This is a genomic window from Streptacidiphilus anmyonensis (assembly GCF_000787855.1).
GTDB classification, from domain to species: Bacteria; Actinomycetota; Actinomycetes; order Streptomycetales; family Streptomycetaceae; genus Streptacidiphilus; species Streptacidiphilus anmyonensis.
This window is the reverse complement of sequence record NZ_BBPQ01000007.1, coordinates 1-56,765: the sequence shown is the minus strand read 5'-3', so window position 1 is coordinate 56,765 and position 56,765 is coordinate 1. Positions and strand designations below refer to the sequence as shown.

46 protein-coding genes and 2 pseudogenes (1 of these 48 running past the window's edge) are annotated in these 56,765 nt (G+C 73.3%); 26 read left to right on the top strand and 22 right to left on the bottom strand.

Translation table 11 applies throughout. The features are described from left to right. On the top strand, positions 1–233 hold the 3' portion of the coding sequence (locus tag TR50_RS10005; protein WP_042417957.1) for a TcmI family type II polyketide cyclase. It extends 97 nt beyond the left edge of the window; the window shows 233 of its 330 coding nt (coding positions 98–330); the start codon falls outside the window, past its left edge; the stop codon is at positions 231–233. A 17-nt stretch (positions 234–250) separates the two neighbouring features. Here TR50_RS10005 and TR50_RS10000 read toward each other — a convergent pair whose 3' ends face one another. Further along, entirely contained in the window at positions 251–1,135 is an 885-nt protein-coding gene (locus TR50_RS10000) for a sigma-70 family RNA polymerase sigma factor (protein WP_042417952.1), read from the bottom strand. A gap of 82 nt (positions 1,136–1,217) precedes the next feature. Here TR50_RS10000 and TR50_RS09995 point away from each other — a divergent pair, with 82 nt between their 5' ends. The 6 genes from TR50_RS09995 to cobF all read left to right on the top strand — a co-directional run bounded on the left by TR50_RS09995 (position 1,218) and on the right by cobF (position 9,339). Continuing rightward, a complete protein-coding gene (locus tag TR50_RS09995; RefSeq protein ID WP_042417949.1) occupies positions 1,218–2,399 on the top strand; it encodes an oxidoreductase in 1,182 nt (393 codons plus the stop codon). 165 nt (positions 2,400–2,564) lie between these two features. Further along, entirely contained in the window at positions 2,565–4,487 is a 1,923-nt protein-coding gene (locus TR50_RS09990) for a methylmalonyl-CoA mutase family protein (RefSeq protein WP_042417946.1), read from the top strand. Beyond that, positions 4,484–6,703, top strand: coding sequence for a methylmalonyl-CoA mutase (gene scpA, locus TR50_RS09985; RefSeq protein ID WP_042417943.1), 2,220 nt, complete (start codon positions 4,484–4,486; stop codon positions 6,701–6,703). Before TR50_RS09990 ends, scpA begins: the two co-directional genes overlap by 4 nt. A 6-nt stretch (positions 6,704–6,709) precedes the next feature. Continuing rightward, entirely contained in the window at positions 6,710–7,744 is a 1,035-nt protein-coding gene (gene meaB, locus TR50_RS09980; RefSeq protein ID WP_042417939.1) for a methylmalonyl Co-A mutase-associated GTPase MeaB, read from the top strand. After that, positions 7,744–8,547 (top strand): cobalt-precorrin-6A reductase, encoded by an 804-nt coding sequence (locus tag TR50_RS09975; RefSeq protein ID WP_042417936.1) that lies wholly within the window; start codon positions 7,744–7,746, stop codon positions 8,545–8,547. Before meaB ends, TR50_RS09975 begins: the two co-directional genes overlap by 1 nt. A gap of 30 nt (positions 8,548–8,577) precedes the next feature. Continuing rightward, entirely contained in the window at positions 8,578–9,339 is a 762-nt protein-coding gene (gene cobF, locus TR50_RS09970; RefSeq protein WP_042417933.1) for a precorrin-6A synthase (deacetylating), read from the top strand. A gap of 35 nt (positions 9,340–9,374) precedes the next feature. Here the strand turns inward: cobF and TR50_RS09965 are convergent, their stop codons facing one another. Beyond that, on the bottom strand, positions 9,375–10,085 hold the full coding sequence (locus TR50_RS09965) for a maleylpyruvate isomerase family mycothiol-dependent enzyme (RefSeq protein ID WP_084700034.1): 711 nt from the start codon (positions 10,083–10,085) through the stop codon (positions 9,375–9,377). Positions 10,086–10,158: 73 nt separating this feature from the next. Between TR50_RS09965 and TR50_RS09960 the strand changes: the two genes are divergently transcribed. The 4 genes from TR50_RS09960 to TR50_RS09945 all read left to right on the top strand — a co-directional run bounded on the left by TR50_RS09960 (position 10,159) and on the right by TR50_RS09945 (position 14,057). Then, a complete protein-coding gene (locus TR50_RS09960; protein ID WP_042417926.1) occupies positions 10,159–11,196 on the top strand; it encodes a sigma-70 family RNA polymerase sigma factor in 1,038 nt (345 codons plus the stop codon). Between the two features lie 43 nt (positions 11,197–11,239). Then, on the top strand, positions 11,240–11,665 hold the full coding sequence (locus TR50_RS09955) for an ArsR/SmtB family transcription factor (RefSeq protein ID WP_084700064.1): 426 nt from the start codon (positions 11,240–11,242) through the stop codon (positions 11,663–11,665). 174 nt (positions 11,666–11,839) lie between these two features. Beyond that, complete coding sequence (locus TR50_RS09950; protein ID WP_042417923.1) at positions 11,840–12,949, top strand: tyrosine-protein phosphatase; 1,110 nt, start codon at positions 11,840–11,842, stop codon at positions 12,947–12,949. 130 nt (positions 12,950–13,079) lie between these two features. Then, positions 13,080–14,057: a LacI family DNA-binding transcriptional regulator gene (locus TR50_RS09945; protein WP_042417920.1), complete on the top strand. Its 978-nt coding sequence runs from the start codon at positions 13,080–13,082 to the stop codon at positions 14,055–14,057. Between the two features lie 16 nt (positions 14,058–14,073). Here TR50_RS09945 and TR50_RS09940 read toward each other — a convergent pair whose 3' ends face one another. Next, positions 14,074–14,649, bottom strand: a complete 576-nt coding sequence (locus TR50_RS09940; protein ID WP_042417915.1) for a helix-turn-helix domain-containing protein — start codon at positions 14,647–14,649, stop codon at positions 14,074–14,076. 24 nt (positions 14,650–14,673) lie between these two features. On the opposite strand from TR50_RS09940, the gene TR50_RS09935 reads away from it, so the two are divergent. Beyond that, complete coding sequence (locus tag TR50_RS09935; protein WP_063775044.1) at positions 14,674–15,705, top strand: DMT family transporter; 1,032 nt, start codon at positions 14,674–14,676, stop codon at positions 15,703–15,705. A 125-nt stretch (positions 15,706–15,830) separates the two neighbouring features. Here the strand turns inward: TR50_RS09935 and TR50_RS09930 are convergent, their stop codons facing one another. Both TR50_RS09930 and TR50_RS09925 read right to left on the bottom strand, forming a co-directional pair. Then, positions 15,831–17,753: a glycoside hydrolase gene (locus tag TR50_RS09930; RefSeq protein ID WP_052440892.1), complete on the bottom strand. Its 1,923-nt coding sequence runs from the start codon at positions 17,751–17,753 to the stop codon at positions 15,831–15,833. Between the two features lie 326 nt (positions 17,754–18,079). Then, positions 18,080–19,063: a LacI family DNA-binding transcriptional regulator gene (locus TR50_RS09925; protein ID WP_042418284.1), complete on the bottom strand. Its 984-nt coding sequence runs from the start codon at positions 19,061–19,063 to the stop codon at positions 18,080–18,082. A 273-nt stretch (positions 19,064–19,336) separates the two neighbouring features. On the opposite strand from TR50_RS09925, the gene TR50_RS09920 reads away from it, so the two are divergent. The 6 genes from TR50_RS09920 to TR50_RS09895 all read left to right on the top strand — a co-directional run bounded on the left by TR50_RS09920 (position 19,337) and on the right by TR50_RS09895 (position 27,789). Then, a complete protein-coding gene (locus tag TR50_RS09920) occupies positions 19,337–20,242 on the top strand; it encodes a carbohydrate ABC transporter permease (protein ID WP_042417911.1) in 906 nt (301 codons plus the stop codon). A gap of 3 nt (positions 20,243–20,245) precedes the next feature. After that, positions 20,246–21,190: a carbohydrate ABC transporter permease gene (locus TR50_RS09915; RefSeq protein WP_042417908.1), complete on the top strand. Its 945-nt coding sequence runs from the start codon at positions 20,246–20,248 to the stop codon at positions 21,188–21,190. A gap of 69 nt (positions 21,191–21,259) precedes the next feature. Next, the gene (locus TR50_RS09910) at positions 21,260–22,606 is read left to right on the top strand and encodes an ABC transporter substrate-binding protein (RefSeq protein ID WP_042417906.1); all 1,347 of its coding nucleotides are present in this window, start codon (positions 21,260–21,262) and stop codon (positions 22,604–22,606) included. 121 nt (positions 22,607–22,727) lie between these two features. Next, the gene (locus TR50_RS09905; RefSeq protein ID WP_042417903.1) at positions 22,728–24,791 is read left to right on the top strand and encodes a beta-galactosidase; all 2,064 of its coding nucleotides are present in this window, start codon (positions 22,728–22,730) and stop codon (positions 24,789–24,791) included. Positions 24,792–25,072: 281 nt separating this feature from the next. Beyond that, positions 25,073–25,993, top strand: a complete 921-nt coding sequence (locus tag TR50_RS09900) for a DNA-3-methyladenine glycosylase family protein (protein ID WP_042417900.1) — start codon at positions 25,073–25,075, stop codon at positions 25,991–25,993. A 134-nt stretch (positions 25,994–26,127) separates the two neighbouring features. After that, the gene (locus TR50_RS09895; RefSeq protein ID WP_042418282.1) at positions 26,128–27,789 is read left to right on the top strand and encodes an FAD-dependent monooxygenase; all 1,662 of its coding nucleotides are present in this window, start codon (positions 26,128–26,130) and stop codon (positions 27,787–27,789) included. A 53-nt stretch (positions 27,790–27,842) separates the two neighbouring features. Here TR50_RS09895 and TR50_RS09890 read toward each other — a convergent pair whose 3' ends face one another. The 3 genes from TR50_RS09890 to TR50_RS09880 all read right to left on the bottom strand — a co-directional run bounded on the left by TR50_RS09890 (position 27,843) and on the right by TR50_RS09880 (position 29,802). After that, the gene (locus TR50_RS09890) at positions 27,843–28,766 is read right to left on the bottom strand and encodes an NADP-dependent oxidoreductase (protein ID WP_042417897.1); all 924 of its coding nucleotides are present in this window, start codon (positions 28,764–28,766) and stop codon (positions 27,843–27,845) included. Positions 28,767–28,810: 44 nt separating this feature from the next. After that, entirely contained in the window at positions 28,811–29,242 is a 432-nt protein-coding gene (locus TR50_RS09885) for a nitroreductase family deazaflavin-dependent oxidoreductase (protein ID WP_042417894.1), read from the bottom strand. Between the two features lie 83 nt (positions 29,243–29,325). Beyond that, complete coding sequence (locus TR50_RS09880) at positions 29,326–29,802, bottom strand: nuclear transport factor 2 family protein (RefSeq protein WP_052440891.1); 477 nt, start codon at positions 29,800–29,802, stop codon at positions 29,326–29,328. Between the two features lie 457 nt (positions 29,803–30,259). On the opposite strand from TR50_RS09880, the gene TR50_RS09875 reads away from it, so the two are divergent. Beyond that, positions 30,260–31,243, top strand: coding sequence for an alpha/beta fold hydrolase (locus TR50_RS09875; RefSeq protein ID WP_042417891.1), 984 nt, complete (start codon positions 30,260–30,262; stop codon positions 31,241–31,243). A 13-nt stretch (positions 31,244–31,256) separates the two neighbouring features. Here TR50_RS09875 and TR50_RS09870 read toward each other — a convergent pair whose 3' ends face one another. Next, positions 31,257–31,952 (bottom strand): TetR/AcrR family transcriptional regulator, encoded by a 696-nt coding sequence (locus tag TR50_RS09870; protein ID WP_042417887.1) that lies wholly within the window; start codon positions 31,950–31,952, stop codon positions 31,257–31,259. 151 nt (positions 31,953–32,103) lie between these two features. Between TR50_RS09870 and TR50_RS09865 the strand changes: the two genes are divergently transcribed. Continuing rightward, the gene (locus tag TR50_RS09865) at positions 32,104–32,571 is read left to right on the top strand and encodes a cupin domain-containing protein (RefSeq protein WP_042417885.1); all 468 of its coding nucleotides are present in this window, start codon (positions 32,104–32,106) and stop codon (positions 32,569–32,571) included. On the opposite strand, the gene TR50_RS09860 is transcribed toward TR50_RS09865, so the two are convergent. From TR50_RS09860 to TR50_RS09850, 3 genes are read right to left on the bottom strand one after another with little or no spacing between them, the layout of a single operon-like run. Then, positions 32,556–32,927: a nuclear transport factor 2 family protein gene (locus TR50_RS09860; protein WP_042417883.1), complete on the bottom strand. Its 372-nt coding sequence runs from the start codon at positions 32,925–32,927 to the stop codon at positions 32,556–32,558. The genes TR50_RS09865 and TR50_RS09860 overlap by 16 nt on opposite strands. Positions 32,928–32,979: 52 nt before the next feature. Continuing rightward, positions 32,980–33,741, bottom strand: coding sequence for an SDR family NAD(P)-dependent oxidoreductase (locus tag TR50_RS09855; protein WP_042417882.1), 762 nt, complete (start codon positions 33,739–33,741; stop codon positions 32,980–32,982). A 33-nt stretch (positions 33,742–33,774) separates the two neighbouring features. Further along, a complete protein-coding gene (locus tag TR50_RS09850; RefSeq protein WP_042417879.1) occupies positions 33,775–34,455 on the bottom strand; it encodes an SDR family NAD(P)-dependent oxidoreductase in 681 nt (226 codons plus the stop codon). A gap of 95 nt (positions 34,456–34,550) precedes the next feature. Here TR50_RS09850 and TR50_RS09845 point away from each other — a divergent pair, with 95 nt between their 5' ends. The 4 genes from TR50_RS09845 (at position 34,551) to TR50_RS46635 (ending at position 38,516) form a co-directional block, all read left to right on the top strand. Next, positions 34,551–36,800 (top strand): winged helix-turn-helix domain-containing protein, encoded by a 2,250-nt coding sequence (locus TR50_RS09845; RefSeq protein ID WP_052440890.1) that lies wholly within the window; start codon positions 34,551–34,553, stop codon positions 36,798–36,800. 82 nt (positions 36,801–36,882) lie between these two features. Next, entirely contained in the window at positions 36,883–37,101 is a 219-nt protein-coding gene (locus TR50_RS09840; protein WP_042417874.1) for a DUF8691 family protein, read from the top strand. Between the two features lie 80 nt (positions 37,102–37,181). Beyond that, entirely contained in the window at positions 37,182–38,255 is a 1,074-nt protein-coding gene (locus TR50_RS09835; protein ID WP_042417872.1) for an MBL fold metallo-hydrolase, read from the top strand. A 120-nt stretch (positions 38,256–38,375) separates the two neighbouring features. Beyond that, positions 38,376–38,516, top strand: coding sequence for a hypothetical protein (locus TR50_RS46635; protein WP_160311100.1), 141 nt, complete (start codon positions 38,376–38,378; stop codon positions 38,514–38,516). A 72-nt stretch (positions 38,517–38,588) separates the two neighbouring features. Here TR50_RS46635 and TR50_RS09830 read toward each other — a convergent pair whose 3' ends face one another. The 3 genes from TR50_RS09830 to TR50_RS09820 are packed head-to-tail and all read right to left on the bottom strand — an operon-like array spanning position 38,589 to position 46,573. Next, positions 38,589–38,852 carry a hypothetical protein gene (locus TR50_RS09830; RefSeq protein ID WP_042417868.1) on the bottom strand — a complete coding sequence of 88 codons (264 nt, stop codon included), beginning with the start codon at positions 38,850–38,852 and terminating at the stop codon, positions 38,589–38,591. A 58-nt stretch (positions 38,853–38,910) separates the two neighbouring features. Next, positions 38,911–43,353, bottom strand: a complete 4,443-nt coding sequence (locus tag TR50_RS09825; protein WP_084700030.1) for an amino acid adenylation domain-containing protein — start codon at positions 43,351–43,353, stop codon at positions 38,911–38,913. 46 nt (positions 43,354–43,399) lie between these two features. Beyond that, positions 43,400–46,573, bottom strand: a complete 3,174-nt coding sequence (locus TR50_RS09820) for a putative bifunctional diguanylate cyclase/phosphodiesterase (protein ID WP_152648335.1) — start codon at positions 46,571–46,573, stop codon at positions 43,400–43,402. A 406-nt stretch (positions 46,574–46,979) separates the two neighbouring features. Here TR50_RS09820 and TR50_RS48605 point away from each other — a divergent pair. Continuing rightward, positions 46,980–47,171, top strand: a pseudogene (locus tag TR50_RS48605) (RNA polymerase sigma factor); the annotation flags it as partial. A 30-nt stretch (positions 47,172–47,201) separates the two neighbouring features. On the opposite strand, the pseudogene TR50_RS50365 reads toward TR50_RS48605, so the two are convergent. The 6 genes and pseudogenes from TR50_RS50365 to TR50_RS09790 all read right to left on the bottom strand — a co-directional run. Next, positions 47,202–47,405: pseudogene (locus TR50_RS50365) on the bottom strand (lamin tail domain-containing protein); the annotation flags it as partial. Between the two features lie 82 nt (positions 47,406–47,487). After that, positions 47,488–48,774: an MBL fold metallo-hydrolase gene (locus tag TR50_RS09810; RefSeq protein WP_084700029.1), complete on the bottom strand. Its 1,287-nt coding sequence runs from the start codon at positions 48,772–48,774 to the stop codon at positions 47,488–47,490. 21 nt (positions 48,775–48,795) lie between these two features. Further along, positions 48,796–49,551, bottom strand: coding sequence for an HAD family hydrolase (locus tag TR50_RS09805; RefSeq protein WP_042417861.1), 756 nt, complete (start codon positions 49,549–49,551; stop codon positions 48,796–48,798). Beyond that, positions 49,544–50,422, bottom strand: a complete 879-nt coding sequence (locus TR50_RS09800) for a carbohydrate ABC transporter permease (RefSeq protein ID WP_042417859.1) — start codon at positions 50,420–50,422, stop codon at positions 49,544–49,546. Before TR50_RS09800 ends, TR50_RS09805 begins: the two co-directional genes overlap by 8 nt. Before the next feature lie 4 nt (positions 50,423–50,426). Then, on the bottom strand, positions 50,427–51,746 hold the full coding sequence (locus tag TR50_RS09795; RefSeq protein ID WP_042417857.1) for an extracellular solute-binding protein: 1,320 nt from the start codon (positions 51,744–51,746) through the stop codon (positions 50,427–50,429). 99 nt (positions 51,747–51,845) lie between these two features. Then, positions 51,846–52,799 (bottom strand): carbohydrate ABC transporter permease, encoded by a 954-nt coding sequence (locus TR50_RS09790; RefSeq protein ID WP_052440886.1) that lies wholly within the window; start codon positions 52,797–52,799, stop codon positions 51,846–51,848. A 303-nt stretch (positions 52,800–53,102) separates the two neighbouring features. Between TR50_RS09790 and TR50_RS48600 the strand changes: the two genes are divergently transcribed. After that, complete coding sequence (locus tag TR50_RS48600) at positions 53,103–54,854, top strand: Ig domain-containing protein (protein WP_052440885.1); 1,752 nt, start codon at positions 53,103–53,105, stop codon at positions 54,852–54,854. Between the two features lie 99 nt (positions 54,855–54,953). On the opposite strand, the gene TR50_RS09780 is transcribed toward TR50_RS48600, so the two are convergent. Continuing rightward, positions 54,954–56,471 (bottom strand): ATP-binding SpoIIE family protein phosphatase, encoded by a 1,518-nt coding sequence (locus TR50_RS09780; protein ID WP_269084785.1) that lies wholly within the window; start codon positions 56,469–56,471, stop codon positions 54,954–54,956. Positions 56,472–56,765: the final 294 nt, after the last annotated feature.

Sequence of the window (56,765 nt, the reverse complement as noted above, 5' to 3'; positions counted from 1 at the left end):
TCGTCGGCGTCACCGGCCGCAGCCTGTTCCAGTTCGGCGACGTGTACCTGCACCTGATCGAGTCCGACCGGCCGCCGGGTCCGCAGGTGGACCGGTTCAAGGACCACCCCGAGTTCCGCGACGTCAGCGAGCGGCTCTCGGCGTACGTGCACGCCTACGACCCGCTGACCTGGCGCGAGCCGAAGGACGCGATGGCGCGGGAGTTCTACCGCTGGGAGCCCCGCCGGACCTGACCGGCAGGCGGTGGTCGTCAGGCGTCGAGGACGGCGAGCTCCAGGGCGCGCAGGCGGGCGGGGTCCGCGAGCACGTCGTAGGCGGCGACCTGCTCGCCCACGACGGTGAAGCGGATCACCATGGCCAGCCGGCCGTGCGGGGCCACGACCGCGCCGACGACGCCGTCGACCAGCGCCGGGGCCGCGAGCCGGGCGCGGCGGCCGAAGGCCAGGACCCCCTCGGCCACGTCCCGGACGCCGCGGGCCTCGGTGGGCGCGCCGGGCGGGAGGGCGGCCGCGTCGGCGCGGCGCACCACGTCGGTGGTGAGCAGGTGCAGGAGCGCGGCCAGGTCGCCGGTGCGCGAGGCCGCCAGGAACGCCTCGACCACGCGTCGCTGCCGGGCGAGCTGCGTCGCGGGCAGCGCCGGTGCGCCGTGCACCCGCTGCCGGGCCCGGCTGGCGAGCTTCTTCGCGGCCACCGGGGTCCGGTCCACGATCGGCGCGATCTCGTCGAAGGGCACGGCGAACAGGTCGTGCAGCACGAACGCGACACGTTCGGGCGGCGTCAGCGTGTCGAGCACGACGAGCATCGCCCGGCCGACCGCGTCGACGAGCAGGGCCTCCTGCTCCGGGTCCGCCCCGTCGGCGGGCCGCTGACCGTCGTTCAGCCGCCCGTCGAGAAGCTCCCCGACGGGCTCCTCCGGCCGGGAGGCACGGGAGCGCAGCGCGTCCAGGCAGATCCGCGAGACGACCGTGCGGAGCCACGCGTCCAGGGTGCGGATCTCGTCGGCGTCGACACGGCTCAGCTTGAGCCATGCCTCCTGCACCGCGTCCTCGGCCTCGGTGAGCGAGCCGAGCATCCGGAAGGCGAGCGCCCGCAGCGCCCCGCGCTGCGTCTCGAACCGCTGAGCCAGTTCGTCCATCGTCTCCGGTCACCTTCGCCGCGCGCCCCACGTCGATCCTACGAGGCCCACGAGAACCAGAAGCCACCGGAAGGAACCGACGATGCCCACGACATCCCCGACCACCATCACCGCCCTGGACCAACCCCTGCTGCGCCCGGTCGACCTCGCCGGCCTGCGGCTGCCCAACCGCGTGGTGGTGGCGCCGACCACCCGGGCGCGGGCCGAGAACAGCGGGCTGGCGCCCACCGACCTGCACGTCGCCCACTACGCGCGGCGGGCGACGGCCGGCCTGATCGTCACCGAGAGCACGCTCGTGAGCGAGCGGGCGACCGGACAGGTCAACGTGCCCGGGATCTACAGCGAGGAGCAGGTGGCCGGGTGGCGGCGGGTCACCGACGTCGTGCACGCGCTCGGCGGCCGGATCGTGATGCAGCTGTGGCACGCGGGCGCGGTCTCGCACCCCGACCACCACGACGGACGCCTGCCCGGCGGCCCGTCCGCGGTGAACCCGGAGCAGACGGTGTTCACGCCGACCGGGCCGAAGGCGACCGTCACCCCGCACGAGATGAGCCTCGCCGAGATCGCCCAGGCGGTCCTGGACTACGCGACGGCGGCGGCGAACGCCCGCCGGGCGGGCTTCGACGGCGTCGAGCTGCCCGCCCACGGCGTGTACCTGCTCCCGCAGTTCCTGAGCCCCCGGTTGAACCGGCGCACGGACGCCTACGGCGGGGACCGGTTCCGGCGCCGGCGCTTCCTGTTCGAGGTCCTCGACGCGGTGACTGCGGTCTGGGACGGCGCGCCGCGCGTCGGGGTGCGGCTGGCGCCGTACTGGAACAGCGGCGGACCGTACGCCTTCGACGTGGAACTGCTGCCCGAGTACGACGAGTTGACGGCGGAGCTGGGCGACCGCCGGATCGCCTACCTGCACCTGCTCGGACCGGACCTGCCCGGACCGCACCCGACGGCAGCGGGATCCACGGCACCGGGATCCACGGCACTGGGATCGGCGACAGCGGGATCGACGGCCGACCGGGCCGCGCCGGACCTGAGCCGGCTGGCCCGCTACCGCCGCCTGTTCGCCGGTCCGCTGATCGCGAACAACGGCTTCGACCGGGAGAGTGCCAACGCCGCGGTCGCGTCGGGCGTCGCCGACGCGGTCTCCTTCGCGCGGCACTTCATCGCCAACCCGGACCTGGTGACGCGATTCGCCCTCGGCCGCGAGCCGGCGCCGGGCGACCCGAGCACGTACTACGCCGGAGGCGTCCGCGGCTACCTCGACTGACCGGCCGCGGCGGGCCCACGCTGCCCGCGCCGGGCCCGCGCCGGTGCTCGTCGACCAGTCTCGTCGACGCCGCGCGGAGCGAGGCGGGAGCAGCGCGTGCCGGAGAGGGATACATCACAGTTCATCTCGCGCTGAGCCGCAGATGATCTGCCCTAGCATCCTGCTATGACGGTCCTGCCTGACGACGAGCTCTCGCTCGCTTCCGAGTTCCCGGACGCCTCCCACAGCCACTGGCAGAGCCTGGTGGCGGGCGTGCTGCGCAAGTCAGGCAAGGACCTGACCGGACCGGAGGCCGAGCAGGCGCTGGCCACGGCGCTGGAGGACGGGCTCGTCGTCGGTCCGCTCCACACCGCCGCCGACGCGGCCGTCCCGGCTGTCGGCTACCCGGGGTTCGCACCCTACGTGCGCGGCGGCCGACCGGCGAGCAGCGGCTGGGACGTGCGGCAGCGCCACGAGCGGGCGGAGGCGGACCGCGCCAACGAGGCCGTGCTCGCCGATCTGGAGAACGGCGTCACCTCCCTGTGGCTGGCCGTCGGCGGATCCGGCGTCGCCGTGGCCGACCTGGCCCGCACGCTGGACGGCGTCTACCTCGACCTCGCCCCCGTCGTGCTCGACGCGGGCCCCGAGACCGGCGCCGCCGCGCGGGAGCTGCTGCGGATCTACGAGGCCAGGGGCGTGGCCCGGGAGGCCGCCCGGGGCAACCTCGGCGCGGACCCGCTCGGGCTCGCCGCGCGGACCGGAGCACCGGCGGACACCGCCGAGGCCGTGGAACTGGCCCGGCTCTGCGCGCGGGACCACCCCGGCATCCGGGCGCTGACGGTGGACGCGCTGCCCTACCACGAGGCCGGCGCGTCCGCGGCCGAGGAGCTGGGCGCCTCCCTGGCGACCGGTGTCGCCTACCTGCGCCTGCTCACCGACGCGGGGCTGTCCGTGGACGCGGCCTGCCGCCAGCTGGAGTTCCGCTACGCGGCCACGGCCGACCAGTTCCTGACGGTGGCGAAGCTGAGGGCCGCGCGCCGCCTGTGGTCCCGTGTCGCCGAGGTCTCCGGTGTCGACGTCTCCGGCGCAGAGGTCCGCGGCGCCGAGGGCCGCGGCGCCGGGTCCGCCGCAGCCCAGGTCCAGCACGCGGTGACCTCGCCGGTGATGATGACGCGGCGCGACCCCTACGTGAACATGCTGCGCACCACCATCGCCTGCCTCGCGGCCGGTGTCGGCGGTGCGGACGCGGTGACGGTGCTGCCCTTCGACCACGACCTCGGGCAGCCCGACGCGTTCGCACGCCGGATCGCCCGCAACACCTCGACCATCCTGCTGGAGGAGTCGCACCTGGGCCGGGTCGCCGACCCGGCGGGCGGCTCCTGGTACGTGGAGCGGCTGACCGACGAACTCGCCCACGCCGCCTGGGGGTTCTTCCAGGCGCTGGAGCGCGCGGGCGGCCAGGAGGCCGCCCTGCGCTCCGGCCTGGTGGGCGACCGGATCGCCGCCACCTGGGCGGAGCGCGGCAGGAAGCTCGCGCGCCGCAAGGAGCCGGTCACCGGCGTCAGCGAGTTCCCGAACCTGGCCGAGAAGCCCGTCGTCCGCGAGGAGGCGGTCGCGGTCGGCGTCCGTCCGCTCGGGCGGCGCACCGAGGCCGGCGAGGGCCTGCCGCAGGTGCGCCGCGACGAGGCGTACGAGGCGCTGCGCGCCCGTTCCGACGCGCACCTCGCCGCCACCGGAACCCGCCCCCGGGTCTTCCTCGCCGCGCTCGGCCCGGCGGCGGCGCACACCCCGCGCGCGACGTTCGCCGCCAACCTGTTCCAGGCCGGCGGCATCGAGCCGGTCCACGACCCGCTGTCCGTGGACGCGGCGACCGCGGCCGAGGCGTTCGCCGCCTCCGGCGCCGTGGTCGCGTGCCTCTGCTCCAGTGACGAGCTGTACGCGGAGCAGGCCGAGGCCGTCGCCGAGGCGCTGCACGCCGCGGGCGCGACCCGCGTCCTCCTCGCGGGCCGGCCCGCCGAGTACGCGCACGTCGACGCCTACGTCTTCGCCGGCTGCGACGCGCCGGCCGTCCTCTCCTCCGCCCTCGACCTCATCGGAGCCCCGGCGTGACCCAGATTCCCGACTTCTCGCGGGTCGAGCTCGGCCCGGGCACCCCGGTCGAGGCGACCGAGGAGCAGTGGCAGGCGGCGGTGAAGGAGGCCACCGGCGGCGACGCCGGCGACCTGCTCTGGGAGACGCCCGAGGGCATCGGCGTCAAGCCGCTCTACACCGGCCGCGACCTGGAGGGCCTGGACTTCCTGGGCACCTACCCGGGTGTCGCCCCGTACCTGCGCGGGCCCTACCCGACGATGTACGTGAACCAGCCCTGGACGATCCGCCAGTACGCCGGGTTCTCCACCGCCGAGGAGTCGAACGCCTTCTACCGCCGCAACCTGGCGGCCGGTCAGAAGGGCCTCTCGGTCGCCTTCGACCTGCCCACCCACCGCGGCTACGACAGCGACCACCCGCGCGTCACCGGCGACGTCGGCATGGCGGGCGTCGCCATCGACTCCATCTACGACATGCGCCAGCTGTTCGACGGAATCCCGCTGGACAAGATGACGGTGTCGATGACGATGAACGGCGCCGTGCTGCCCGTTCTCGCGCTCTACATCGTGGCGGCCGAGGAGCAGGGGGTGCCGCCCGAGAAGCTGGCGGGGACCATCCAGAACGACATCCTCAAAGAGTTCATGGTCCGCAACACCTACATCTATCCGCCGAAGCCCTCGATGCGGATCATCTCCGACATCTTCGCGTACACCTCGCAGAAGATGCCGCGCTACAACTCCATCTCCATCTCCGGCTACCACATCCAGGAGGCCGGGGCGACGGCCGACCTGGAGCTGGCGTACACCCTCGCCGACGGGGTGGAGTACCTGCGCGCCGGTCAGGCGGTCGGCCTGGACGTGGACACCTTCGCACCGCGGCTCTCCTTCTTCTGGGCGATCGGCATGAACTTCTTCATGGAGATCGCCAAGATGCGGGCGGCCCGCCTGCTCTGGGCCAAGCTGGTCAAGCAGTTCGACCCGAAGAACACCAAGTCGCTGTCGCTGCGCACGCATTCGCAGACCTCCGGCTGGTCGCTGACCGCGCAGGACGTGTTCAACAACGTCACCCGCACCTGCGTCGAGGCCATGGCCGCGACCCAGGGCCACACCCAGTCGCTGCACACCAACGCCCTCGACGAGGCGCTGGCCCTGCCGACCGACTTCAGCGCCCGCATCGCCCGCAACACCCAGCTGCTGCTCCAGCAGGAGTCGGGCACCTGCCGGGTCATCGACCCGTGGGGCGGCAGCGCCTACGTCGAGCGGCTCACCTACGACCTGGCCCGCCGCGCCTGGGCGCACATCCAGGAGGTCGAGGCGGCGGGCGGCATGGCCAAGGCCATCGACGCCGGCATCCCGAAGATGCGCATCGAGGAGGCCGCGGCCCGTACCCAGGCGCGCATCGACTCCGGCCGCCAGCCGGTCATCGGCGTCAACAAGTACCGGGTGGAGAACGACGAGGCGATCGACGTGCTCCAGGTCGACAACTCCTCGGTGCGCGCCCAGCAGATCGCCAAGCTGCGCCGGCTGCGCGAGGAGCGCGACGAGCAGGCCACCCAGGACGCGCTGCGCGCGCTGACCGCCGCAGCCGAGCGCGGCTCGGACACCAGCGGGGGCACCGGCCTGGAGGGCAACCTGCTGGCGCTGGCGGTGAACGCGGCCCGCGCGAAGGCCACCGTGGGCGAGATCTCCGACGCCCTGGAGAAGGTGTACGGGCGGCACACCAGCCAGATCCGTACGATCTCCGGTGTGTACCGCAACGAGGCAGGCGAGTCCCCGTCCATCGGCCGTACCCGGGCCCTGGTCGACGCGTTCGAGGAGGCCGAGGGGCGCCGTCCGCGCATCCTGGTCGCCAAGATGGGCCAGGACGGCCACGACCGCGGCCAGAAGGTGATCGCCACGGCCTTCGCCGACCTGGGCTTCACCGTGGACGTGGGCCCGCTGTTCCAGACCCCTGGCGAGGTGGCCCGCCAGGCGGTGGAGGCGGACGTGCACGTCGTCGGCGTCTCCTCGCTGGCCGCCGGGCACCTGACGCTGGTGCCCGCGCTGCGCGAGGAGTTGGCCGCCGAGGGCCGCGAGGACATCATGATCGTCGTGGGCGGGGTCATCCCGCCGCAGGACGTCCCCGCGCTGCTGGAGGCGGGCGCGACGGCGGTCTTCCCGCCCGGCACGGTGATCCCCGACGCCGCCTACGACCTGGTGCGGAGCCTCGCCGCCTCGCTCGGTCACACGGAGCTGTAGCCGCGGATGCGCATCGACCTGGACGCGTACACCAAGGGTGTGCTCGACGGGAAGCGGGCGTTCATCGCCCGCGCCGTCACGCTCGTCGAGTCCACCCGCGCCGACCACCGCGTCCTGGCCCAGCAGTTGCTGACGCAGCTGCTGCCGCACGCGGGCCGGGCTCGGCGGATCGGCATCAGCGGCGTGCCCGGGGTGGGCAAGTCGACGTTCATCGACGCCTTCGGGACGATGCTCACGGGCCTCGGCCACCGGGTCGCGGTGCTCGCCGTCGACCCCTCCTCGACCCGGACCGGCGGCTCCATCCTGGGCGACAAGACCCGGATGGAGCGCCTGTCCGTCGACCCGGCCGCCTTCGTGCGGCCCTCCCCCAGCGCCGGCACGCTCGGCGGGGTCGCCAAGGCCACGCGTGAGTCCATGGTGGTGATGGAGGCGGCGGGCTACGACGTCGTGCTGGTCGAGACCGTCGGCGTCGGCCAGTCGGAGACCGCCGTCGCCGGGATGGTCGACTCCTTCCTGCTGCTCTCCCTCGCCCGCACCGGCGACCAGCTCCAGGGCATCAAGAAGGGCGTGCTGGAGCTGGCCGACGTCATCGCCGTCAACAAGGCCGACGGTCCGCACGAGCGCGACGCCCGCGCCGCCGCCCGCGAACTCGCGGGCGCACTGCGGCTGATGCACCCCGTCGACGCCGCGTGGACCCCTCCGGTCCTCAGCTGCAGCGCGCGCGAGTCGGCCGGGCTCGACACGGTCTGGGAGCGGCTCGAACAGCACCGGACGCTGCTGGAGTCCACCGGCCGCCTCACCGCCAAGCGCCGCGACCAGCAGGTCGAGTGGGCCTGGACCATGGTCCGCGACGAGATCCTCGGCCGCCTCGACAACCATCCGGTCGTCCGTGCGCTCGCCCCGGAACTCGAAGCCCGGGTCCGCGGCGGCGAACTGACGGCGACCCTCGCGGCGGAGCGCATCCTGCACGCCTTCGACCACGGCTCCGACCACGGCTCCGCGCCCGGCTCGGCACAGGCCGCCGAGCCCGGCGCGAGCTGATGCGCGAGGACCGCCCTGAGCTGACGCGGCGTCATGTGCTGATCCTCGGCGGCACCACCGAGGCACGGATGCTGGCGGCGGCCCTCGCGGCCGACCCGGCGGCGGCCGTACGGGTGACCACGTCACTGGCGGGGCGGGTGGAGCAGCCCCGCCTGCCCGACGGGGAGGTGCGCACGGGCGGGTTCGGCGGGGCCCTCGGGCTCGCCGCCTGGCTCCGCGCGGAAGAGGTGGCGGCGGTCGTCGACGCCACCCATCCCTTCGCCACGGGCATCAGCGCCAATGCCGCGCAGGCGGCGGCCGACGCCGGAGTTCCGCTGCTGGTGCTGCGCCGTCCGGGCTGGCGACGCGTCGCGGGCGACCGCTGGCACCCGGTGGCGTCACTGTCCGAAGCGGCCGCCCTGCTGCCGGAGTTGGGCTGCCGGGTCCTCCTCACCACCGGCCGCAAGGATCTCGGCCCCTTCACGGGTCCGGACCGGCTGCCCGCGCTGGACCGGCTCCGGTTCCTGGTCCGCTCGGTCGACCCGCCCGACGCGCCGCTGCCGCGACACGTCGACATCCTGCTGGACCGCGGCCCGTTCACCCTCGACGCGGAGCTCGCGCTGCTGCGGCGGCACCGGATCGACGTGCTGGTCACCAAGGACAGCGGCGGCGCGGCCACCGCCCCCAAGCTCACCGCCGCCAGGCAGTTGGGCCTGCCGGTCGTCGTGGTGACACGGCCCCCCGCGCCGCCCGGCGTGCCGCGGGCCGCCGACGTCCCGCAGGCGCTGGCCTGGCTCGCCGCCACGGCCACCCCGCCGTCCTAGCCTTCCCGCGCCTTCAGAAAGAATCGACGCATGCGGCACATCAACGTCATCGGCATCGGCGCGGGCGACCCCGACCACCTCACCCTCCAGGCGGTCAAGGCCTTCGCCCGCACCGAGGTCTTCCTCCTCCTCGACAAGAACGAGCAGCGCCAGGAGCTCGTCGAGCTCCGGCTGCGCATGATCGAGGAGCACGCCCGGCCCGGCCACCGCGTCGTCCAGATCCCGGACGCCGAGCGCGACCGCACCACCCCGGCCTACCGGGAGGCGGTCGACGACTGGCGCCGCCGCCGCTCCGAGCTGGTCGAGAGCCTGATCACCGAGCACGTCGGGCCGGACGGCACGGGCGCGCTGCTGGTCTGGGGCGATCCCTGCCTGTACGACAGCATCACGGCGGTCCTCGACGAGATCCTGGCGCAGGGCCGCACGGAGTTCAGCTACGACGTCGTCCCGGGCGTCAGCAGCGTCTCCGTGCTGGCGGCGCGCCACCGGACCACGCTGAACCGCGTCGGACGGCCGGTCCGCATCACCACCGGCCGCCGCCTGGCCGCCGAGGGCTTCCCGCCCGGAGCGGAGGACGCGGTGGTGATGCTCGACGGCCGGGGCGCCTTCGCCGGGATCGACCCCGAGGGCGTCCACATCCACTACGGCGCGTACCTCGGCACCCCGGACGAGATCCTGGTCTCCGGCCCTCTGGCCGACAAGGCCGAAGAGATCGCCCGGCTTCGCCAGGAGGCCCGCGACGCCAAGGGATGGATCATGGACACCTACCTGCTGCGGCGCACGGAGGGCTGACGCCGCCGGCCGCGCAGCGGACGCCCTTCGGGCCGTCAGGTCATCGCCTGCCGCCGGCGCAGCACGGCGACGCCCTCGCCGTCGAGTTCGTCGCAGTACCGCGCGCGGCCGGCCATCGCCATGACGAGGGCCAGCGTGGTGCCGGACACCAGGGGCCCGTCACCGGCGGCGAACGGGCCGTCGGTGGCCGTCAGCCGCAGGCCGTGGGCACGCCTCTTGGACATGACGGGCAGGTCGGAGCCCTGGTAGTAGGCGGCCAACGCGGTCAGGGTGGCCACGGGGTAATCACGCCGGACACCGAGCGGACGGCGGATGTCCTCCCCGTGCACGACCGTCTCGCCGAGCATCGCCGCCTTCGGCAGCGGCGGCTTGGTCGTGCTCGCGACGGCCCCGCGGAACCGCGCGAGCGTGTCCGCCGGGGTGGCGCCCATCTGCTCGGCCAGCCGCACGGCGACCTGCCGGTCGAAGTCGAAACGGCAGCGGATCACCCCGGCCATCCACCGCACGGGGTTGAGCGTGGCCCCGGCCGTCAGATGGGCGAGCACCTCGCGGACGCTGAGCCCGTCGCACAGCGACGGGGTGGCCCACCGCTCGTCGGTCAGCCCCGCGAGGTCGGCGGCCAGGGCGGCCCGTTCGGCGTGGATCAGGGACCAGTCCACGGGCGCGGCTCGGCGGTCCGCGGTCGGCGTCGGCGGAGTCGGCGGTGTGGGCTGTGCCTGCGGTGTCTGCGGTGTCTGCGGTGTCATACGGGCGATGCTCCTCTGCTCGGTCGTGGGCGTTCACGGGTGAGACTGCCGTGGTGGAGCAGAATCGTCGCTCATGGACGAGTTTTCCTCCGACACCCCGGACGCCGACCTGGCCCGTGCCCGGCACGGGGACGACGCCGCGTTCACCCGCCTGGTGACGCCGCTGCGCCGGGAGCTGCACGTCCACTGCTACCGGATGCTCGCCTCGGTCCACGACGCCGACGACGCGCTCCAGGAGACGCTGGTCCGCGCCTGGCGCGGGCTGGCCCGCTTCGAGGGCCGCAGCACCCTGCGCACCTGGCTCTACACCGTGGCCACCCGCGTCTGCCTGGACGCCGTGGACGCCCGCTCCAGGCGGGCGCTGCCGGTGGATCTGGGCCCGTCGAGCGAACACGCCGTGCTCGACCAGCTTCCACGCACCGACATCGCCTGGCTCGGACCCTACCCCGACGCCGCTCTCCCCGGCGACGCGACGGGACCCGCCGGGCCGGAGGCCCGCTACGAGCAGCGCGAGGGCGTCGAGCTGGCGTTCCTGGCCGCGTGCCAGCATCTGCCGGGCAACCAGCGGGCGGCGCTGCTGCTGTTCGACGTCCTCGGCTACCCGGCGGCCGAGATCGCCGCCATGATGGACACCTCCACCGCCTCGGTGAACTCCGCCCTCGCCCGCGCCCGTCGCGTCCTCGCGTCGCGGCTTCCCGACCGCACCCAGCAGCAGACGCTGCGTTCGATCGGCGACCCTGCGGCGCGGGCCCTCGCGGCCGGATTCGCCGGCGCGTTGGAGCGCGGCGACACCCGGGCCCTGATCGCCCTGCTCACCGAGGACGTCACCTGGTCGATGCCGCCGCTGCCGCACTGGTACCAGGGCGTCGACGCGGTCCTCGACTTCGCCGTGCAGGTGCCGATCACCCGATGTCCGAGCTGGCGGTACCAGGTGACCGGCGCGAACGGCCAAGCCGCCGTCGCGTTCTACCTCGGCGTCGACCCCGCACTCCCCCATGACGCGTGGGCCGTCGCGGTCCTGGACCTGCGCGAGGACCGGATCGCCGCGATCACCTCGTTTCTCGACCCCGGTCTGTTCCCGCTGTTCGGACTGCCCGCCACGATGGGCTGAGCAGCGCGACGGGCACCCGGCGCGGCAGGCCACAATGGCCCGCATGCATCGTGTTCCCGCCGAGCGGGCCGACCGCAGGGTCATCGACGGCCACACGGTGTGCGCCGCCATCGAGAGCATCGGCGACGCCGACCGTCTCGCCGCCTGGGCCGACCGCTTCGCCCTGCTCGGCGAGCCCCACCGCCTCGCCGTGCTGCTGGCTCTGCACCACGCGGGACCGATCGCCGTCACCGACCTCGCGACGGCGACCGGCATCGCCGACCCGGCCGTCTCCCAGATCCTGCGCCTGCTGCGCACGGCGGGCGTCGTCGCCGGCACGAAGGACGGCCGCATCGTGCGCTACGCGCTCACGGCCCCTCACCTGGCACCGGTCCTCGACCAGCTCCGGCCCGCACCCGGGAGCGGAACGCCCGAGGCGGGCGACGGCACCGCCGGAACCCCGACACCGCCTGAGCCGGGTACCGCCTGATGCCGGCACCGCCTGAGTCGCAGCACCACCGCGCACGGGCTTGAGCCCCGCCTCACCTGAGTCGCAGTACCGCCCGAGTCGCGGAGCGAGGTCCGCCCCGGCTTCATCCCGACGCCACCAACCGGCCATGCACGAGGCTTCACTAATTCGCATTAGTTCTTTAGTTTCCCGGCCATGAGCCTCTCATCCCACCTGTCCCGAAGCGCCGCCGTGCTCGCGGCCGCGACCCTCGTCGCGACCGCCGCAGCCGGCACCGCGACGGCCTCGGCCGCCCCGACGGCCACGCACGCCTCCGCGCACCGCGCCGACCACCGCGCCGTCCCGTTCGCCTCCGCCACCGTGGTCGCGGGCGCCACCGCGGGAACCCTGAAGGTCACCTGGTCCGCCCCGCACCAGCGTCTCGGCGTGGCCGTCTTCGCCGGCTCGACCGCGACCGCCCAGCCGCACTTCGTCGGGTTCGGCACCGCCGACGACTCGCTCACCGTGACGGCCGCCCACGGCGACTGGATCCGGCTCGTGCCCTCGACGGGCCGGCCCCTCGTGCTGAGCCTCCGCGACCGCGGCCTGGCCAGCGACCCGAACCTGCGCGACGTCGGCGGCTACCGCACGGCCGACGGCCGCTGGGTGCGCATGGGCGCGGTGTACCGCTCCCAGGCGCTCTCGCTCACCCCGGCCGACCTCGGCGTGGTGAACACCCTCGGCGTGACCGCCGACTACGACCTGCGGACGACCTCCGAGATCGCCCAAGCCCCCGACGTCGTGCCGGCCGGTGCCGGCTACACCAACCTCAACGTCCTCGCCGACGTCACGCTCACCCCGACGCTGACCAGCCCGGCGGCGGCCGAGCAGTACATGCAGCAGATCGAGCAGGACTTCGTCACCGACGCCACCGCCCGCGCCGCGTTCGGCAAGCTGCTGACCGGCATCGCCGACGGCCACGGCGCGGCGCTCTACCACTGCACCGCGGGCAAGGACCGGACCGGCTGGGCCACGGCCGTGCTGCTCACCCTGCTCGGCGTGCCGCAGGACACCGTCATGCAGGACTACCTGCTGAGCAACACCTACTACTTCGACTCCCCCGCGGTGCAGGGCATGTTGAAGGCGATGCCGGCCGGCGAGGCCGCCGTCTACACCCCGATGCTCCAGGTGCAGGCCTCCTACCTCCAGGCCGGCTTCGCGCAGGTGAGCGCCAGCTACGGCTCGATGTACGACTACGCCGTGCACGGCCTGGGCCTCCGCCCGCAGACGATCGCCAAGCTGCGCGCGAAGCTCCTGGTCGGCTGACGTGCTCCGCCGGCTGCCGCAGGATCGTCGAACTGACGGTCCGCCACCTCCCGCGGCAGTCGGCGGTCCGCTGCCCGCCACCGGCCACCCCCGTCGCGGCACTAGAGTGGGGCCCCGACGGAGGAGGCCGATGAGAACACCCTCGAGGCGGGTCACCAGCGCCGACGTGGCGCGGGAGGCCGGGGTCTCGCAGACCACGGTCAGCTTCGTGCTCAACGACACGCGCGGGCAGACGATCCCCGAGGAGACCCGGCGGCGCGTCCTGGACGCGGCGAAGCGACTGGACTACCGTCCGCGCGCCTCCGCGCGGTCCCTGGCAGCCGGGCGCAGCGACGTGGTGCTGCTCGCCCTTCCCGGCCTGCCGATCTCCGCGAACCTCTCCCGCTTCATCGAGCAGTTGGCCGCCGCGCTCGCCGGTCACGGCCTGTCGCTGGTCACGCACCTCGCGGAGGGGCACGGTCGGCAGCTGCCCGACCTGTGCGCCGCGGTGGACGCCTCGGCCGTGATCAGTCTCATCCCGTTCGACGAGGAGACGACCGAGGCGCTGCACCGCGCGGGCGCGCAGGTCGTGCTCGGCACCGGGCAGCAGGCCAGAGCAGAGCTGCAGGAGATCGGGCGGCTCCAGGCGGAGCACCTCGTCGGCCTGGGACGCGGCCGTCTCGGTTACGCCCTTCCGGCCGAGCACGCCTCGCAGTGGCGGGTGCAGGAGCGCCTGCGCGGGGTCGCCATGACCTGCGCGGAGCGCGGTCTCGGCGAACTCCTGCCGCTGGCCGTCGACCTGGACCCCGCCCCGGCCGCCCTGGCCGTGGACGAGTGGGTCCGCGCGGGGGTGACGGGCGTGTGCGCGTACAACGACGAGACGGCCATGGCCGTGCTCGCCGGGATGCATCTGCGCGGCCTGCGCGCCCCGGACGACATCGCCGTGATCGGCGTCGGGGACATCCCCGCCGCCCCCGTCAGCATCCCGCCGCTCACCACCGTCGGTTTCGACTACGAGCTGACGGGCCGTGACCTCGCGCAGACGGTCCTGGACGGCCTGGCGGGCGCGAAGCCCTCGACCCAGGACAGCATCTCCCGGCCGCTGCTGGTCCGCCGGGCCTCCGCCTGAGGCTGCCGGCCGCCGGTCACATGACCGCCGTGCGCACGAACCGGGCGACGCCGTCGCCGACGTTGGCGTAGGCGTAGCTCTGGGCGCTGCTGTAGATGGCGTAGCCGCCGGTCTCGACGACCACCGGCCCCTCGGCCAGGTCGATCAGCACCCGCCCCTCGGTCACGGCGATCATCTCGTGCCAGCCCTCGGGGTCGGGTTCGGCGACGTAGCGGTCGCCGGGGCCGAGCGTCCAACGCCACAACTGGGCCTCGCTGCGCGCGGGCACGCTGCCCAGCAGGACCGCCTCGCTGGCGGGGTGGGCACCGCGCCAGGCGACCGCGTCGATGCGCCGGCTCTGCGCGGCGGGGTCGCTGACGACCTCGACGAAGGTCACCCCGAGCGCCTCGGCCAGACGGTCGAGGCTGGAGAGGCTGATGTTGGTGTCGCCGCCCTCCAGGTTGACGATCATCCGGCGACTGACCCCCGACGTCTCCGCGAGCGCGGCCTGGCTCATCCCCGCCTCGCGGCGCAGCCGGCGCAGGTTCTCCCCGACGAACGCCAGGACGTCGGAGCGCCCCTCGCCGCCCTTGGCACCCTTGCCACTGCGCACTATGTTGCCCTTATGCTGTGCACTATGCTGCACTCCCGCGCGCTCCGCAGCGGCCGCCTCCTGGGCCTGGGCCGCCACGACCTGGCTCTGGTCGCCATCACCATGTTCTGGGGCACGACCTTCCTGATCGTGCACACCGCCATGCGCCACAGCGGTCCTCTCTTCTTCGTCGGCTTCCGTTTCGCCACCGCCGGGCTGCTCAGCCTACTGGTCTTCCGGAAGACGTTGCGGGGGACGACCCGGCGGGACCTGGTGGCCGGGGTGTGCGTCGGCGTGACCATCGCCCTCGGCTACGCACTCCAGACCTACGGGCTGCAGACCGTCAGCAGCAGCACGGTCGCCTTCATCACGGCGCTCTACGTCCCCCTGGTGCCCCTCTTCCAGTGGCTGATCCTGCGCAAGCCGCCCAAGCCCGCGGGTCTGCTCGGCATCGCCTGCGCCGCCGCCGGGCTCGTCCTCCTGGCCGGCCCGGGGGCCGGCGGCACGGCCCTGGGCACGGGCGAACTGGCCACGCTGGGCTCGGCGGTGGCCGGCGCGGCCGAGATCGTACTGATCAGCCGGTTCGCCGGGCGGGTGGACCTGCGCCGGGCCACCGTCGTGCAACTGCTCACCGCGAGCATCCTGTGCTTCCTCGCCATGCCCGCGACCGGCGAGTCGGTCCCGGCCTTCTCCTGGGTCTGGCTCACCGCCGCCGTGGGGCTGGGCTCGGCCAGCGCGATCATCCAGCTGACCATGAACTGGGCGCAGCAGTCCGTGCCTCCGATGCGGGCGACGGTGATCTACTCCGGTGAGCCCGTCTGGGGCGGCCTCGTCGGCCGCCTGGCCGGCGACCGCCTCCCCGGCCCGGCGATCCTCGGCGCGGCACTCATCGTCCTCGGCGTCTTCGTCAGCGAGGCCCGACCGCCGCGGCTTTCGCGGCTTTCCCGACTCCGGCGGCGTCCGGTCGCGGCGGCCGGGCAGGGCCCGGCCCATCCGGTCGGGTCCGCCCCCGAACCGGCGCCGGACGGGCGCCCGGAGGAGTCCCGGCCCGCTTGCGCGGGCTCGCCCGTGGCCTGAGCGGGCGGGACGCGCCCGGTTCCGACGAGCCGTCAGGGGCCCGCCGGAACCGGGCGTCACCGCCGCACAGTTGAGGCCGTGCAGTTCAGTCCGCTTGAGTTCAGCTCACTTCAGTGCAGTCCGCTTCAGTTCAGGGTCCACTGCTGGTTGGCCCCACCGTTGCAGGTCCACTCGTCGATCGAGGTCCCGTTCCCAGTGCCCTGGCCGTAGGCGTCGAGGCAGAGGCCGGAGGCGGCGTTCGTGAGCGAGCCGTCGGGGTGGGCCACCCACTGCTGGCCTGCGCTGCCGTCGCAGCCGTCGATGTCGACGGCGGTGCCGGGCGCGGTGCCGCCCTGCTTGCCGCCGAGGCACTTGAGGTCGGCGCCGCTGTAGACGGTGACGGCGCCGGAGGCGGTCAGCGTGTACTGCTGGTTGCTTCCGCCGTTGCACCCCCACAGCTCCAACTGGGTGCCGTCGACGGTGGAGACGTTCGGCACGTCGAGGCAGCGGCCCGACTGCGCGCCGGTCAGGGTCTGGCCGGTCGGCGCGGTGCTGCCGGGCTGCCCGGCGTCGGCGAGCTGGTAGGTGGTGACGCTCTGCGCGGGCAGGCTCGCGGTCAGCGTGGAGCCGGAGACCGTGGGTGCGGCCACGGAGGCGAGGTTCTCGGTAGCGCTGGTGCGGTAGCTGCCGGTCGGGGTGAGTGCCCCGCTGCCAGCGTTCAGCGTCAGCGTGGTGGCGGAGGAGTTGGTGTTGGCGGCGACGATGGTCCAGGCGTTGTTCTGCCGGAACGCGAGCGTCTGCACCCCGCTCGGGGACCCCGCGACGGCGTAGCGGACGGCGCCGGGACGGACGAACCGGCTGTACTGGCCCAGCGCGTAGAAGCGCTTGGTCACGTACAGGCTCTGGTTGCCGTCACTGGCGTAGTTCGGGTCGTAGTAGATGAGGCCGTCGTTCCAGCCGGACAGGTTGACCGAGGTGGCGCAGGAGCTGCCGGCCGTCGGGTCGCAGCCCATCATCGGGGACAGCGCGGTCCACCACAGGAAGGCGCTGTCGTCGCCGTAGGCCAGGTCACTGTAGAGCGAGTTGACCATCGTCAGCGCGCCGGAGATGGTCGGGTCGTACTGCTGGCCGTAGCCGCCGCCGACGCCCTGGCAGCAGATCTCGGTGGCCCACACCGGCTTGCCGCTGGTCGCGCCCAACGCGCCGACCTGCTCCAGCCGGCTGCCGGAGGGGAAGTCGTAGGTGTGGTGGGCGACGGCGCTGACGTAGCCGGGGGCGGCGGCGTCGGCGAGCCAGGTCGGGGCCTCGGAGGTGAGCTGGGTGGTCTGGCTGGACTCGTCCGCGATGACGGTGGTGGGCAGCCCGGCGGTCTTCAGGGCGGAGCCGACGGCGTCGATCACACCGGCTCGGGCGGAGGCGGCGACGGACATGCCCTCCTGGCCGCAGGTGCCGAAGGAGTCGTCGGGCTCGTTCATGGGGCTGATCTGGCTGAACGCCTCGCCCTGGGCGGCGAAGTGGGCGGCGACGGTGGCGAGGTAGCTGCCGTAGGCGGCGTCCTTGGAGGTGTCGATCGAGCCGCCGCAGTTCCTGCCGTTGGTGGTGTCGGCGGCCGGGGCGCTGTTGACGAAGCCGATCAGATCGGGGACGTGGTCGGCGGCGGCGAGTTGGAGGAACTTCTGCCCGCCCGCGTCCTTGGTCCAGTCGTAGCCTCCGGTGGAGGTGAGGAAGGTCTGCGGCGCCCGGTCGGACGTGGTGACGCCGGCTCCGCCGCCGCCGATGTTGTAGCGGTACTGGCTGAGCTGGATGCCGGAGTTCGTGAAGAGCAGGTCGCCGACCTGGTTCTGCACGCTGCTGGAGAAGCTGGCCAGGTCGATCGGCCACCAGGCGCCGGAGGCGCCGAAGCCGCTGATGGTCTGGGCGGCGCCGGTGATCTGCGCGGTACCGGCGGCGGCGCTCGCGGAGGCCGGGGCGAGGGTGGGCAGGACGGCGGTGGCGAGGACCGTGCCGAGGGTGAGGGCGATGCGGCCGGCCGCACGCGGGCGTGCGGCGGCGCGTATCCGAAGGGACATCGGGCTCCTGTCAGAGGGTGGGTGCGCGGCGGCGGGCCGGCCGCGGCACACCCGGTCTCCTGGGAGTCCTGACCTCGGGCGTCGCGGGGCGTCGGGCCGCCGTCACATGACATGGAGCGCCCACGAGTTGACCGCTCGTCGACGCGGCCCGCACGAGACGATGTTTGCGCAAACACGGCGGGCTGGGCAGCGAGTGTGGTGCCCTTGTCGGCAGGAAGTCAAGGCCCTTGGCGGCGACCGGCCCCGATCACCGCCGCCGCCTCAACGGCCGCGCGCCTCAGCGGCCGCGCCCTTCAGCGGCCGGGAGCCTCAGCGGTGACGAAAGGTCACCGCGGCTGACGCGGCGGGGCGGTGCTGGCCCGCCGCACCAGCGTGGTGGGGACCAGTGCGGTGCCGTGCTCGGCGGACTGGTGGCGGATCTGCCGCAGCACGCCCTCGACGCAGCGGCGGCCCACCTCGCCGAAGTCCTGGTGCACGGTCGTCAGCGGCGGGATGAAGGACGCGGCCTCGGAGATGTCGTCGAAGCCCACCACGCTGACGTCCTCCGGCACGCGCCGTCCGCGCTCGTGCAGGGCGCGCAGCAGTCCGAGGGCCATCTGGTCGTTCGCCGCGAACACCGCGGTGCAGTCCTCGGGGACGAGTCGGCCGGCCATGTAGCCGGACTCGGCCGACCAGTCGCCGAAGAGCAGCGGCGGGACCGTGCGTCCGGCCTCCCTGAGCACCGCGAGCCAGGCGTCCGTACGGCGCTGCGCGGCGAAGGAGTCCGGCGGGCCGGCCAGGTGCCACACGGTGCGGTGGCCGAGTTCGAGCAGGTGCTCCACGGCGGCGCGGGCCCCGCCGCGCTGGTCGGTGTCGACGACGGCGTAGCGGTCGCCCGCGTCGGAGTCGACCACGACGACCTGGACGTGCGGGGGCAGCGAGAGGGTGGCGGAGTCCAGCAGGTGGACCTCCATGATGACGATGACGCCGTCGACCGCGAGCTCGCCGAGCCGGGTGAACGCCCCGTTCACGCCCGTCTGCGTGGGGACGGCCGGCAGCAGGGTGATCGCGTAGCCCTCCAGGGCCGCGGACTCGGCGATGGCCTCCAGGGTGCGGACGTTGCCGGTGGAGGAGAGGTTGAACAGGATGACGCCGAGCGTGCGGAACTCGCCGTGCTTGAGCGCCCGGGCGGCGCTGTTGGGCCGGTAGCCGAGCTCCTTCATGGCGGCCAGGACCCGGGCGCGGGTCTCCTCGACGACGTCCGGACTGCCATTGGAGACCCGGGAGACCGTCTGCGCGGAGACCCCCGCGACACGGGCGACGTCCGCCATCGAGGCGCCGCGGCGCCGTCGCGCGGGCGGGGCCACCCCTACGGCGTTGTCCTTCACGAGCATCCTCCTGCGTTCGTCCGAGCCGTGCCCAGCCTCAGATCAAACACGATCCGAGCCGTCCCTTGACGGCCTTCGACCCCCGATGTCAGCATCACCCTACGTGATGTTTACGCAAACATCCAGCTCCGAGGGGCTTGCCAGCAGGGTGATGTTTGCGCAACCATCCTCCGCAACATCGAGGGACCGCAGCACCGAGGAACAAGGGATAGCCACATGACGGTTGCCGACCCACCCGCCCGTTCACGACCCAGGCGCTCCGCGCGCGGCTGGGCCGGGTTCGGGTTCACCGCGCCGTTCCTGGCCGTGTTCGCCCTGGTCTTCCTGGCGCCGATCGCCTACTCGATCTACCTCAGCCTGTTCCAGGACCGGCTGATCGGCGGCACCACCTTCGTCGGGATCGCCAACTACCGGCAGGCGATCGCCGATCCGCAGTTCTGGGACGGTCTCGGCCGGGTCGCGCTCTTCCTCGCCGTGCAGGTGCCCGTGATGCTCGGCATCGCCCTGCTGGTGGCGCTCGCCCTGGACAGCGGCCGGCTCTACGGGCGGGACTTCTTCCGGATCACGGTCTTCCTGCCCTACGCCGTCCCGGCCGTCGTGGCGACGCTGATGTGGGGCTTCATGTACGGCACGCGCTTCGGTCTGGTCGCCGACCTGAACCACGCCTTCGGCGTCACCCTGCCCGACCCGCTCTCCCCGCACCTGATCCTCGCCAGCATCGGCAACATCGTGACCTGGGAGTTCATCGGCTACAACATGCTGATCTTCTACTCCGCGCTGCGCGTGATCCCGCACTCCCTCTACGAGGCGGCGGCGATCGACGGCGCCGGGCAGTGGCGGATCGTCGCCGCCGTCAAGCTGCCCGCGATCCGCGGCGCGGTCGTGATCGCCACGATCTTCTCGATCATCGGCAGCTTCCAGCTGTTCAACGAGCCGAGCATCCTGCGGCCGCTGGTGCCGGACTCCGTGACCACCTCGTACACCCCGAACCTCTACACCTACTCGCTGGCCTTCTCCGGCCAGCAGGAGGACTACGCCGCCACGGTCGCGATCATCATGGGCGTCCTCACCATGATCGTCGCCTACGCCTTCCAGCTGCGCGGCATGCGAAAGGAGGCGTGAGCGATGACCGCCACGACGCCCGCTCCGACGAAGACCTCCGGCCCCGGCCGCTCCCCGCGCCTGCGGACGGCCTCCTCGCGGCCGCGCCGCGCGTACTCGGTCGACAGGCCGCGCCGCAGCAGGACCCTGACGGCGCTGTCGAGCCTGATCGTGCTCTACACGCTGGTGCCGCTGGCCTGGCTGGTCGTCAGCGCCACCAAGACCCAGGCGAACCTGCTCGGCTCCCCCGGCCTGTGGTTCAGCGGCAGGTTCGCCCTGTGGGACAACATCTCCCAGACCCTGACCTACGACCACCACGTCTTCCTGCGCTGGCTGCTCAACACCCTCCTCTACGTCGTCCTCGGCGCGGGCGGGGCGACGCTGCTCGCGGTGCTGGCCGGCTACGGGCTGGCCAAGTTCGACTTCCGCGGCAAGAAGACGGTCTTCGCCGTCGTCATCGGCGCCGTCGCCGTGCCCGCCACCGCCCTCGCGGTGCCGACCTTCCTGATGTTCAGCACGATGGGGCTGACCAACACGCCCTGGGCGGTGATCATCCCCTCCCTGGTCTCGCCGTTCGGCCTCTACCTGATGTGGGTCTTCGCCTCCGAGGCCGTCCCCGCCGAACTGCTGGAGGCGGCCCGGGTCGACGGGTCCGGCGAGGTGCGCACCTTCTTCACCATCGCCCTGCCGCTGCTGTCGCCCGGCATCGTGACGGTCCTGCTCTTCACCGTGGTCGCGACCTGGAACAACTACTTCCTGCCGCTGATCATGATCAAGGACCCGAACTGGTACCCGCTCACCCTCGGCCTCAACGCCTGGAACGCCCAGGCCGCCACGGCCGGAGGACAGCCCGTGTTCAACCTCGTCATCACCGGTTCGCTGCTGACGATCGTGCCGCTCGTCGCCGCCTTCCTGCTGCTCCAGCGCTACTGGCAGTCAGGGCTGGCCGCCGGGAGCGTCAAGGAGTAGCCCTCCCCTCGCTCTGCACCACTGCTCGCCCCACACCCACCCTCACCTGAGCACAACGGAGTGAACACCATGCACGTCCCCGCACGCCGCGTCGTCAGAGGTCTCGGGCTGCTGTGCGCCGCCGCCCTGAGCCTGACCGCCTGCTCCTCCTCCGGCTCCACCGCCGCCTCCGGGTCCGGCGACGCCTCGGCCGGGGCCTCCGCGGTCCAGGCGGCCCTCGCCAAGGGCGGCACCATCACCGTCTGGGCCTGGGAGCCGACCCTCAAGCAGGTCGTCACCGACTTCGAGGCCAAGTACCCCAAGGTGCACGTCAACCTCGTGAACGCGGGCACCGGCGACAAGCAGTACACCGCGCTGCAGAACGCCGTCTCCGCGGGCAGCGGCGGACCGGACGTGGCGCAGATCGAGTACTACGCGCTCGGGCAGTTCGCGCTCGGCAAGTCCGTGCAGGACCTGACGCAGTTCGGCGCGGCCTCGCTGAACGGGACCTTCTCGCCCGGCCCGTGGAGCTCCGTCGACATCGCCGGCGGCGTGTACGCGCTGCCGATGGACTCCGGTCCCATGGCGCTGTTCTACAACAAGAAGGTCTTCGACCAGTACAAGCTGACGGTCCCCAGCACCTGGGCAGAGTACCTCGACGACGCCAGGAAGCTGCACGCGGCGAACCCCAACGCCTACATCACCAACGACACCGGCGACGCGGGCTTCACCACCTCCCTGATCTGGCAGGCCGGCGGCCACCCGTACAAGGTGGACGGCACGAAGGTGTCCGTCGACTTCTCCGACGCCGGCAGCACCGCGTTCACCTCCACCTGGCAGCAGTTGGTCTCCGGCAAGCTCGTCGCGCCGATCAACTCCTGGAGCGACCAGTGGTACAAGGGCCTCGGCGACGGCACCATCGCCACCCTGGCCACCGGCGCCTGGATGCCGGCCAACTTCGTCTCCGGCGTCCCCGGCGCCTCCGGTGACTGGCGCGTCGCGCCCCTGCCGCAGTGGCAGGCCGGTCAGAACGCCAGCGCGGAGAACGGCGGCAGCTCGCTGGCGGTGATGAAGGCCAGCGCGAACCAGGACCTGGCCTACGCCTTCCTCAAGTTCGCCGACGCCGGCCCCGGCGTCCAGGACCGCATCAAGGGCGGCGCGTTCCCGGCCACCACCGCGGACCTGAACTCCCCCGCCTTCCTGAACACCGCCTTCCCCTACTTCGGCGGCCAGCAGGCCAACCAGATCTTCGCCCAGTCGGCGAAGAACGTCGTCAAGGGCTGGCAGTACCTGCCCTTCCAGGTCTACGCCAACTCGATCTTCAACGACAACGTCGGCAAGGCGTACGTCTCCAGCACCACGCTGGCCCAGGGGCTGAAGAACTGGCAGGACGCCTCGCTCAGGTACGGCAGCCAGCAGGGCTTCACGACCGGCTGACACCGGCTGCCCTCCCGCACTCCGGCGGCGGCGCGACGCCCGGATCCCCGCGCCGCCGCCGGGCCCTGTTCCGCCCGGTGCGCTCCCCCCGAGCGCACCGCCCGCATCCGAGAGGATCACCATGACCACGTCTCCCTCCCCCGCGCCGCGCTGGATCCGCTGGCCCGAGGGCGACCGCTCTCCCCGCCTGGGCTACGGCGCCGACTACAACCCGGAGCAGTGGCCGCGCGAGGTCTGGGCGGAGGACGTCCGGCTGATGCGCGAGGCGGGCGTGAACATCGTCTCGCTGGCGATCTTCTCCTGGGCCCGACTCCAACCCACGAAGGACACCTGGGACTTCGGCTGGCTCGACGAGGTCATGGAACTGCTCCACGAGGGCGGGATCGCCGTCGACCTGGCGACCGCCACCGCCTCCCCGCCGCCGTGGCTGACCGCCCTGCATCCCGAGATCCTCCCCGTCACCCGCACCGGCGAGACGCTGTGGCCGGGCGCGCGGCAGCACTGGCGTCCCACCTCGCCCGTCTTCCGCTCCCACGCGCTGCGGCTGGTGGAGGAGTTGGCCGCCCGCTACGGCCGCCACCCCGCCCTCGCCGCCTGGCACGTCTCCAACGAGCTGGGCTGCCACAACGTCTACGACTACTCCGACGACGCGGCCGGCGCGTTCCGGCTGTGGCTGCGCGACCGCTACCAGACCCTGGACGCGCTCAACCACGCCTGGGGCACCTCCTTCTGGTCCCAGCACTACAGCGCCTGGGAGCAGATCCTGCCGCCGCGGCTGGCCGCCTCGCACCCCAACCCCACCCAGCAGCTGGACTTCAAGCGCTTCTCCTCCGACGCCCTGCGCGACCACCTGTGCGCCGAGCGCGAGGTGCTGCGGCGGATCACGCCGGAGGTGCCGGTCACCACCAACTTCATGGTGATGGGCGAGACCAAGGGCATGGACTACGCGAGTTGGGCCGAGGACGTCGACTTCGTCTCCAACGACCACTACGTGCACCCCGGCCCGCAGGCGCTCGACGAGCTGTCCTTCTCCGCCAACCTCGTCAGCGGCATCGCGGCGCACCGGCCCTGGTACCTGATGGAGCACTCGACCAGCGCGGTCAACTGGCAGCCCGTCAACCGGGCCAAGCTGCCCGGCGAGCTGGCCCGCGACTCACTGCTGCACGTGGGCCACGGAGCGGACGTCGTCGCCTTCTTCCAGTGGCGCCAGTCCGCGGCGGGCGCGGAGAAGTACCACTCCGCGATGGTGCCCCACGCGGGCGCCGACAGCGAGGTCTTCCGCGCGGTGACCGCACTCGGCCGCACGCTCGCGGCACTGGCCCCCGTCGCCGGGAGCACACGCAGGCCCGCGCGGGCGGCGATCGTCTTCGACTGGGACTCCTGGTGGGCCAGCGAGCACGACTCGCACCCGACCGAGCTGCTGCGCTACCGGCAGGAGGCGCTGGACTGGTACTCCGCCTTCCTCGCCCTCGGCGTGCGCGCCGACGTCGTCCCCGCCCGCGCGGACCTCTCCGGCTACGACCTGCTCGTGACGCCGGTCCTGCACGTCGTCCCGGCCGAGCTGGCCAAGCGGCTCACCGATTTCGTCGAGGGCGGCGGGCATCTGGTGGCCACCTACTTCTCCGGGATCGTCGACGAGAACGACCACGTCCACCTCGGCGGCTACCCGGGCGCGCTGCGGAGCCTGCTGGGCATCCGCGTCGAGGAGTTCGCCCCGCTGCCCGAGGACGCGAGCGTCCGCCTGGACAACGGCTGCACCGGCACCCTGTGGACGGAGGCCGTCACCGTCACCGACCCGTCCGTGCTGATCCTGGCCGGCTACAGCGACGGCCCGCAGGCCGGACGCGCCGCGATCACCCACCGCCGGGTCGGCCCGGGCACGGCCGCCTACGTCTCCACCCGGCTCGGCGCCGCGCAGCTGCCCGAGGTGCTCGCCCCGCTGCTGGCCGCCGCCGGCCTCGACAGCGAGCTCCCCGCCCAGGCGCGGGGACGCGTCGACCTCGCGGTCCGCGAGGACGACGGCGCGGAGTACTGGTTCCTCACCAACCGGACGGCCGAACCGATCGACCTCTCCGGCCTCTCCGGCCTCGACGGTGAGCCCCTCGCGGCCTCCTGGCCGATGGAGGACGACGCCGCCGCACACCTGGCTCCGCGCGGCGTCCTCGTCCTGCGCCGGCCGAAGTAGGCGCGGGAGGGGCGCGGCCGCGTCCCGTGTGCCCGCGCTGCTTGTCCACGCCCTGGCGCGCCACGCCGTGCCACAGCACGCCACGCTGCGCTTTGCTTCGCTGCGCCTACGGTGCCGGAGTCCCGCCGGGGACCCCGGCACCGCCGCTCGCGTCCGGGACGCGAGGGCGGCGGCCTGGCGACGGCGCGGCCCGCGTGCCGACGGGGCCGCGGAAATGCGCGGAACGGGGCGGCGTCCCCGCCACCATGGGGTGTGGACCCGACCCGCCACGGATCGCAGCGATGAACCAGCCTCCCGACCGCACTCTGCACTGGCGGCCCGGCTTTCCCGTCGACGCCCGGCTCACCCTGTCGGACCTGCGGCGCGGGCACCACGACCCGACGCACCGGCTCGAACGCGACGGCGCCCTGTGGCGCACCGCGCTCACCGCCTCCGGGGCGGTCAGTTACCGCATCCGGCAGCAGCGTCTCGACGACCTGCTGATCGACGCCTGGGGTCCCGGCGCGGCCGAGTGGGTCGAGGGAGCCCCGCGCGAGCTCGGCGCCCTCGACCACCCCGAGGAGTTCCGCCCCGAGCATCCCTTCCTGCGACAGGCCTTGCGCCGCCTGCCCGGCCTGCGCGTCCCGCACACCGGACGGGTCCTCGAAGCGCTGGTCCCCGCGATCATCGAGCAGCGCGTGGTCGGCCTGGACGCCCAGGCGGCCTTCACGCGTCTCGTCCGCAGCCACGGCACCACGCCGCCCGGCCCCGCGCCGCGCGGCATGCGCGTCCCTCCGACGGCGGAGACCTGGATGCGCATCCCGAGCTGGGACTGGCGACGCGCAGGCGTCGACCTGCACCGCTCCCGGGCGGTCATCGAGGCCGCCCGCCAGGCCGCGCGTCTGGAGCGGGCCGCCCGGGCCGGGGACCCCGACCGCGCCTACGCCCTGCTCGCGTCGCTCCCCGGCGTCGGACGCTGGACCTCAGCCCAGGTCGGTCACCGCGCCCTCGGCGACGCGGACGCCCTGCCCCTGGGCGACTACCACCTCGGCCAGGCGACCGGCGTCGCGCTTCTCGGGCGTCCTCTCGCCGACGCCGAGATCGAGCCCTTCTACGAGCCGTTCCGCCCCCACCGCTACCGTGTCATCCGCCTGATCGAGCTCACGCCGCACTCCGCCCCGCGCCACGCACCGCGCGCCCCGCGCGCCCGGCCGCTGGACTGAGCCGCCGTCACTGACGCACGCTGCCGCGCCCTGCTCTGCCGTGCCCTGCTCTGCCGTGCCCTGCCTGGCCCTGCCCTGCTGCGCCTGGCCCCGGCGGGAGGCGGGCCCAGGGGACCGGGCTTAGCGTGGACGTCATGATCGATGTCGACGTTCTGGTGGTCGGGGCGGGTCCGGTGGGTCTGACGGCGGCGGCGGAACTGCGGCGTCACGGCGTCGAATGCCGGATCGTCGACGCCCTGCCCGCGCCGCTGCCCTACGCCAAGGCCGTCGGCGTCCAGCCGCGCACGCTGGAGGTCTGGGACGCCATGGGGCTGATCCGCCCGGCGCTGGACGAGGCGGTCCCGCTGCTCGGCCAGTTGACGTTCGTCGACGGCCGCCCCGGGCCCCGGATGGAGCTGCGGCTGCCGCCCGAGGTCCCGTACGCCTTCGCCGCCCTCCCCCAGTACGTGACCGAGCAGCTGCTCACCGAGCACCTGGAGCGCTTCGGGACGGTGGTCGAGCGCGGAACCCGGCTCGAGGCCGTGGCCCAGGGCCCGGACGGGGTCGAGGCCACGCTCGCTGGCGACGGGCGGACGGAACGGGTGCGCGCACGGTACCTCGTGGGCTGCGACGGCGCGCACAGCCTGGTCCGCAAGTCGGCCGGGATCGGTTTCGACGGCGACGCCTTCCCCGAGCAGTACATGCTCGGGGACGTGGAGGTCGACTGGAGGCTGCCCCCCGGCTACGCCGTGCGGTCCACCCGTCTGGACGGGGACGGCAAGATCGGCGACCTGCTGGTGTGCATCCCGCTGCCGGGCGACCGCCGGTACCGGATGTCCATGATGGTCCCGCCGGAGCTGACCCTGGCTCAGGACGGTGCGGCGGTGGGCGCCGCCGACCGGGTGGCCCACGGGCTGGGCAGCGGCCGCGGTCCGGACCTCGCGCAGATCCAGGCCGTGCTCGACCGGCTCTCCCCGGAGCCCACGACCGCGTCGGCGCTGCGCTGGTCGTCCACGTTCCGGATCAGCCACCGGCTGGCGGACCGCTACCGCGAGGGCCGCCTCCTGCTCGCCGGGGACGCCGCGCACATCCACCCGCCCACGGGCGCGCAGGGCATGAACACCGGCGTGCAGGACGCCTACAACCTCGCCTGGAAGCTGGCCCTGACGGTTCGTGGCGTGGCCGCCGGCGGCCTGCTGGACAGCTACGACGCCGAACGCCACCCGGTCGGCGAGGAGGTCGTCGGCCGCACGGTCCGCCACGCCCGCGCGGGCTACGGGGACAGCGGCGAGGACGGCATGGAGGCGGTCCTGCTGCGCGAGGCGCAACTGCTGGTCGGCTACCCGGACAGTCCGCTGGTCGAACCGGGCGGGCCCGAGGACCTGGCGGCGGGCGGGCCCGCTGCGGGAGACCGGGCCCCCGACTGCCCCGGCCTGGTCCGCGACCTCGCCGCGTACCCGCAGCGGCTCTTCGACCTGCTCCGCAGCCCCGACCACACGCTGCTGCTGTACGCGGGACCGGGCCACGCGACGGGCTGCGGCGCCGAACGGCTCCAGGAGTGCGCCGCCGCGGCAGACCGAACCGCGCACGGGCTGCTCACCGCCTACGTGGTCCTCGCTCAGGACGTCCCCGACGACGCGCGCCCGGCGGGGCTGCGTCCGCCGCGCGTCCGCGACCTGGCGGGCGGCTTCGCGCGCGCCTACGGCGCGCGGGACGGCGAGGTCTTCCTGGTCCGCCCCGACGGCTACCTCGCCGGCCGGTTCCACCCGGCCGACCCGGACCGGCTGACCGCGCTGCTGCGACGCGCCTTCGCCTGAGCCCACCTGGACCTACCTGAGCCCGCCTGAACCCGCCTGAACCGGTGGTCCTCCTACGGCCGAAGGACGATCTTGCCGCGGGTGTGCCGGCGTTCGAGCTCGGTGTAGGCCGCGCGGACCTCCGACAGCGGATAGACGTTCGCGACCGGCAGTTCGAGCTGCCCCGCGGCGATCAGACGGGCGAGCTCGGCGAGCACCTCGGCGCCCGGCCCGGCCGCGGTTCCGCCGTCGGTCCGCACGCCGTACTTCGCGGCGGCCGCGTAGTCGGCGATGGTGTCGATCCGTTCGACCGGGACGCCGAGGGCGAGGGCCAGTTCCACGTACCCGTCGCCGTGGGTGTCGACGAACGCGTCCACGCCGTCGGGCGCGGCCGCCCTGATCCGGTCCGCGACGCCGTCGCCGTACGCGACGGGGATCACGCCGTGGCTCCGCAGCCAGGCGTGGTTGCCCTCGCCCGCCAGGCCGATGACCGTGGCGCCGGTACGGCGCGCGAGCTGGACGGCGAGCGAGCCGACCCCTCCGGCGGCGCCGGAGACGACGACGGTCTCGCCCTCCCCGGGGTGAACGGAGTGCACCGCGCCCCACGCCGTCACGCCGACGACGTACAGCCCGCCGGCGACCTCCCAGGGGACCTCGGCCGGCTTGTGCGTGAGGTCGTCGGCCTCGACCAGCACCAGCTCGGCGTGCGAGGCCCGGTTGTTGCTGAACCCGATCACCTCGTCGCCGGGCGCGTGTCCGGCGACTCCGGGACCGACCTCCTCGACGACCCCGGCCAGATCGCTGCCCTGCCCGGACGGGAACGTCGAGGGGAACATCTCCGCCAGCGCGCCGGTGCGGATGAGGGCCTCGCCCGGGTTGATACCGGCCGCCTTCACCCGCACCAGGACCTGCCCGCTCCCGGGCGCCGGGCGTTCCACCTCGTCGACCCGCAGCACGTCGACCCCGCCGAACCCGTCGTACCTGACCGCCTTCGGCATGATCCCTCTCCTTCTGCTCGTTCAGCTCCCGGGGCTGCGCGGGGCTACGCGCGCCGGAGTTCGAGCACCGGAATGGTGCGGACGCCGGCCGTCTTGCGCTCGTACTCGGCGAAGCCCGGGTAGCGCCGCGCCTGCTCGGCGTAGACGCGGTCGCGGTCGGCGCCCGTCAGCTCGTGGACGGACACCTCGTACGTCTCCGTCCCCCGTTCGACGGCGCCTTCGCCGGCGGCGGTCAGATTCCGGTACCAGTCCGGGTCGGTGGGCGCACCGCTCTTGGTGGCGAACACGTAGACCACCTCGTGCGGCGCGGACTCGTGCGGGAGGTACATCATCGGGGTGACGTACTCCCGCCCGCTCCTGCGGCCCCGGTGGTGCAGCAGGACCAGTGGCGCGCCCTCGAACGGCCCGCCGACCCTTCCCTCGTTCGCGCGGAACTCCGCGATGGTCTTCGCGTTCCAGTCGAGCGCCTCGTTCATGTCGGACTCCTGTCTGCCGGCTACTGCGAGCGTGGCCGTGGGGCTGGTGAGCAGGCATCACCGGATGAAGGTGATTCGGCGGATCAGGGAGCGCAGGGGCGGGTCTCGGTCCAGTCGACGAGCAGCCGCCGTTCAGCGAAGAGCCACCGCCCGTCCCACTTGACGAACTCGTCGAGGTAGCGGATGGACGCGATCATGATGGTGCGTTCGGAGTCCGCGCCGAACGAGATGTGGTGGGCCAGGCAGTAGCTCTCGCCGCTCGCCCGGTCGCCGTCCAGTGACACCGTGCTCTGGCCGTTGAAGTGGGTGGTGGCCCGGTAGCTGTTCAGGTTCTCGAAGACCGGGCGGAGCGCCTCGCGACCGTGCAGTTCCTGGGTCGGCTCGGCCGCGGTGGCGTCCATGAAGACCAGGAACCGGGTGTCCTCGGTGAACAGGGCCATCTGCCCCTCGGCGTCGCGCCGGTCGGCGCAGTGCGCGTAGGCGTCGACGAGCGCGCGGATGGCCAGCCGGTCGGCGGCCTCCTGGGGCGACATCGGTGACATCGGGACGCGGGAGGACATGCGGCTCCCTCCTGGAGCAAGAGACCACCTGCATCAGACCATCGGTCCCAGGAGCCCGCAACCGGCTGCCCGCACGCCCCCGCAGCGCCTCCGTACGCGTCCTCAGCTGTCCCGTGGTCGACACTCCCCGAGGGCGGGCGTCCCGCAGACTGGCGGTGGATTCCGTCGCCGGTCCTCCCCGCCGTCGGATCGGCATGAGCGGCAGGAAGGGCGACTGATGACGAACGCCGTGGGTGACCGGCCGCGTGACCGTCGCCGGCGGCAGCCCGGACGGGTTCCCGCCCGCTCGCGCAGGTGCTGCCCCCGGGGGCTGGCCTGGCCGACCTGGGGCTGAGCCCCGGACGGTTGTTGCCGAACCGGCAACAACAGGCTCCGGTGGAGCGGCGGGTGACGCATGATCGGGGAACGGCCGTCGCACCGCCGCCCCTACCCCGCCGGACGCACCCCAGGAGACCGCATGTCGCCGCAGACCTCGGACGTCACCCATCGGATGATCCCCGCACCGGCGGGACGGATCCACCTGGTGGAGCAGGGGACCGGGCCCCTGGTGCTGTTGGTGCACGGGTTCCCCGAGTCCTGGTACTCCTGGCGGCGCCAGCTGCCCGCCCTCGCCGCCGCCGGGTACCGCGCGGTCGCCGTCGACGTCCGGGGGTACGGCCGGTCCTCCCGGCCCGACGGCGTGGCCGCCTACCGGATGCGGGAGCTCGTGGCGGACAGCGTCGCCGTGGTCCGCGCCCTCGGCGAGCAGACCGCCGTGATCGTCGGGCACGACTGGGGCGCGACGATCGCCGCGAACTGCGCGCTGCTGCACCCGGAGGTCTTCCGGGCGGTCGCCCTGCTCAGCGTGCCCTACGTGCCGCGCGGCGGGCCTCGCCCGAGCGAGGTGTTCGCGAAGATGGCCGGCGGGGAGCAGGAGTTCTACGTCTCCTACTTCCAGGAGCCCGGACGGGCCGAGGCCGAGATCGAACCCGACGTGCGCGGCTGGCTCGCCGGCTTCTACGCGGCGCTGTCCCCCGACACCATGCCGAGGCCCGGCGCGCCGGACCCGCACTTCGTCGGCGCGGGCGGGACGCTGCGCGACCGTTTTCCGGCGGGGCCGCTGCCCTCGTGGCTCAGCGAGCGCGATCTCGACTTCTACGCGGGCGAGTTCGAGCGGACCGGACTGGGCGGCGCGCTCAACCGCTACCGCGCCATGGACCGGGACTGGGAGGATCTCGCCGAGTTCGACGGCGCGCCGATCACGCAGCCGTCGCTCTTCGTCGGGGGCGGCCTCGACGCCTCCACCGTGTGGCTGGCCGACGCGATCGAGGCGTTCCCCGCCACGCTGCCCGGTCTGGTGTCCTCGCACCTTCTGGACGGGGTCGGCCACTGGATCCAGCAGGAGCGCCCGGACGAGGTCAACCGGCTGCTGACCGGTTGGCTCGCCGCCCTGGGCTCCTGATCTGAGCGAAGGCTCAGCCCTTCCGGCCCCGGCCCGCCCGCGCGGGCGGGTGCGGCAGGGCGGCCCTGGTGAGGGTGGTCGCGGTGCGGACGACGCCGGCGATCGCCTCCTCCGGCTCCAGGCCGGCCAGGTCGATCAGCGAGAACAGCGCCTCCGCGCCCATGACGATCGCCAGATCGCGCTTGAGCTCGGCCAACGCCTGCGGGTCGACGCCGCCGTCCGCGTCGCCGTCCGCGTCAGCGACTGCGTCGTCGGCCGCGCCGCCCGGCGTGGGGTCGGACCAGGGCCGCAGCGCCTCGTCGATGAGGGCGAACCGCAGCCCCGGCCGGGCCGGGCCACCGCCGGGCCGCACGATGGTGGCGGCGATCATCGCCCGCACCGCGCCGGCCCGGGCGAGCACGTGCCGGGCCAGGTACTCCGCGGCGGCGGCGACGCGCTCGGCCGGGTCGGCGGAGTCCGCGACACCGGCGAACGCCTCGGCCGGACCGGGCAGGGTGTCCGCCATCGCCTCCGCGAGCAGGCTGGCGAGGTCGGGGAAGTAGCGGTAGGCGGTCGCCTCCGAGACGAGCGCCGCCCTGGCCACCTCGGGCATCGTCACCTCGCCGCCGGTGGCCATCAGTTCGACCGCCGCCGCGACGATCGCGGCATGCGTGCGCCGCTTCTGGTTCACGCGGCCGGTCGCGCCGCCCTGGGGCGTCGTCGTGGTCATGCGGGAACCTCCTGCGGGGCACGGACCTACGCTGGCTTGCTCCAGCGAGTTCGCCACCATCATAAGAGTCCGCTTGCATAATGGCCAGCCACCCTCCTACGCTCGGAGGAGTCGGCTCTCACCGAAGACGCCTCGCAACGCGGGAGGACCCATGTCCACGCCCCAGGTCTCCGTCGTCGCCCCGGACGGCGGCGAGCTCATCCGGCTGGGCGCGGCCCGGATCCGCGTCGTCGAGGACGGCGCCACCACCGGCCACCGGCTCGGCATCGCGGAGGTCACCCTCGCTCCGCGCAGCCCCGGCCCGCCCCAGCACCGGCACGCCGAACACGACGAGGGCTTCTACGTCGTCTCCGGCACGGCGCGCTTCACCGTCGGGACGACCGACTACGACGCCCCGCCGGGCACCCTGGTGATGGTCCCGCCCGGCGCACCGCACACCTTCGCCAACCCCGGGGACGAACCCCTGGTCATGGTCAACACCTTCACCCCGGACCACTACGTCCGGTACTTCGGCGACGTGCGCGAGGCGATGGACGCGGGGGCGACGATGCAGGAGGCCGCCGCCCAGGTCATGCCCCGCTACGCGACGACCGTCGCCGAGCCTCAGGCCGGCGGCTGAAACTCCGTCACGAAGGTGTAGAGCTCGACGATGACGCCGTCCTTGCAGCGGGCGATGTCCATACCACTCACGACGGGCGGCTGATCGGCGGGGCCGCACAGGAAGCCCAGGTGCCCGAGGTCGTCGTTGACGGAGACGGGGCCGTTCGGGCGGAAGACCCAGTCCGGCGTCTCCTCCCGCATCTCCAGCGCGCGTCGCGCGAGCGCCTCGCGCCCCCGCACGAGGCGGTCGGGCTCGTGCCACACGACGTCGTCGGAGTAGATCTCCTTGACGGTGGCGGCACGCCGCTCGGGGTCCGGCTCGTTGAAGACCTCCAGCAGGTTGGCACGCATCAGGTCGGCTACGGTGCGGGGCATCGGTGCTCCTTCGGGTCGCGCTGAACGGTGTGGCCGGCCACGGGGGGGTCCGTCACCAGACCTTCATGCCGCCGTCGACGACGAGGTCGACGCCGGTGACGTAGGAGCTCTCGTCGCAGGCGAGGAAGAGAGCGACGTTCGCCACCTCCTCGGGGCGGCCGAAGCGCCCGAGGAGGGTCCGCTCGCTCATCCGGCGGGCCCACTCGCCGTCGGCCAGGTCCCCCCGGGTGGCGTTGCTCTCGATCAGGCCGGGCGAGATCGAGTTGACGCGGATGCCGTGGTCGCCGCCCTCCAGGGCGAGCTGACGGGTCATCCCGATGACCGCGGCCTTGTTCGTGGTGTGGGACAGCGACGGGATCAGCTTGAAGCTGAGGGAGCCGTTCAGGGACGCCATGTTCACCACCACGCCACGGCTGGCCTTCAGCTGCGGCCAGGCGGCGCGGGTGAGGTAGAAGACCAGGTCGACCTCGTCCCGGCGGGCGCCGTCCCAGTCCTCGTCGGTGACGTCCTCGATCCAGGCGAAGCGGTTGCGGGCCGCGAGGTTGAACAGCACGTCGATCCGGCCGAACTCGCGTACCGCGAAGTCGACGAGCCGCGCGCACTGCGCCGGGTCGGACAGGACGCACGGCTGGAGCGACACCATCGCACCGCCCGCGGCGCGGACCAGCTCGACCGTCTCCTGGGCCGAGTCGACCGCCACGTCGCATCCGACGACCAGACCGCCCTCGCGGGCGAACGCCAGTGCCGAGGCGCGGCCCATGCTCCCGCCGGTGCCGGTGATCACGCAGACCTTTCCGGCCAGACGACCCGTCATCCCACGGTCTCCCTTCCCCTCAGGCCCCGTGCCTCAGGCTCCGTAGGCGGGCAGGATCGCGCCGCTGACGGGCGCGGAGGCGTCGCCGGCCAGGAAGGCGATCAGCTCGGCGACCGACTCCGGCGTCACGGCGTGCTCCAGCGCGTCCGCGGGGAGGAAGGCCCGGTTCCTCGGGGTGTCGATCAGTTGCGGGGCGACCGCGTTCACCCGGATGCCCGCGGGACGCAGCTCCAGATCCAGGACCCGGACCAGATGGCTCAGCGCGGCCTTGCTGAGGGAGTAGGCGGCCATGCCCGCGGTCGGTTCGGCCGCCGGGCGGGCCGAGACGTGGACGACGGAGCCGGAGCCGCGTTCGCGCATGAAGGGCGCGACGGCCTGGGTCAGCCAGAGCGCGGAGCCCAGGTTGACGTCCATCATCAGGCGCAGTTGGTCGGGCGTCGCCGAGAGCGCGTCGCCGAGGACGAACGCGCCGATCGTGTTCACCAGCACGTCGGGCGCGCCGACCTCGGCGGCGATCCGGTCGACGAGCCCCTTCGGGACCGCCGGATCGGTCACGTCACCGGGCACCCGGTGGACGCCCTCGGGCAGTTCGCCGAGACCGTCCGCGTTGCGGTCGATCCCCACCACGGTGAAGCCGGCGTCGGCCAGCCTCACCGCGACGGCGCGGCCGAGCACGCCGCCTGCTCCGGCCACCAGGGCCACTCGATCACTCATCGTCCGGCTCCGTTCCTCGCTGCGGTTCCTCGCTGCGGTTCCTCGCCGCGCGTCCCCGTCACGGGACGCGCGGTGCCAGACTCGTCCGCAGGCAGGTGAGCGTTGCCGTCCTGGCGACCCGGAGGGACCTGCCGCTGCGGCTGCACCAGCTGCGCTTGGCCGGAGGGCTGACCGAGCTGCGGGCGGCGGACCTGCGCTTCAGCCTGGAGGAGACCCGCGCGCTGCTCACCGCCGAGGGGATCGCCCTCTCGGACGGCGCCGTGGCGCGGCTCCACGAGCGCACCGAGGGCTGGGCCGCGGGCCTGCGGCTGGCGGTGCTCTCGCTGGCGGGCCACCCGGACCCGGAGGGCTTCGTCGCCCAGTTCGGCGGCAGCAGCCGTACCGTCGCGGAGTACCTGGTGGCGGAGATGCTGGAACGGCAGCCGCAGGACGTGCAGGACCTGCTGCTGCGGACCTCCGTGCTGCAACGCGTCAACGGCGAGCTGGCCGACCTGCTGACCGGGCGTCCCGGCTCCGAGGGCATCCTGCTCGACCTGGAGGACGCCAACGCGTTCGTCGTCTCCCTCGATCCGGAGCGGACCTGGTTCCGCTACCACCACCTCCTGGCCGACCTGCTCCGGCTGGAGCTGCGCCGCCTCCTGCCCGACGAGCTGCCGGGCCTGCACCGCAAGGCCGCCGCCTGGTTCGCCGACCGGGGCATGACCGTCCCGGCCGTCCGGCACCTCCAGGCGGCCGTGGACTGGCCCGAGGCCGCGGTGCTCCTCGCCGACCGCTCCCTCGGCCTGATGCTCGACGGCCAGGAGGAGACCATGCAGACGCTGCTGGACGCGTTCCCCCAGCGTCCCGGCCTCGTCCAGGGTTCCGCCGCGGCCTACCCGGAGCTGGGCGTCGTGCGCGCGATGGTCGACCTGGTCCACGGCCGCCTCGACGAGGCCGCGGCCCACCTCGCCGCCGCGGACGCCTGCTCGCCGGACGCGCCCGCGCCGAGCCGGCCACGGCTGCGGACGACCGTCGCCGCGCTGCACCTGTCGCTGGCCCGACGCCGCGGGGACCTGGAGGACGTGCTGCGGTACGCGGAGTTCCTCGACTCCCCCTCGCCGTCCCCGTCTCGGTCCCCGTCACCGTCCCCGGGGGAGGCCGACGCGGACGACCCCGCGCTCGGCAGCGAGCTGCGCGTCATGGCGCTGTTGAACCTGGGCACCGTCGAGGCCTGGGCGCTGCGGACCTCCGACGGGCAGCGCCACCTCCAGGAGGGCGCCGAGCTGGCGCGCAAGATCGGCCGCCCGTATCTGGAGGTGGCGTGCCTGGCCCAGCTCGGGTTCGCCTCGAAGCTGCCCGACTTCGCCTATGCCCGCGAGCGTTGCGAGCAGGCCCTCCGTCTCGCCGAGGAGCACGGGTGGGACACGGCCCCGGTCCTCGCGCCGGCGCTGGTCACCCTGGCCTGCTCGATGGTCTTCGAGGGCCGGTTCGACCCCGCGGAGGAGATGCTGGCCCGCCTCGACGTCGCGCTGCGCGCGGACAGCGGGCCGGGCATCGGCACACTGGTCCACCTGGTCAAGGGCATGCTCCACGCGGGTCGCCGCCAAGTACCTGAGGCTGCACGGGAGTTCGCCGAGGCGCAGGCGCTCCAGTCGCGCCTTTCGCGCCCGCACGCCCTGTCCGGGTACGTGACCGGGTGGCTGGCCTCCGCCCGTGCCCGGCTCGGCGCGACCGCCGAGGCGCACACGATCCTGGACGCCGTCGACGCCGAGCTGTCCGGCTCCGCCGAGATCCACGACGCCAGGGCCGTCGCCCACCTGGCCGACGGCGACCCGGCGGCGGCGCTGGCCGCGCTCGCGCCCGTCCTCGACGCGACCGCGCCCGCGGTCCACGTCGCGAGCGTCGTCGAGGGCCATGCCCTGGCCGCGCTCGCGCACCGCGCCCGCGGGGAGCAGCAGGCGGCCGAGCAGGCCGTCGAGCGCGCCCTCGCACTCGCCGAGCCGCAGCGGCTGCTGCTGCCGTTCCTGATGTCCGACGCCGGGGACGTGCTCCGGGCGACGCCACGGCGGCGGTCGTCCCACGCCGCGCTGCTCACCGACCTGCTCGACCGCCTCCACGGCGCGGCGCCCGACGCAGGCGCGCCACCGCTGCCGACCGCCGAGGAGCTCAGCCCCACCGAGCTGCGGGTTCTGCGCTACCTGCCGACCAACCTCTCCCGGCCGGAGATCGCCGACGAGCTGTCGGTCTCGGTCAACACCGTCAACACGCACGTGCGCAACATCTACGCCAAGCTCCACGCGACCGACCGGTCCTCGGCCGTGCGCCGGGCCAGGGAACTGCACCTGCTGGCGGGCTCCGCGCGGTAGCGGTCCCCTCTCGGCAGCGTCGCGGTCGCTCACCTGATCCCGGCGATGCCGGATCACCAGCCGGAGCCCGAGCATCTCGGGTATGAGCACCGAACCAGCCCTGTACACGATCCGCGTCGACGGCCTCCTCGGCGCGACCGCCCTGTCCGCGTTCCCGACGCTGACGGCCGAGCACCGGGCCGCGCAGACCGTGCTGGTCGGATACCTGGACCGCTCGGGGCTGTACGGGGTGCTGGCGCAGTTGGAGATGCTCGGCCTCGACCTCGTCGAGCTCAGCCGCTCCTGCGACCCGCCCCGCTGACCGCTCACCGCTCACCGCGCGACCTTGCACGACCTTGCACGACCTGATCCATCGACCCGTCACGAAAGGCAGTTGAGACCATGTCCGTGCTCGATTCCGCGACCGGCCGCCGCTCGTTCCTCACCCGCTCCGCGAAGGCGGCGGCCGTCCCGGCCCTGGCCGCGGCGCTCGGCGGTGTCCTCGCCGCCCCCTCCCCCGCCTCGGCGGCGACGACCGACCTCCCGGACTACGCCCCGATCCCGCCCGGCGCACTCGGCCCGGCCGTCAACGAGCAGGGCTACTACGTCGGACGGGTCGAGCGGAACCTCTACTGGGTCACCGACGGCACCTACCAGGCCGCTTTCCTCGCCACCGAGGACGGTGTCGTGCTCTTCGACGCGCCCCCGACCATCGGCCACAACCTCCAGCGCGCGATCGACGAGATCGCGGCGGCGAACGGGGTGTCGAACAAGGTGACCCACCTCGTCTACTCCCACCACCACGCCGACCACCTCGGCGGCTCGTTCCTCTTCGGCTCCGACGTCGAACGCATCGGCCACGTCGACACCCGCCGCCTGCTGCTGCGCGACGACGACCCGGCCCGGCCCGTCCCGGACACCACCTTCACCGACCGCAGGACGCTGCACGTCGGCGGGGAGCGCGTCGAGCTGGCCCATCTGGGCACCAACCACACGCCCGACAACATCTACATCCACTTCCCCGACCACGACACGCTGATGCTGGTCGACGTCAACCTGCCCGGCTGGGTCCCCTTCGACAGCTTCAACCTCAACGAGGACGTCCCCGGCTCCGTGGCCGCCCCGGACAAGGCCCTCGCCTACCCGTGGAGCCACTACATCGGCGGGCACATGGGGCGGCTCGGCACCCGCGCGGACATGACGCTCTACCAGCAGTACGTCGCGGACCTGATCACCGGGGTGAAGGCGGCGCTCGTCGACGTCGACCCCGCCCCGTTCTTCGCCAAGTACGGCGACAACGAGTGGGCGGCGGTCAAGGAGTACCAGGCGGCGCAGACCAAATACGCCGCCGATCCGGTCGTGAGGAAGTACACCGGGGTGCTGGCAGCCGCCGACGTCTACACCGAGAGCACCGCGTTCGTGCTGCTCGAGTCCGTCCGTCTCGACCTCGGCATCGGCTCCCAGGTGCACGCCTGAGCGGGCGGCCTCCCCGGCGACGGTGGGTGACCCACCCGATCGGACGCTTCGACGCGCAGCGCTTCGCCGCCGCTGCTGTGCTGGGCTGGCGCCCGTGAACCAAAAGCGAAGGAGTGCGCCATGCCGAACAGCGGCATCAACGAACCCGACCAGGACGGCTACGACGACCTCGCCATGGTCGACGACGACCCCGACGCGGAGCCCGACTGGTCGGACGAGGAGTTCCTCGACGACCTGGACGCCGTGCTGACGGACGAATAGCCACGGGCGGACGGACGTCCGCGAGCCCGCGCCGAGACGGTCCCGCTGCCCGCGACGGGCAGCGGGGCCGTCTCACTCCCGCGCGACGGAGCGCACCGCCCACGTGCGGGACATGAAGCCGCCCTGGAGGTGGACCACCTCCGTGGCGACGGCGCCGGGGGCGTCGAGCGCGGAGTCGACCAGGACGGCGTCGACCGTGTGGCCCTCGTTCTCCAGCAGCGTGCGCAGGTAGTCACCGGGCGCGGAGCGGAGCGCCGCCCGCTCGCCCTCGTCGAGGTCGAGGCGGTACACCTCGACGCGGTGGGCTGCTGCCCGGGTACGGGTGATGCGCGCCATGGGACGGCGTCCTTCCAGGTCAGGGCCCCCTACCTGCACCACACTAGGTCGGCGCAGGTCAGCGCGCAGGACGGACCGGCCGAACAGGGCAACGCCCGCCCCGGCCCCGGGTGAGCCGTCGGGCTTCCTCGGCGGCGGTCGGCAGGGGCCGGTCGCCGTCCGGACGGGGCTGCTCGGCTCGCCCGAGCAGCGACAGATAGTCCTGACGCGGCGTCAGTATCGCTCCCATGGCCCGCACGTGGGGGCTGTCGCGTTGGGCGTCCAGGAACTCGCCGCCCGCCTCGGCGAAGCGGAGGGCGAGGTCGGCCACCGCGACCAGGCCGGAGCCGGGGCGTGTCCCGAACATCGAGTCCATGCTGAGGACCCGGCCGACGCGCACGCCGAACACCCCGCCGATCAGCTGGTCGCCCTCCCACACCTCGGCGCTGTGGGCCTGGCCCGTTGCGTGCAGCGCGAGCAGACAGCGCATCAGCTCGTCGGTGAGCCACCGGGGTCGGCGTCCCACCCGGCAGGCGTGCAGGACCTCCGCGAAGGCCCGGTCCGCGCTGGTGGTCCAGCGGACCCGGCGGTCCAGGCGGCGGACGAGGCTGCGGCTGAGGTGGACGTCGGCGACCGGGATCACCGGTCGGGGGTCCGGAGACCACCAGGCGAGGGCCCAGGGGTCGCCCGACCCGACCACGGGAATCCGCCCGGAGTGCACCTCCGCGCCGTACAGGGACATCGCCGTCCCGCGGGCGCGGTCGTCCGCGGCGGGCATCGGGTAGGCGCCCGCGGCGTAGGCGGCGCCCACCTCGTCGGGGGTGAGGCTGCCGCCGAAGGCCACCGGGGCGTCCGCCGGAGCGTGGGCGAGGTCCAGCCGCGCCCAGGACGTGCGGCGCGGCTCCGCCGGGCGCGGGGCCGTGTCCTGCGCGGGTGAGAGATAGCCGTCGCGTTCGAGGCTGTCCACGTAGCGGCCGAGCATCTCCAGGTCCACCGGGGGGATAAGCACGCCGCTGCCGGCCAGGGCGCGCTCCGCGTGGTCGCGGCGGAAGCGCGGGAAGACGCTCTGCAGGTACATCTCGCTGACGCTCATGTCGGCGTGGTTGCAGCGGTCGACGAAGAGCGGCACGAACGGGCTGACCGGGTGGGCCGGATGCTCGGCCGCGAACCGGATCAGCGCGCTCACCCACTCCTGGTACGGGATCTCGCGGACCGCGAAGCCGCGCCCGCGCAGACTGTCGGCCAGCACGTCCACCAGCGCGGGGCGGGGATTGGTCAGATGGTAGACGCCACCGCCGGGGGCGGTGGCGGAGGGGCCGACGGTGGAGATGTGGCGTACCGCCTGCGCGAAGCAGTCGGCCGGCAGGAGGTCAAGCGGCAGGTCGACGGCGGGGCATAGACCGGAGTCGGCGAGGAACTTGACGAGGGCGCAGATCTCCGTGCCGGTGTTGAGGACACCCGTGGCCAGCGAGCCGGTGACGTCCTGGAGCCGGTACACGCTGACCGGGACGCCCGCCTCGGCCGCGTGACGCAGCATCAGCTCCGCCACCCACTTGGACTCGACGTAGCCGACCGAGAGGTAGTCGGCGTGGGCGAGGGGCGTCCGCTCGGTGACCGCGCGCACGCCCGCGGCGCCGTACCCGGCCATGACGGCCAGGCTGGAGGTGTAGTGGAGCGGCACGGACCTGGGGGCGGCCAGCTCCACGAGCGCGCGCACGGACTCGACGTTGGCGGCGCGCAGGGCCTGGTAGGGGTAGATGAAGTTGACCTGCGCGCCGAAGTGGTAGATCAGGTCGACGGTCCGCTCCAGCATGGCGGCGGTGTCGGGGGCGAGTCCCAGGCGCGGCGCGGCGAGGTCGCCGACGGTCGGCACGATGCGGTCGCGGCGCGGGTCGGCGGCGAGATCCCGGCGCAGGTAGCGCAGGTGGGCGGCGCGCAGGCGCTCGAAGGCCTGGGCCGGATCGGGGGCGCGCACCAGGCAGTGGATCCGGGCCTGGGTGTGCTCCAGGAGTTCGCCCAGCATGTGCGTGCCGCACAGCCCGGTCGCTCCGGTGAGCAGGATGTCCTTGGGTCGGCGGGGGTCGGGGGCGGGGTCGCCGGTGCCTGCGGCCCGCAGGCTCAGCTCCGCCTCGGCGGTGAAGTCGACCGGTGGCCGGTCGGTCCCGGTCAGCCGCCCGCGCCGGGCCAGCGTCGCCTGCTCGGCGAAGTCGGCGAGCGTGGGGTGCAGCAGGAGGGCGCGGGAGAGTTCGCGGACCTGGGTGATGTCGATGCCGAAGATGACGCGCGCCCGCGCCAGCATCTCCATGGCGAGCAGCGAGTTGCCGCCGAGGTGGAAGAAGTCGTCGTCCGGGCGGACGTGCGCGACACCCAGGATCTGCGCCCACAGATGCGCCATGACGGCGTGCGGTCGGGTCGGCGTCGCCCAGGCCGCCGGGGCGGCCCCGTCGGACCCGGCAGGCCCGGCGGATGTGGCGGCTTGCGCGGCTTCGGCGGGCGTTGCTGGTGCGGCGGGGACGGCGTCCGCCCGGGCGGACGGCTGCGGGAGCGCCGGGGCGCCGGCGGGTGGCGCGGCGGCGTGGGGCGCGGGCGGGGCCTGGAGCGCGCTCCGCGCCAGCGCCCGCCGGTCGATCTTCCCGTGCGGGGTGACCGGCAGGTGCTCCAGCGCCGTGAACGAGGCGGGCATCATGTAGCCGGGCAGGGCCCGGGCGAGCGCGCGGCGCAACTGGTCCGCCGTCCCGCTGTTCCCTCCGTTCCCTCCGTCCGCGCCGTCGCCTCCGTCCCCTCCGTCGCCTCCGTTCGCGCCGGGCGAAGTCCCAGGCGCGGGACGGTAGAAGGCGGCCAGTTGCTGCTGGTCGTGCTCGCCGCGGTGCCGCGCCACGACGGCGACGTCGTCGACGGATGGATGGGCCCGCAGGACGGCCTCGATCTCGGCGGGGTCGATGCGGTGCCCGCGGATCTTGATCTGGTCGTCGAACCGGCCGACGATCGACAGCGACCCGTCGGGAAGGAACACCCCGATGTCGCCGGTGCGGTACATCCGCGCGCCGGGGCGGTCGCCGTAGGGATCCGGCAGGAACTCCTGCGCCGTGCGGTCGGGCTGCCGCCAGATGCCCTCGGCCACATGGTCGCCGCCGATGTGGACCTGGCCCCGTTCGCCCGGCGGCACCGGCCGCAGTCGCGCGTCGAGGAGGTGGACGCGGGTGCCGGGGAGCGGACGACCCACGGGGGCCGGCGCGCCGCCGTCGGCCGTGGCGGCCCAGGCGCCGAGATCGCAGGTGGTGGAGGTGATCGTGGTCTCGGTCAGTCCGTAGGCGTTGACCAGCCGGGCTCCGGGCGCGTGCTCCAGCCAGCCGCGGCAGTCCTTCGCGCGGACGATCTCCCCGCCGACGACCACCAGCCGCACCGTGTCGAGCGGGTACCGGCCGGCCCGCAGGAGGCTGAGGAGGTGGCGGGAGTAGGCGGGCGTCAGGTCCAGGGTCGAGATGCGGTGGCGGGCCACGGCCTCCAACACCTCGCTGGGAGCCCACGGCGGCCCTCCGGTCAGCACGGTGGCGGCTCCGGTGATCAGGGGGCCGAAGATCTGCTCCAGCGAGGTGTCGAAGCTGACCGCGGCCAGGTGCAGGGCGCGGTCGCCGGGATGCCAGCCGTAGGAGGCGGCGGACGCGGCCAGGGAACCCGCCAGGGAACGGTGGGTGACCGCGATGCCCTTGGGCGCGCCGGTGGAGCCGGAGGTGTAGATGAGGTACGCGACGTCGTCCGGGTCGGGCTCGTCCGGCCGCGGCCTCTCCTCCGGCGGGACCTCCCCGGTCACCTCGTCCACCGCCACGACCGCCGTGGCCGCGGCCCCGCAGCCGGCACGGCCCGTCTCCCCGCGGCCCGTCTCCGCGTGGCCGGCCGACGCGGCGGACTCGCACATCCGCCGGTGGTCCTCCCCGGTGACCACCAGACGGGCCCGCGCGTCGCCCAGCAGGTGGGCCAGGCGGGCAGGAGGCATCTCGGGGTCGAGGGGCAGCAGCGTCGCCCCGGTGCGCAGGATCGCCAGCAGGCAGACCACCAGGTCGGCGGTGCGGTCCAGGCAGACCGCCGCCACCTCGCCCGGCCCGCAGCCGCGCTCCTGGAGCGCCGCGGCGGTCACGTCGGCACGCGTGTCCAGGGCGCCGTAGCTGAGCGCGCCGCCGGTCCACAGCAACGCCGGGGCGAGCGGCGTCCGGTGCGCCTGCGTGCGGACCAGCGCGGACACGGTCGGCACCGGGTCGCCGCGGGCCTCGGGGCCGGCGGCCCGGCCGGTCGTCGACGCGGCCGTGGTGCGCCGGTGCCCGGGACGGAGCTTGGGCCACAGGTACGGGGGGCCGGCGCGGAGCACGGCGGCGCACTCCTGGGCGGAGTCCGCGGGCTCGGGCCCGGCCGGACGCCAGCCGTCCGGGGCCGCGAGCTCCGCCGGCCAGACGCCGAACTGCCCCTGATCGTTCCGGAGCAGCAGGTACCGGCCGGGCGGTGGTGTGGGCAACGGTCGCTGTGGCATCGCCTTCCAGGGTCTTCCAGGGATTCCGGAGCCGGCAGCGGCCGGCTCAGGCGACTCCGGGTCTGAGCGCGCTGGGTTTGAAGGCGCCGGTCGGCGATTCGAGGAGCAGCTGACGGGCGGACGCCGCGTCCATCGGCTGCGCGAACAGGTAGCCCTGGCCGCGCTGGCATCCCAGCGCGATCAGCAGCTCCTGCTGGCGGGAGGTCTCCACTCCTTCGGCGATCACGGCGACGCCCAGGGTGTCGGCGAGATGCGTGATGCCTTCGACCAGCGCGTACTGCTGGGGGGACCGGCCGAGTTCGTCGATGAACGTGCGGTCGATCTTCAGAATCGAGATGGGGAACTCGCGCAGGTAGCTCAGCGAGGAGTAGCCCGTCCCGAAGTCGTCGATCGCGATGCGGATCCCGAGGTCGGTCAGGTCCTGCATCTGGGCCAGGATCCGCTCGTCGCGCCGGATGAGCAGGCTCTCCGTCAGTTCCAGGACGACCGAGGACGGGGCGATGCCCGACTGCTCCAGCGCGTGGTGCATGACGCCGAGGAAGCCGGGGTCGTGGAACTGACGCGGCGAGACGTTGATGCTGACGTACGGCCACACCGGCGCGCCGCCCGGGGCGTGCCGTTCGCGCAGCAGGCGGTGCCAGCCCACCGCCTCGGTGGTGGCCAGGTCCAGGACCCAGCCGCCGAGCGGCACGATCTGCCCGCTCTCCTCGGCCAGCGAGATGAACTGCTCGGGCATCACCACGCCGCGGGTGGAGTGCGGCCAACGCAGCAGCGCCTCGAACCCGTCCACCTTGCCGCTCGCCAGCTCCACGATGGGCTGGTAGAGGACCTGGAAGGAATCGACCTCGGCGCGGTTGAGGCTGTCCTGGAGCTCGTGGCGCTCCAGCATGCCGCTCTGGAGCGAGGGGTGGTAGTGCCGCCACTGCCGCTTGCCGGCGGTCTTGGCCTCGTACAGCGCCAGGTCCGCGTGCGTCAGCAGTTCCACCGAGTCGTAGCTGTCCTCGGTGGTGGCGATGCCGACGCTGACGTAGGCGCTCACCGGCCCGACGCTCAGCTGGAACGGCTCGCCGAACACCTCCAGCACGTGGTCGGCGAAGGCCTCCACGTCGGCGGGCGTCATCGGGTCCTCGATCAGCAGCGCGAACTCGTCGCCGCCGATGCGCGCGGCGGTGTCCGAGGCCCGGACGGTGGTGGAGAGCCGCAGCGCGAGCGCCACCAGGAGTTCGTCGCCGACCCCATGGCCCTGGACGTCGTTGACGATCTTGAAGTCGTCCACGTCGACGAAGAGCACGCCGACCACGGTGCCCTCGCGGTGGCTCTGGGCGAGCGCGTGGGACACCCGCTCCTGGAAGAGCAGCCGGTTCGCCAGGCCCGTCAGCGGGTCGTGGAAGGCACGGTGCGTCAGTTCCCGTTCGAGGTTGCGCTGTTCGGTGACATCGCGCAGGGTCAGCACCAGGCCGCCGACCGTGGGGTCCGCGCGCAGGTCGCTGCAGCGCACCTCGACCTCGACGGCGCCCTCGTCGGCCCGGCGCATCCGCCAGTGGTCGCGGCGGCTGTCGCTGTCGCGCACCCGCATCTGGGCCAGCGCGTCACGGACGATCCGGCGCTCCTGCGGCACCACCAGCTCCGGGAAGCGGGACCCCGTCAACCGGGTGGACCCCAGCACCTGGGCGGCGGACGGGCTGGCGTAGCGGACGGTGTCGTCGTCCCCGAGGATCAGGATCACGTCCGAGGCGTTCTGCACCAGGGTGCGGAAGTACGCCTCGCTCTTGCGCCTGCTGACCTCCCGACTCAGCAGGATCCGCTGCACGGCGAGCGCCGCCTGGGTCGCCAGGGTGGCCAGGCTGTCGCGGCGCGACGCCAGGCCCCACTCGTCGCTCTCGGCCAGCAGCGCGCCGAGCTCGGGTGGGTCCTTGGCCGCCCGGTCCTGGGCGGCGAGGGGGCAGACCAGCACCGGATGTCCGCCCGAGAAGTGCTCCCGCAACGGTCCGGGCAGCTCCGCGACGCGCACCTCCCTCGTGCTGCCGCTCGCGACCGCCGCCAGGTCGTCACGCGCGGCGAAGGACGGGATCACCTTGTCCTCCGGATCACCGTCCTGCGTCCTTACGCACCAGGAGCCGCGCTCGTCCCTGACCGCGAACAGGATGCTGCGCCCGTGGCCCCCGTCCAGCAGCACCCGGGCCGCGCCGGTCACGGTCAGGGCGACGTCCGCGACGGACTCGGCGTCGCCCAGGCCGGTCGCCGCCGCCCGCAGCACGCGCTCGCGCGCGAGCGCCTGACGGTGGGTCGCCGCGACGCCGGAGAGCCGGTGCAGGACGAGCAGGAACAGCACCGCCGAGAACGCCCCGATCACGCCGGCGTTGCCGTTGTCCCCCCGCGCGGCGGCGATCAGCAGCATCACCGGAGCCGTCAGCGAGGCGACGGCCAGCAGACCGAGCCGCCAGCCGTGGACGCTCTCGTGCCGCACCGCCACCGGCTCGGTCAGGGATCTCATGGACGGGTGCAGGGCGGCCGCGCCCCACGCCCCGTAGAAGACCGCCCAGCCGAGGTCCACGGGCGTGCCGGTGCGCCACACGCCGTGCAGTTGGAGCTGTGCGTAGGCGACGTCGGCCGCCAGCAGCCCGACGGTGCCGATGGTGAGCAGGACCAGGGAGAGGCTCTTGCCGCCGCGCGGGGCCAGCAGCCGCAGCAGCATCGCCAGCACCAGGATGTCCCCGAGGGGGTAGGTGATGGAGACGGCCCGCTGGAACCACGTCTGGCCCGGGGTGTGGGCGTAGGGGACGATCACGTAGACCCAGGACAGCAGAGCCAGGGCCGCGGTGAGGGTCAGCGCGTCGACCAGGCTGGCCCGGTCCTGCCGCGAGGACCGCCAGCGGATGAAGCCGAGCAGCCCCGCCGCGTACAGGACGTACGTGACAAGGTAGAACGCGTCCGCGATGGACGTGACAGGGTCCTCGTGCTCGTACTGGATCAGAACGATCTGCGCGAGCTCCCCCAGCGTGAACGTCAGGTTGGCGGCCGCCAGCAGCAGCCAGGGCAGCGGGTGGGACGGGCGGTTGCGCACCAGGCCCAGCACGATGCCCGCGACGCCGCTGAGGCCGACCGCGACGAAGATGAATCTCTGGGCCGAGAAGGCGTAGTACAGACAGACGAGCGCAGTCGTCCACACACAGAAGACGGTCACCGGGAGGTCCGGTCGCCACCTGGTAGCGGTCGTCACGGCTCCACCTCCCGCGCATGCGTGGACCAGGCGGTGTGGGGTGTGATGTGACGCGGGTGTCGCAGACAGTTGCGGCTGCGACGGTACGAGACACCACGCTATACCGTGCCGCCTCGCCCCGCACCCCGGCGAACACCCCCCGCAGGGCCGCTGACCTGGTCACACTCCGTCGCCGCCGGGCACCGGACCCGCTGTCCGGCGGCGTCCCACGCCTCCCGCCACTCGCCGGGACGTCACGCGGCGTGACATGCGAACGCTCGTGGCGCGTCCGACAAGTAGAAGGTGAGACCGCCGCCGGGCGGTCACAGAAGGAGATTCCGTGGAAACGGAGCACCGCGAGAGCGGCGAACGCGGCGGCCGGCTGAGCGGGGAGGCCCAGCTGGCGCGGTCCGCTGTCGACGCGGCGATGTTCGCGCCGCTGGTGGAGGAGCACTCCACCGCCTTGCACGGCCACCTCGCGCGCCGGGCCCCGCAGGCGGCCGACGACCTGCTCGCCGAGACCTGGCTCCAGGCCTTCTCGACCCGGCGCAGCTTCGACGCGACGCTCGGGACCGCCCGGGGCTGGCTCTTCGGCGTGGCCCGCCATGTGCTGCACGCGCACCTGCGCCGCTCGGTCGCGTCCCGGAGCCAGCCCGAGGTTGGCGCCGGTCGGCGGCAGATCGGCGGTGGGGTTCCACTCCTGAGTGGCGTTCAGCGTGGTCCCGGTGCCGCTGACGTCGTAGCGCAGCACGGACAGGCGGCTGGTGCCGGAGGAGTCGACGTTGCGCTCGGAGGAGACGTAGACGCCGCCCGTCGACCCCGCCCAGTGGGTCCCGGGGGCGGCCGATGAGCCGCCCCCGGGAGCCTTGTGACGGGCCGGCCACAGTGGAAGGGCCTCTCGCCGTCGGAGGCCCTTCCGCTGTGTGGGATCGGGGTCAGGCCCTGCGGCCGTCGAGGCGGTAGGGGGTGGCGTACTCGGGGATCACCCGGAGGGTCGGGGGCAGGGGGTGGAGGAGGTCCGGGGCCTGGGTGTGGATCGGGACCAGGACCTTGGGGGCGACGCGGTGGACGAAGGCGTGCAGGTCGTCCGCGGTGGCGTGGCCGAAGGAGCCGATGCGGCGCAGGGGGATCCCGAGAGCCGTGAGCCACTCGGTGAACAGCTGCCAGCGGGACTCGAAGGGCCCGAGCGGCTCGCCGTTCGCGTGGAGCCAGACCGTGCCCGGTCCGACCGGGAGGTCGCCGAGGTCGGCGATGCCGCTCAGGTCGCCCAGGTCCGGCTGGTAGACGAAGGCGCCCGGGTCGGCGCGCAGCGCGTCCAGGCCGACGGAGCTCCAGGACAGGGGGTCCGGCGCTCCCGCCTCGCGCAGGAACGCGGCGGTGCGGTCGCCCCACACGATGCGGCGGCCGGCCGCGGCCGCGGTCTCGACGAACTCGGTGACGCGCTCCAGGTCGCGCGGGTACAGCGCGAGCAGCAGCAGGTCGCGGCCGGCGGCGGCGAGCGCGGCGGCGAAGTCGGCGAGGACGTCGTCCTCGGTGCGCGGCGGGCCGGGCGGCAGGCCCAGGCCCAGGGCGGTGCCCTCGGTGACGAGCATGTCGCAGCCCGCGGCGCGTTCGGCGAAGTGCCAGGAGCGCTCGGGGTTGCGGCCGTGGAAGCGGATGTCGCCGGTGAACGCGAGGACGCCGTCGCCGGTGGTGACCAGGTAGCCGCTGGCCCCGGGGGTGTCGTGGTCGACGGTGATGCGCTCCACGGTCATGGGTCCGACCTGGACGGGCGTCTCGTCCGGCAGCGGCTGCCAGGCGGGGTCGCCGCCGGGGAGGCCCTCGCCGGCCGCTGACAGCGCGCTCAGCAGGGCGATCGTCGCCGGGGAGGCGTGGACCGGGATCCGCGGGTCCACGAACCCGGCCAGGCCGCAGTGGTCGATGTGGCCGTGGGTGATGAAGACCTCGGTGTCGACCCCGGTGCCGGGCCCGGCCGACCCGAGCGGGTCGCCGGCGTCCAGCTGGGCCGGGTCGTACAGGCCCGCGATGCGGGGGGCCGCGCCGACGCGGAGCCGGTGGGCGAGCTCGCGGCCCGGTCGGGCCGCGACCGGGGAGCGGAACAGGTCGGCCTCGGCGGGGATGTCCGTGCCGAAGTCCAGCAGGACCCGGTGCGAGCCCTCGCTGACGAGGATCTTGCTGGATCCGATGAGGCCGACGCCGCCCCAGAATTCCACAGTTGTCATGAGTTGATGTGTGCTCACTGTCTAGATCGGTGCGTGTGCCTGGTCGACGGTCCGGGACAGGGCCCAGGATCTGACGGCCGGCAGCAGGTCCTCGACGCGCGAGGCCGTGGCGGTGGCCGGGCCGTCGGCGCGGCCGAAGCGGTCGATGTATCCGGTGGCGGCGCCGATGGCGACCGCCGGTTCGATCTCGTTGCGGTAGTGGTCGCCGAGGGAGAACAGCTCCTCGGCGGGCCGGTCGCCGAGCGCGCGGGTCATCCAGGTCCGCAGGCCCTCGGGTTTTCCCGCCCCGGCGACGACCTGGTCGAAGGCGCCGCTCAGGCCCATGCGGTCCAGCAGCGGCGCCAGCCCCTCGGCGGGGCTGTTGGTGGCCAGCACGATCCGCACGTCACCGCGCAGTTCGGCGAACAGGGCCACCAGCGGTTCGACGACCTCCAGCGCGCAGGCGTCGTCGAGCATGTGGACCCGGCTGGCCAGGAACGCCTGTTGCGTCACCGCGTCGTCCAGCCCGAGGTCGGCGGCGAGCGCCTGCACGAGGCCCCAGCCGTCCTGCGCCTGGAGCAGCGCCCTGGCCTCGGCCGGGTCCGCGGCCGCGGCCGCGGCGGCGACGCCCTCGGCGAGGAAGCGCTCGAAGGTGTCGAGGAGGGCGGTGGACCGCGCGGCCGGCAGCGAGGCGGCGACGCGGCGCGCGTAGAAGCGCACCGGGTCGTCGCTCCGGTAGACCGTGCCGTCGAAGTCGGTGACCAGGATCGGCACGGTGGTGGAACGGTCGTCAGCCACGGACGCCTCCGGCGGCGGACAGGGCGCCCCGGATGAACTGCCGTTGCAGCACCAGGAAGAACGCCATGACGGGCAGGGTGGTGAAGGTGACCGCCGCGGCGAGCCCGGGGAAGTCGGTGCCCTCGGCGGAGGCGAAGGTGGACAGGCCCACCTCGACCGGCTGGACCGTGCTGGAGGAGTCCATGCTGCTGCTGGTCATGATCACCGGCCACAGGAAGGAGTTCCACGACCCCAGGAACACGTTGACGGCGATGATGACGAGCGCGGGGCGCACCATCGGGATGCCGATCGACCAGAGCACCCGCAGCCGGGACGCCCCGTCCAGCGCGGCGGCGTCGAGGATCTCCTGAGGGATCGCCAGGAAGAACTGGCGGACCAGGAAGATGCCGAAGACGCTGGCGCCCCAGGGGATGATCTGGATCCAGTAGGTGTTCAGCAGGTGCAGGTCACTGGCCAGGACGTAGTCCGGGATGATCAGCACGGTTCCCGGCATCATCAGCACCGAGAGCACCAGCAGCGTCAGGAACTTGCGCCCGCGGAAGCGCAGCACGCCGAAGGCGAAGCCGGCCAGCAGCGAGGTGGCCAGGCACAGCAGCACCGTGCAGGACGCGATCAGGACGGTGTTGGCGAACAGCCGCACCCAGGGCGCCGCATGCCAGGCGCGGGACCAGTTGGACCAGTCCCAGTGCGGCAGCAGCACCGGCGGGAAGTCGCTGAACTCCCCGGGCCGCCCGAGCGAGATGACGACGGTCCAGTAGAACGGGAAGACGAACGCGGCACCGATCAGCAGCGCCAGCACGCGCCGGGCGATACGCCCGGCGCGGCCGGCTCCGGTGACGGACCGGATCCCCCGTGAGGAGGAGGTGCTCATCGGTTCAGCCCTGGGCCTTCGCGGCGGTGCAGGCGGTCTGCGCGGTGTTCAGCGCGGCGGCGGGCGCCGCGCCGTTGTCCAGCACGTCCTGGAGGGCGGTGGCCTCGTAGCCCTGGCACTTGAAGATCCAGCTGTAGGGCGGAAGGGCGAAGGCCGTGTCGAGCTCGGAGACGGCGGCGGTCTCGTAGGGGTTCTTGGCGACGAAGGCCTGCATCAGCGGCAGGGCCTGCGGGGTGACCGGCAGGTAGCCGGAGGTGGAGGCCCAGCCGGCCTGCTCGGCGGGGCTGGTGATGAACTTCAGGAACGTCCAGGCGGCGGCCTTCTGGTCGGCGGTGGCGTTCTTGAAGACCACGATGTTGGTGCCGGTCAGCTCGTTGACCGGGCCGGACGGGCCGGCCGGGAGGGCGGAGATGCCGAGGTTGAACTTGCCGCCGACGGTCGCCTTCTCGAAGCCGTAGCCGGCCGCCGAGGAGATGTCGAACGCGCCCTTCTTGGCGCCGAGCGCCGTCTCGCCCGGGTAGTTCTTGCCCGTGGCCAGCGCGCCCGCGTCCTTGAGCGACTTCATGTAGGTGAGGGCCTGGACGGCGCCGGCGTCGTTCAGGTGCGGCGTGCCGTCGGCGTCGTAGAGGGTGCCGCCGTCGGACTTGTCGAGGATCTCGAACCACTGGGTGCCGAAGGCGGCGGCGGTGGCCGAGCCCGGGTCGATGGTGGAGCCGGTGACGCCGCCCTTGGAGGCGGCCTTCATCACCGAGGCGTAGTCGTCCCAGGTCTTCGGGGCGTTCTGGCCGTCGGCCTTCAGCATGTCGGCGTTGGAGAACAGGATCAGCACGCTCTTGTTGAAGGGCCACATCCAGGTCTTGCCGTCACCCAGGGCCAGGTCCTTCTGGACGCCCTTGTAGAAGGTGGACATCTCCGCGGGGGTGTCGCTGCCGGCCAGCTCGCTGATCGGGGTGAGCGCGCCGCCGGACTGGAAGTAGGAGGCCCAGCTCTCGTAGGCCTGGCCCAGGGTCGGCGCGTTGCCGGCCTGCACCTCGGCCTTCTCCTTGGTGTACATCGTCGCGTAGTCCGGGTCGCCCTGGAGCTTGACGGTGATGTTCGGGTACTTGGCCTGGAAGTCGGAGACCAGCTTCTCCATGGCCGGCTTGAGGGTGCCGATGGTCATGGCCTCCTCGAAGGTGATGGTGACCGGCTTGGTGGGGACGGCCAGCTCCTGACCGGAGGCCGTGGCCGCGCCCGTGGTCGTGGCGGCGGGCGTACCGCCGCCGGCGCAGGCGGAGAGGCTGAGGGCCGCGGCTGCGGCGACGGCGGCGATGCGGTAACGCATGGTTGTTCCGTTCCTGTCGTGTCTGGTGCTGTCGTGTGGTGCGGACGGTGAGGGTGACGACGGTGCAGGTGACGCCGGTGAGGGTGCCGTCGGTGCGGGTCAGGCGAGGGCGGAGTCCGCCCCGGCGGCGGTGCGGCGCCGGACGAGGGTGAAGAAGACGGTGACGGCGAAGAGGACCACGGCGAGTGCCGCGCCGTAGCCGGTGTCGCTGAGGACGAACGCCTCCTGGTAGACCAGGTAGCTGAGGGTGGTCGTGGCGTAGACCGGGCCGCCGTCGGAGAGCTGGTAGAACTGCGTGAACGCCTGGAGCGAGGTGATCGCCGTGATCGCGACGACGAAGACGGTGACCGGCCGCAGCTGGTGCCAGGTGATGTGCCAGAACTCCTGCCAGGCCGAGCAGCCGTCCATGCGCGCGGCCTCGCTGAGCTCGTTCGGCAGCACGGCGAGCCCGCCGAGGAACACGACTGTGGTGAACCCGACCTCGTGCCACAGGCTGTAGACGATCACGGCGGGCATCGCCGAGGTCGAGGACTGGAGCCACTGCGACGTCGGCAGGTGCAGCGTGTGCAGCATCCAGTCGGCCAGGCCGAAGCGGGGGTTGAAGATCCAGACCCAGATCATCGAGGTCGCGATCATCGGCGTGGCGTGCGGCAGGAACAGCGCCACGCGCGACGCGTTGAGCAGCGCCCCGCCGCGCTGGAGCAGCAGGGCCAGCGCCAGCGAGAGCGCGGTCCCGCCGATCACCATCGCCGCGCTGAAGTACAGCGAGTGCCACAGGCTGGACAGGAAGGTCGGCTGCGTGGCGTCGAACAGCCGCTGGTAGTTGCCCAGCCCCCGGTAGACGGACATGGCCGGGTTGAGGGCGTTCCACTTCCACAGCGACACGTAGAAGGTGTAGCCGGTCGGCACGATGACGAAGGCGGAGAAGATCAGCACCGCGGGGGCGGAGTAGGCCCAGCCCCAACGGGTGGTGCGGAAGTCTCGGGCGGGAGCCCGGCGGCGTGTGCGGCCTTCGGTCACGAGGGCCGGCCGGGCCGTGGTCGTTGCGGTCACGGCGGGAACTGTCGCGACCGAAGGTGTCGTGAAAACAAACGATCGGCGACAACTCGGCGACGGTGGGTGCTACATTCCACGGCATCAGATATCCTGTAATGTTCGGCACTTCTACAAGTCGGCACCCGTGCGCCGCCTCTGCGCCGATATTCCGGCATCTCGCGTTCATGTAGTGGACATGCCATTTGACTGGCTCGCCCTCCCCGCCTGGCCCGATGCTCGTGGCAACCGCCGCCTACGCGCGTAGCGGTCCATCGAGCGCCGTCGCGCCACAAGCGGGAACGGCAGTCAGGAGATTGACGCATGCTCACAAGAATCCCGAGCGGCAGGAGCGGCCTCCTCGCCGCCGGCGCCGTCCTCGCCACGGCCCTGGCGGTCACCGCCGCGCCCGGCGCGGTCGCCGCCCCCGCCGCCGCGTCAGCGGCCCCTCAGGCAGCGGCCGCGTCGACGGTCCATCACATCCTGTTCGACGACAGCAAGTCCGAGACGGCGGGCAACTCGGACTGGATCATCAGCACGAGCATGCCCGACCCGCTCCAGCAGAACGCGAACCCGCAGACCGAGACGGACTGGACCGGGGCCATCTCCGCCTGGGGCGTCGCCCTGCAGAAGACCGGCGGCTACAGCCTGGACACCCTGCCCCCGGGCGACACCATCACCTACGGGGACACCAGCAACCCGCTGGACCTGTCGCACTTCGACACCTTCGTCCTGCCCGAGCCGCAGGACCAGCTCTCCACCGCCGAGAAGGCCGCGGTGATGCACTACGTGCAGAACGGCGGCGGGCTGTTCCTGGTGGTCGACCACACCGGCAGCGACCGCAACAACAACGGCTGGGACTCCCCCGCCATCGTCAACGACCTGCTGACGAACAACGGCGTCGACAACACCGACCCGTTCGGCTTCAGCGTCGACCTGAAGAACATCGTCAGCGACGCCCCGAGGGCGATCAGCGACGCCGCCGACCCGGTCCTGCACGGCTCCTTCGGCGACGTCACCGGCAGCGTCATCTACAACGGCACCACCGAGACGCTGCACCCCGCCGACAACCCGAACGTGAAGGGCCTGGTCTACACGACCGGCTCGACCCCCGGCGGCGCCAGCGGCGCGTTCTTCACCACCAGCACCTTCGGCAGCGGCCGCGTCGCGATCTGGGGCGACAGCTCCGCCATCGACGACGGCACCGGCGAGCCGGGCCACACCGTCGAGGACGGCTGGGACGACCCCAAGGGCACCGACGCCGCGCTCGCCCTGAACGCCACCGCCTGGCTCGCCTCCGGCAGCGGCGGCGGCTCCACCGGCAACACCGTCACCGTGGCGAACCCGGGCAACCAGACGGGCACCGTCGGCACCGCGGCCTCGCTCCAGGTCAGCGGCTCCGACTCGGCGGGTGCGGGCCTGACCTACACCGCGACCGGCCTCCCGGCGGGCCTGGGCATCTCCGCCACCGGCCTGATCTCCGGCACCCCCACCTCGGCCGGCACCTCCAACGTGACGGTCACGGCGACGGACTCCACCGGCGCGTCCGGCTCCACGTCGTTCACCTGGACCGTCAACTCCGCCGGCGGGGGCGGTGGCTGCACCTCGGCGCAGCTGCTCGGCAACCCGGGCTTCGAGACCGGCAGCGCCGCCCCGTGGACCGCGAGCTCCAGCGTGGTGAACGACAGCAGCAACGAGCCCGCCCGCTCCGGCAGCTGGGACGCCTGGCTGGACGGCTACGGCACCACCCACACCGACACGCTCGCCCAGAGCGTCACCGTCCCGGCGGGCTGCGCCAACACCGCGCTCTCCTTCTGGCTGCACATCGACACCGCCGAGACCAGCACCACCACCGCCTACGACACCCTCAAGGTGCAGGTGCTGAACGCCTCGGGCACGGTTCTGGGCACCCTGGCGACCTACTCCAACCTGAACCACAACACCGGCTACACCCAGCACACCCTCAGCCTGGCCCCGTACGCCGGCCAGACCGTCACCCTCAAGTTCACCGGCGCCGAGGACAAGGTCGACCAGACCTCCTTCGTCCTCGACGACACCGCGGTGACCACCGGCTGACCACGGCCGACCACGGCCGACCACCGCTGGGCGGCCTGAGGGCCCGGACGGACGGCACCGCGCCGTCCGTCCGGGCCCTCCCGTCCGACGACCCGTCCGTCAGTGGCACGCGACCGCTTCGGCGCACTGGAGGGAGAGCCAGACCGACTTGCCCTCGGCCGTCGCCCTCGTTCCCCAGCGGTCGGCGAGCGAGTCGACCAGGCGCAGACCCCGCCCCGACTCCTCCGCCTCCTTCGCGTGGCGCGCCCGCGGCAGGAACGGGCTGCCGTCGGTGACCTCCAGCCCCAACTCGCCGTCCGCGAGGCGCAGCCGGACCCGGATCGGCCCACAGGCGTGCCGGACCGCGTTGGTGACCAGCTCGGAGCAGAGCAGTTCCGCCACGTCGACGACGTCGGGCGGGCAGGACCAGCCGGCCAGGGCACGCCGCAGGAAGGACCGGGCCGCTCCCGGCGCCGTCGGGTCGGCCGGGAGGTCCGCCGACTGCGCGGCGCGGGCGGGTTCGGGGATGCGGGCGAGCAGCAGGGTCACGTCGTCGCCGTAGTCGTCCGGGGCCGGCAGCAGCGCGGTCAGGATCTCGTCGGCCGCCCGCTCCAGGTCGTCGCCCCGGGCCAGGAGCTTCTCCAGGCTGCGGGCCAGGCCGTCGATGGCGGCCTGGAGGTCCCCGAACGGCGTCTCCACCAGCCCGTCGGTGTAGAGGGCGAGCACGGAACCGGCCGGGACGGGCAGGGTCACCTGGAGGTGCGGCACCTCGCCCACCCCGAGCGGGACGCTGACCGGGACCTCCAGGATCCGGGCGTCCGCCTCCGGCTCCAGCAGCAGGACCGGCAGGTGTCCGGCCGAACAGAGGGTCAGCTCCCCCGCGTCGACGTCGAGGACGAGATAGCAGCAGGTGACCAGCTGGTCCGGCAGCTCCGCGACGACGGCGTCGAGCGCCTGCATCAGCTGCCACGGCGCCATCCCGGTCTTGGCCAGGGCGTGGGCGGCGGACCGCAGTTGGCCCATGACCGCGGCGGCCTCCAGGCCGCGGCCCATCACGTCCCCGATGAGGATGCCGACGCGGCCCGCGCCCAGCGGCACCAGGTCGAACCAGTCGCCGCCGACGCCCGCGCCCTGCCGGGCCGGCAGCCACCGCGCCGCGGTGACCACCCCGGGCACCGGCGGCGGCGAGCCCATCAGGCTCCGCTGCAGGGTGAGCGCGACATGGCGCTGCTGCTCGTAGAGGCCGGCCAGGGCCGCCTCGACGGCCTTGCGGTCGCTGACGTCGCGGATCGCGGCGGACAGCAGCGTGCCGTCGGCGGTCTCCAGCGGGCTCAGGCTGATCTCGACCGGGAACTCGTCCCCGGTCTTCCGCAGGCCGAAAAGGTCCAGGCCCGCCCCCATGGGGCGGACCCGGCGGTCGGCGACGTAACGGCGGCGATGGCCGGTGTGGGCCCGGCGGAACCGCTCGGGGACCAGCACCTCCACCGGCGCGCCCAGCAACTCCTCGCGACGGTAGCCGAACAGCGCCTCGGTCTGCGCGTTGACCAGGGCGATCCGGCCCTCCCGGTCACAGATGACCATGGCGTCGGGCGCTGCCTCCAGCAGCGCCCGGAAGGTCTTCTCCGTTGTCGTCCCCACGGTGCCGCCTTCTGCGTTGAACCAGATCCCGGATGACCGAGCGGCCATTTGAGCACGACGCGGATCCGCATATGCCGAGGTGTCGGATATTGTCCGCAACCCGCCGGTCACTGACCGACGCGGCCTGTTCCTCGATCCTTCGCAGAGGAAACGGGGCGCGCCCGGTGCAGGGGTGGACGCCTCCCAGAGCGGGAACGCGGTGGCGTCGGAGGTCCTGGGCACACGACGGCGGGCACGAACGCACGCTCGTGCCCGCCGTCGTGTGCCGCACCGCCGCGTTGCCGTGGATCAGCG

Coding starts and splice junctions, on each gene's coding strand:
- TR50_RS10000 (WP_042417952.1), bottom strand. CDS start 1,135: ATGGACGAACTGGCTCAGCGGTTCGAGACGCAGCGCGGGGCGCTGCGG.
- TR50_RS09995 (WP_042417949.1), top strand. CDS start 1,218: ATGCCCACGACATCCCCGACCACCATCACCGCCCTGGACCAACCCCTG.
- TR50_RS09990 (WP_042417946.1), top strand. CDS start 2,565: ATGACGGTCCTGCCTGACGACGAGCTCTCGCTCGCTTCCGAGTTCCCG.
- meaB (WP_042417939.1), top strand. CDS start 6,710: ATGCGCATCGACCTGGACGCGTACACCAAGGGTGTGCTCGACGGGAAG.
- TR50_RS09975 (WP_042417936.1), top strand. CDS start 7,744: ATGCGCGAGGACCGCCCTGAGCTGACGCGGCGTCATGTGCTGATCCTC.
- cobF (WP_042417933.1), top strand. CDS start 8,578: ATGCGGCACATCAACGTCATCGGCATCGGCGCGGGCGACCCCGACCAC.
- TR50_RS09965 (WP_084700034.1), bottom strand. CDS start 10,085: ATGACACCGCAGACACCGCAGACACCGCAGGCACAGCCCACACCGCCG.
- TR50_RS09960 (WP_042417926.1), top strand. CDS start 10,159: ATGGACGAGTTTTCCTCCGACACCCCGGACGCCGACCTGGCCCGTGCC.
- TR50_RS09955 (WP_084700064.1), top strand. CDS start 11,240: ATGCATCGTGTTCCCGCCGAGCGGGCCGACCGCAGGGTCATCGACGGC.
- TR50_RS09950 (WP_042417923.1), top strand. CDS start 11,840: ATGAGCCTCTCATCCCACCTGTCCCGAAGCGCCGCCGTGCTCGCGGCC.
- TR50_RS09945 (WP_042417920.1), top strand. CDS start 13,080: ATGAGAACACCCTCGAGGCGGGTCACCAGCGCCGACGTGGCGCGGGAG.
- TR50_RS09935 (WP_063775044.1), top strand. CDS start 14,674: ATGCTGCACTCCCGCGCGCTCCGCAGCGGCCGCCTCCTGGGCCTGGGC.
- TR50_RS09930 (WP_052440892.1), bottom strand. CDS start 17,753: ATGTCCCTTCGGATACGCGCCGCCGCACGCCCGCGTGCGGCCGGCCGC.
- TR50_RS09925 (WP_042418284.1), bottom strand. CDS start 19,063: ATGGCGGACGTCGCCCGTGTCGCGGGGGTCTCCGCGCAGACGGTCTCC.
- TR50_RS09920 (WP_042417911.1), top strand. CDS start 19,337: ATGACGGTTGCCGACCCACCCGCCCGTTCACGACCCAGGCGCTCCGCG.
- TR50_RS09915 (WP_042417908.1), top strand. CDS start 20,246: ATGACCGCCACGACGCCCGCTCCGACGAAGACCTCCGGCCCCGGCCGC.
- TR50_RS09910 (WP_042417906.1), top strand. CDS start 21,260: ATGCACGTCCCCGCACGCCGCGTCGTCAGAGGTCTCGGGCTGCTGTGC.
- TR50_RS09905 (WP_042417903.1), top strand. CDS start 22,728: ATGACCACGTCTCCCTCCCCCGCGCCGCGCTGGATCCGCTGGCCCGAG.
- TR50_RS09900 (WP_042417900.1), top strand. CDS start 25,073: ATGAACCAGCCTCCCGACCGCACTCTGCACTGGCGGCCCGGCTTTCCC.
- TR50_RS09895 (WP_042418282.1), top strand. CDS start 26,128: ATGATCGATGTCGACGTTCTGGTGGTCGGGGCGGGTCCGGTGGGTCTG.
- TR50_RS09890 (WP_042417897.1), bottom strand. CDS start 28,766: ATGCCGAAGGCGGTCAGGTACGACGGGTTCGGCGGGGTCGACGTGCTG.
- TR50_RS09885 (WP_042417894.1), bottom strand. CDS start 29,242: ATGAACGAGGCGCTCGACTGGAACGCGAAGACCATCGCGGAGTTCCGC.
- TR50_RS09880 (WP_052440891.1), bottom strand. CDS start 29,802: ATGTCCTCCCGCGTCCCGATGTCACCGATGTCGCCCCAGGAGGCCGCC.
- TR50_RS09875 (WP_042417891.1), top strand. CDS start 30,260: ATGTCGCCGCAGACCTCGGACGTCACCCATCGGATGATCCCCGCACCG.
- TR50_RS09870 (WP_042417887.1), bottom strand. CDS start 31,952: ATGACCACGACGACGCCCCAGGGCGGCGCGACCGGCCGCGTGAACCAG.
- TR50_RS09865 (WP_042417885.1), top strand. CDS start 32,104: ATGTCCACGCCCCAGGTCTCCGTCGTCGCCCCGGACGGCGGCGAGCTC.
- TR50_RS09860 (WP_042417883.1), bottom strand. CDS start 32,927: ATGCCCCGCACCGTAGCCGACCTGATGCGTGCCAACCTGCTGGAGGTC.
- TR50_RS09855 (WP_042417882.1), bottom strand. CDS start 33,741: ATGACGGGTCGTCTGGCCGGAAAGGTCTGCGTGATCACCGGCACCGGC.
- TR50_RS09850 (WP_042417879.1), bottom strand. CDS start 34,455: ATGAGTGATCGAGTGGCCCTGGTGGCCGGAGCAGGCGGCGTGCTCGGC.
- TR50_RS09840 (WP_042417874.1), top strand. CDS start 36,883: ATGAGCACCGAACCAGCCCTGTACACGATCCGCGTCGACGGCCTCCTC.
- TR50_RS09835 (WP_042417872.1), top strand. CDS start 37,182: ATGTCCGTGCTCGATTCCGCGACCGGCCGCCGCTCGTTCCTCACCCGC.
- TR50_RS46635 (WP_160311100.1), top strand. CDS start 38,376: ATGCCGAACAGCGGCATCAACGAACCCGACCAGGACGGCTACGACGAC.
- TR50_RS09830 (WP_042417868.1), bottom strand. CDS start 38,852: ATGGCGCGCATCACCCGTACCCGGGCAGCAGCCCACCGCGTCGAGGTG.
- TR50_RS09825 (WP_084700030.1), bottom strand. CDS start 43,353: ATGCCACAGCGACCGTTGCCCACACCACCGCCCGGCCGGTACCTGCTG.
- TR50_RS09810 (WP_084700029.1), bottom strand. CDS start 48,774: ATGACAACTGTGGAATTCTGGGGCGGCGTCGGCCTCATCGGATCCAGC.
- TR50_RS09800 (WP_042417859.1), bottom strand. CDS start 50,422: ATGAGCACCTCCTCCTCACGGGGGATCCGGTCCGTCACCGGAGCCGGC.
- TR50_RS09795 (WP_042417857.1), bottom strand. CDS start 51,746: ATGCGTTACCGCATCGCCGCCGTCGCCGCAGCCGCGGCCCTCAGCCTC.
- TR50_RS48600 (WP_052440885.1), top strand. CDS start 53,103: ATGCTCACAAGAATCCCGAGCGGCAGGAGCGGCCTCCTCGCCGCCGGC.